Raw genomic sequence first — 40,787 nt, 5'->3', positions numbered from 1 at the left:
GGATCGTCGGGATAGTGTGCCCGCAGTCTGCCTTGGATTTGTTGAGGGGACCAGCCTTGGCGTAGCAGTTCAACGACAACGAGGAATGCGGCGCTGTGAGGCTGAAGTTTGCGTGGTCGGCGAGGGAGGCGAGAGCGTTGCCTGGCCTTGCGCCCGGCAGCGGCGGCATCGTAGCGATGGGGGCTGCAGGCATTACGGCGCACTTCCCGGCAGATGGAGCTGGGCGCCCGCCGCAATAAGCGGGCGATGTGGCGCAGACTGTGTCCCTGCGCGGTCATTTGCATGATGCAGGCACGTTCTTCTGGGCAAAGCTGATGGTAGTGGGAGGGCATGGCAACACCTTATCAGGGTGTTGCACTTGGGGTTGGAAACCGCCCGGTTATACTTGCCGCGCTTGAATCCACTTAAAAAATTTAAAATATCGGGACAACCCTGCAATGAGAAACTTCAAGATCGCTCACCGGCTGGGCATTGGCTTTGCACTGATTGTGTTGCTGGTCGTCGCCGGGGCCATTTTCATCAAGATCCAGCTCAGTTCCCTGACCGATGGGATCGAGAGGGTCAACACCATCGCCTTTCCACGTACGGTGTCGATCGGTCTCTTGCTCGACTCGGTGAATGAGGGGCGGGTACAGGTTCGCAATGTGGTGCTGGCGCCGGATCAGGCCAGCATGATGGCGTCCAACCAGAAGCTCTACGAGGCGCTGGAGCGTTTTCACAACCAGATGCGTGTGCTAGACCGGTCGATACAGCAGCTGGGGGCCTTCGACGACGAAAAGGTCCACATTGCCAAGGTCACTGCGGCTTCGGTAGCTGGCAGCAAAATATTCTCGAGGTGCGCGATTTGCGCCTTAAGGGCGACTTCGCCGGTGCCACCAAGCTGTTGAGCACCGGTCAGGGCGCAGTGCTTGGGCGCGCGCTCAGCGACACGCTGCGCACTTACGCCAAGTACAACATAGCGGTGAACACCAAGATCAACGAGATCCGCCTGCAGGAAGCGCAGAGCATCGAGCGCGCGGTGCAGATTGTGTCCCTTCTGGCGGTATTGGTAGCGATCGCCGTCGGGGCGCTGGTGGCGCGCAGCATCACCCGGCCGCTCGACGAGGCGGTCGACTCGCTCGAACGCATTGCATCGGGCGACCTGTCCGAGCGGATCGACACCGATCCGGCGAAGCACGAGATCGCCCGTCTGAACAATGCGATGGCACGCACCATCGAGGGGCTGTCCGGAACGATGCGTACCGTGCATGGTAGTGCCAGCCGGCTGATCGGCGCTGCCGGCGATCTGAATGCGTCCAGCCGTATCGTGCGGGAGGGCTCTGACCGGCAGTCGGGTGCCGCGACAGCGATGGCTGCGGCGATGGAAGAGATCTCGACCAGTATCAACCATATCTCCGAGCTGTCTCGCGATGCGCAGGGGCTGTCTCAACAGTCCGGTCAGCAGGCGCGCTCCGGTGTCGATGTGATCAATACGATGGTCTGCGAGATCGAGCGGATTTCCACTGCCGTCGGTCAGGCGGCTGACACGGCGCAGGGGCTGGGGGCCGAGGCGGCCAAGATCACAGCGATCATCAATGTCATCAAGGACATCGCCGACCAGACCAATCTGCTGGCTCTGAACGCTGCAATCGAGGCGGCGCGGGCCGGCGAATTGGGGCGCGGCTTTGCCGTGGTCGCCGATGAGGTACGCAAGCTGGCTGAGAAAACCACCGCGTCGACTGCAGATATTACCGCGATGATCGGCTCGATCCAGGCCGGAGCCAGCAATATGGCGAGCCAGATGCAGCAGACGGTGAGCCAGGTGACTGATGGCATGGGGATGGCGCGCAACGCCGGCGGCGCGATCACGGAGATCAACACTAGTGCCGACAATGTGGTTGGGATGATCGACAATGTCAGTCGCGGGTTGTCCGAGCAGGCGGTCGCCAGCCATGAGGTGGCTAACAGTGTCGAGCAGATCGTGCAGATGGTTGAGCAGAACGCCGAAGCGACCCGCTCGGTGGCGGATGCCGCCGGTGAACTCAACAAGCTGGCGCAATCGCTCGAAGCGGAGGTCAAGCGCTTCAAGCTAGCGCACTGAGTCAGCAGTTTCTCCCATGAAAAATGGCCGACCCTGTAAAGGGGTCGGCCATTTTTCATGGGGTGGGCAAACCTCGTGCTTCCGTCGATCGGGCCGCTGCAATGGCGATGCTAGAACAGGCTGCCCTGTTCCGGCGCTTGCTTGGGCTGCTGAGGGCGAACCGCCGGAGCCGGCTCGGCATGCATGAGTTCGGCAGGGTAGGGCTGCAGGAACGTGCGTGCCAGTTCGGGATTGTGACAGTTGAGCCAGGCATCGTAGTCCGCTGGGTGGATGATCACCAGGCCACGCTTGTCGGGAGGCTCGCCCGGGGCTGGTGGCTTGTGGAAACGATTCATCAACGGGTGATCGTCGACATTGATGGTGAGGGCGGTGAATGCCAGCGACTCGCTGCCATCATGCTCGCGCCAACTGCGCCATATCCCGGCTACGGCGAATGGCTCGTCGTCGGCCAGCCCGATCCGCCAGCGCACCGCCTTGCCAGTTTCCCTGTTCGGTTCGAAGAACGCGCTCATTGGAATGAGGCAGAGCTGGCCTGCGTGCCAGAAGCGCGCGAACGACGGTTTCTGGCCGATGGTCTCGGTTCTTGCGTTCATCGTAGCAAAAGGTTTGAAGCCCTGTGGGGTATGCCGCTTTGGCACCATGCCGAAGCTTGCCAGTACCACCTGGCGCCCGCCGCCTGGCCCGCGGCGAATGATGGGGGTGAGGTAATCCTGGTAGGCCTCGCCCTCCCATTCGCGCTCAGGCGGGGTGACATGGAAGCGATCAACAAGCATCGCTGGGTCGGCTGGGATGAAGTTGACGCACATAGCGTGTCACCGCGCTGATTGAATAGCCCTAAATTAGCACGTGGATAATCGATTGCAGCCAGGGAGTTTCGCTGTTTGGGGTCGACTGCGCAGAAATATGCGAAGCCGTTTTGCAGAAGACGGATTCTTCTTGTAGAAGGACACGGCAGGCGGGTAATTGGCCGAGGCGTTGGCGTAGAAAACAAAAAAGCCCTGATTTCTCAGGGCTTTTCCGACATGTTTGGCGGAGAGGGAGGGATTCGAACCCTCGGTACGCTATAAACGTACGCCTGATTTCGAGTCAGGTACATTCGACCACTCTGCCACCTCTCCGTTGAGTTCCGCATTATATACAGTTGTTTTTGGGTGTCAAGCGTCTTTTTGAAAAAACTTGCTTACAACCCCTGGATCTTCACAATTTGACCCGGCTGCAGGCGATTGGCCATGCTGACGCGGTTCCAGCGCTTGATATCCTGGTGGGCAACGCCGAACTTGCGCGCGATGCTGTAAAGGGTGTCCCCCTTCTGTGCCACGTATTCTCCAGATACCTTGCTCAGGCCTTGCTTGCTGCGGGAGGTGTCATTGCCCTGAACGAGCAGGGTTGGGGTGGCAAGGTTGCTCTTGTCGACAGACAGCGCCTGGCCGAGTTTGACGTAGTCGTCGGTCAGGCCATTCAGCGACTTCAGGTCGGCGACGCTCATGTTATAGCGGCGCGAGATGTTGTACAGGGTGTCGCCGCTGGCGACGATGTGGTGGCCGGTTGTCGAGACCACCGGGGCAGCGTCGGCGACGGCGATGGTGCGGGCCGGAGCAGGGCTGCTGACGGCTGCATCGTCGGCCAGTGCCAGAGCTTCGGTGGCGGCGCTGACGTTAAGCGGGGCGCTCGTCGTGGTGGCCGGAGTGGCCAGAGCCAGTTGCGGAGCGACGGCACTTGCCGTGTTGGCGACCTGGTTGGCCGCCGGGTTCACGTCAGCCACTTTGGTAGGAGTGCTGGTCGGTGCCGCTTGGGCGACGGCCGGTTGGGGGGGCGCCGTTGCGGCGGTGGCGATCGTCGGGGCGACTGCTGGCGTCGATGCGGGTGCCGGAGCGGCGGCAGCCACTGTAACGGCCGTGGCCGGAACGCTCGGTACCGCCTTGGCCGACTCGACGTTCTTCACTTCAGCTACTTTCACCGTCGGCGTCGTGGCGATCGTGGCCGGGGTCTGTGGCTGTTTGAGGCTGGCTGTGATCACGGCCGGGGAGATTGCCGGTGCCGGATCGGCCTTGGCAATCATCAACGGAGCTGTGGTCGTGCCATCGTCGCGGTCGATCAGCGGGGCGCCGTTGTTCGTGTTGCCCTTCATTGCCACGAGGATCGGTCGGCCAGCGGTCAGCGTATAGCCGGCGAGACGGTTGACCGAGCGCAGTTCGCTGGCGCTCATGCCGTAGTTGGCGGCCACGTCGGCGACGCTTTCGTTGCCGCCCGGCGTATAGACCTGCCAGGTCATCAGCGGCTTGTCGCCCCATTTGGCGAGGTTATGCTCGAACTTCTCCAGGCGGTTGGCCGGGAGCAGCATCTGGCGGCCGTTCTTGTAGGCGTAGACCGGCAGGTTGAAGCCGGGGTTGAGTTCCTTGAACTCCGACACCGACATATCGGCCAGCTTGGCGGCGATGTCGATGTCCATATGCTTGCCGGTGGTGACGGCGACGAAGTAGGGCTTGTTCTGGAAGCGCTCCAGCTTGAGGCCGAATTTGGCCGGGTCGGCCAGCAGATTGCGCACGGCCAAGAGTTTCGGCACGTAGTTGCGCGTCTCGGCCGGCATATTGATGTTTTCGTAGGTCGGCTCTTCGCCGCGGGCGCGCACGCGGGCGATCGCGCGGCTCAGATTGCCTTCGCCCCAGTTGTAGGCCGCGAGGGCGAGCGACCAGTCGCCGAACATGCCGTAGAGGTTTTGCAGGTAGTCGAGGGCGGCGCGGGTCGCATCGGTGACATCGCGGCGGCCATCGTACCACCAGGTCTGTTCGAGGCCATACTGGCGGCCGGTGCTCGGCATGAACTGCCAGAGGCCGGAGGCGCCGACCGACGACATGGCAGTCGGGTTAAATGCGCTTTCGACCATCGGCAGGAAGGCGAGCTCAGTCGGCATGCCGCGACGCTCTACCTCATTCATGATGAAAAACAGGTATTTGCGGCTGCGGTCGAGGGTGCGTTTGAAGTACTCGGGGCGGGATGCGTAGTAGCGTTCTTGTCGGCGGATCAGTTCGCTGTTGACTTCGGTCATTTGGAAGCCTTCGCGTGCACGTTCCCAGACGTTATCGCCATTTCGCAGCAAGCTGCTGTTGAGCAACATCATGTCGAGGCCGCTAGACAAACCGATATCGACGCCACGGGAGTCCGCTGTGCTGGCTTGCGCAGGGGCGGTGATTTGGTACAGGCATAGTAGCGATAGCGACAACGCCAGTGGCTTGAAACGTTTCATTACGGCAGCTCGAAGTATTGGGATTTTGGCCGATGCTATATAGCGACAGTATTGCGTGTCAATGAAAAAAATCAAATGATTTCAGGTGCTTTGGCATGATTTGGGCTACGAACGGCGCCCCGTCCGGGTTAACCCGGACGACATGTTTAGCGGAACCTGTTCTTCCAGTCACGCAGCACGGCGAAGCGCTCGGCCGGCTCGGTTACCTCGTGTCCGGCCTCGCGACGGCAGCTCGCCTCTACCTCTGGTTCGTCGACGCGCAAAAAGGGGTTGGTTGCGAGTTCCTGTGTCAGTGTCGACGGCAGCGTGGGGCGGCCGGCAGTACGGCTGGCGCTATCCTGGCGTTCGCGCTCGGTGAGTGCCGGGTTGCCCGGTTCGACCGCTTGGGCGAAGCGAAGATTCGACAGCGTGTATTCGTGTGCGGGGTAGACCAGTGTGTCGCCGGGCAGTCCGGCAAGCTTCTGTAATGAAGCGTAGAACTGCGGCGCGGAACCTTCAAACATCCGGCCACAGCCGGCGCCGAACAGGGTGTCGCCGCAGAACAGCAAACCTGCGCCGTGGTAGGCGATATGGTCGAGGGTGTGGCCTGGCACTTCCAGCACGCCGAACGGTTGGCCGAACAGCGTCAGTTCGCTCCCTTCCATCACTGGGTCGGTGACACCGGCGATGCCGGTCGGGCCGTAGACGGTCAGCCCCGGAAAGTGCCTTTTCAGCTCGGCGATGCCGCCGACGTGGTCGGCGTGATGATGGGTGATCAGCAGGGCCTGCAGCATCAGCCCGTGCTCGGCCAGCGCGGCGAGTACCGCCGTGGCATCACCTGGGTCGACGGCGATGGCGCGGCCGGCCGAGTGCAAAAGCCAGATATAATTGTCTGAAAAGGCGTGAACCGGCGTGACGGTAACCATGGCTTGTAACAGTCTCCAAATAAAGGCGCGATAATGGATAGCTTTTCCCGCTGGCTTGGTGACACCGAGCTGGGCCATTACCTGCTGGAACGAGAACAGGCATTTTACGACCGCACCGTGGCCGATGTGTTCGGCTTCCATGCGGTACAGTTGGGCTTGGCCGAATACAACTTCCTGCAGGCTAACCGTATCGCTTGGCAAGCGCGCGTTGGGCGCTGCCCGGAGGCGGTGATACAGGCCGAGCCGGAACGATTGCCGTTCGATAGTCGTAGTATCGACCTGTTGGTGTTGCCGCACGTGCTCGATTTTGCGCGCGAGCCGCACCAAGTGCTGCGCGAAGTCGAGCGGGTGCTGATGCCCGAGGGGCGGGTCGTGCTGACCGGTTTCAACCCTGCTTCATTATGGGGGATGCGCCGGCTGGTGCAGGGACGTGGCGAGGTGCCGTGGAACGGGCGCTTCCTGACGCTGCCGCGGATCAAGGACTGGCTCAAGCTGATGGGCATGGAGCCGGCCGGTGGTGCCTTCATGGCCTATGCACCGCCGTTTGCGAGCCAGCAATGGCTCGCCCGCTTCGCCTTCATGGAGTCGGCGGGAAATCGCTGGTGGCCGGTGGCTGCCGGCGTGTACGGTATCCAGGCGGTGAAGAAGGTGCGTGGCATGCGCCTGATCACACCGAACTGGAACAAGGCCAAGGCGAGCAAGGGGCTGGTCGTGGCGGGGCCGGATCGACGCCATTCGTCTCATACACCTTCCGATGAATCCTAAAGAGCAGGCTCATAACAGGCTCTGAATGAAAGACAACGTGGTCGAACTGTTTACCGATGGCGCCTGCAAGGGCAATCCCGGCCCGGGGGGCTGGGGCGTGTTGATGCGCTACAAGGGGCACGAGAAGGAGTTGTTCGGCGGCGAGCCGGAGACTACCAACAACCGCATGGAGCTGTTGGCGGTGATCGAAGGGCTGGCCGCGCTGACCCGGCGCTGCGAGGTGGTGGTGTACACCGATTCGCAGTATGTGCAGAAGGGGATCTCCGAGTGGATTCACGGCTGGAAGGCCCGCGGCTGGAAGACCGCCGCCAAGCAGCCGGTGAAGAACGCCGATTTGTGGCAGCGTCTGGACGCCGAGCGCGACCGTCATCAGGTGCGCTTCGAGTGGGTAAAGGGCCATGCCGGCCACGAGTTCAACGAGCGCGCCGACCAGTTGGCCAACCGCGGCGTGGAGTGCGCGCGCGGCTGAGCCCGGCTTGCATCCCGACCCGACCGGGCCGGAGTCTTTCCGCTTTCAATCCGCGGCAGCGGCCAATCCCGCCTGCCGTTCGCACCGTAAGAGCAGCATGAGACAGATTATCCTCGATACCGAAACCACCGGCCTCGATCCCAATCAGGGCCATCGCATCATCGAATTCGCCGGGCTGGAGATGATCAACCGCAAGCTGACCGGCCGCTCGCTGCATCTCTATATGCATCCGGAACGCGAGATCGATCCGGACGCCGAACGCGTGCATGGCATCTCGCTCGACTTTCTCGCCGACAAGCCGAAGTTCAAGCAGGTGGCCGACCAGATTGTCGAGTTCATCGGCGATGCAGAGCTGATCATTCACAATGCGCCGTTTGACGTGGGCTTCATCAATGCAGAATTCGAGCGGCTCGGCATCGAGCCGGTCGCCACGCTGTGTTCCGGTGTGGTCGACACGCTGTTCATGGCGCGCGACACCTTCCCGGGCAAGCGCAACAGCCTGGACGCGCTGTGCGACCGTTTCGAGATCGACCGCTCCAACCGTACGCTGCACGGCGCGCTGATCGACTGCGAGCTGCTGTCCGAGGTGTATCTGGCGCTGACGCGCGGCCAGGACAGTCTGGTGATGGACATCGAGGTGGACACCGGTATCGGCGCCGGGCTGGGGCTCGCGTTCGAGCGCAAGCCCTTGTTGGTGAAACGCGCTAACGAGGCCGAGCTGGCCGTGCACGACGGCTACCTGAACGACCTGGACAAGGCGGTGAAGGGGCAATGCCTGTGGCGCGCGATGGAGAATCCCGCCCCGGTCGAGGGAGCGGCATGAGTCGGCATGTCGCGCTGGTGCCGGCGGCAGGGTTCGGCCAGCGTTTCGGCAGCCCCACTCCGAAGCAGTACCTGGATCTCGCCGGCCGGCCGCTGATGGCGCACACGCTCGCGACACTGGCTGCAGTGTCGACGATCGACGCGGTGGCGGTGGTGGTATCGCCCGGCGACGAGTGGTTCGAAGACTTCGACTGGAGCGCCATCCCCCGACTGACCGTGTTGCGTGTCGGCGGCGCCAGCCGCGCCGAGAGCGTGCGTAACGGCATCGCCGCGCTGCGAGAGGCGGGGCAACTCGCCGACGACGACTGGCTGCTGGTGCACGACGCGGCGCGCTGCTGCATCAGCGTCGAGCTGGTCGAGCGGCTGATCGCGGCGCTGGCCGACGATTCGGTCGGCGGCCTGTTGGCGTTGCCGGTGCCGGACACGGTGAAGCGTGCCGACCCGACCGGCCGTGTCGAGGCGACGGTGGCGCGCGCCGGGTTGTGGCTGGCGCAGACGCCACAGATGTTTCGCGCCGCGATGTTGGCCGAAGCGCTCGGCCATGGCGCGACCGAGGCGATTACCGACGAGGCGTCGGCGATCGAGGCGAGGGGCCTTGCGCCGCGGCTCGTCGAGGGTGATGCGCAGAATTTCAAGGTAACGTACCCGCAGGATCTGGCCTTGGCGGCCGCGATCCTGGCGGCTAGAACAGGACAGGATTGACGATGTTTCGAGTGGGACAGGGCTACGATGTGCACCGGCTGGTGGAAGGCCGGCCGCTGATCCTCGGTGGGGTGGAGATTCCGCATGACAAGGGGCTGCTGGGCCATTCCGATGCCGATGCGCTGCTGCATGCGATCACCGACGCGCTGCTCGGTGGCGCTGGCCTCGGCGACATCGGCCGGCACTTTCCGGACACCGCCGCCGAGTTCAAGGGCGCCGACAGTCGGGTGCTGCTGCGTGAGGCGTATGCGCGGGTCCGGGCGGCCGGCTGGCAGGCAGTCAACGTCGATGCGACCGTGATCACTCAGGCGCCGAAGCTCGCTTCGCATATTGATGACATGTGCGCGTGCATTGCCGCTGATCTAGGCTTGGAACAGGGCGCGGTGAACGTGAAGGGCAAGACCAACGAGAAACTCGGCTATCTGGGGCGTGCCGAGGCAATCGAAGCACAGGCAGTCGTGTTGCTCACCCGTCATCCCGCCTGAGGCGGTTGCGTTATTTCTGAATAGGGCCGTGAGCGTCGACGGCCCATCGTTCCTTATTCGCTCGGCAATGCCCACCGACAGGTGCTGCCCGTTATGGGATAATTGTCGCATCACCCACAAGACTTAGCGATGGAGCTGCCCGACATGCTGACCCAAGATCAAATGAAACTCGCTGCCGCCACCAAGGCACTGGAATTCATCCCGGACGACGCCGTGATCGGCGTCGGCACCGGCAGCACCGTGAACCTGTTCATCGAGCAGCTGGCCACGATCAAGCACCGCGTCCAGGGGGCGGTGTCGAGTTCCGAAGCAACCACCGCGCGCCTGAAGGCGCTGGGCATCCCGGTGCTGGACCTCGCGGTGGTCGACGACCTGCCGGTCTATGTGGACGGTGCCGACGAGGTCAACCACTACCTGCACATGATCAAGGGCGGCGGCGGTGCGCTGACCCGCGAAAAGATCGTGGCGGCGGTCGCCAAGGAGTTCATCTGCATCGCCGACGAGACCAAGTACGTGACGGTGCTGGGCGAGTTCCCGCTGCCGGTCGAAGTGGTGCCAATGGCTCGCAGCTATGTGGCGCGTCAAATGGAGCGGCTCTCGAAGCCCGGTATCCGTGTCCACCCCGAGCTACGCATGGCGTCGGGCGACAAGGTGTTCCAGACGGACAACGGCAACTACATCCTCGACGTGCATGGCCTGAACATCGCCGAGCCGGTGTCGCTGGAAACCTATATCAACCAGATCGCCGGTGTCGTGACCAACGGCCTGTTCGCGCAGCGCCGGGCCGATGTGCTGATTCTCGGCACCCAGCACGGTGTCGAGGTGAAGCGTTGAGCGCCCGTTAGAAGCGCATCGATTCACAGGGCCGAGGCGGTCTGGTCGGCGACGGACGGAGTGATGCCAAATTGTCACAATGTTGTCATCTGACCGGGATAGCATCGGCCATCTTGAAGAATTTAGGGGGATGATATGTCTGAACATATCTCCAAGCAGTTCGACATGGAGTTGGAAACCATCCGCACGCGCGTGCTGCAGATGGGGGGGCTGGTCGAGCAGCAGATCATCGCGGCGCTCGACGCGCTGTCCGAAGGCGACATCGCCAAATTCGACAAGGTGATCGCCGACGACGTGCACGTCAACTCGATGGAAGTGACGATCGACGACGACTGCCAGCATATCATCGCGCGCCGCCAGCCGGCCGCTGGCGACCTGCGCATGGTAATCACGGTGATCAAGACGATTACCGATCTCGAGCGGATCGGCGATGAGGCGCAGAAGATCGCGCGGATGGGCAAGACCATCTACGAGGCCGAGCGCTTCCAGGTGCCGCGTTTCCGCGAAGTGAAGAAGATGGGCCAGAACGCGCTGCGGATGCTGCGCCGTGCGCTCGACGCGTTTGCCCGCCTCGATCCGACTGCCGCGCTGGAGCTGCTCGAAGCCGATCAGCATCTTGACGACGATTTCGCTGCCGAGGTCCGCCAACTGATCACCTTCATGATGGAAGACCCGCGTACGATCACGATGTCGATCGACACGATGTTCATCTCGAAGGCGATCGAACGGATCGGCGACCATGCGAAAAACATCTCCGAATACGTGGTTTATCTGGTCAAGGGCAAGGACATCCGTCATACCTCGATCGACCAACTGAAACGCGAAGCGCTGGGCGACAATCTGGCTTAAGTCCGGAGCACGGCGGCATCTGCCCCCGTGACGTTGGCTGGACAATGGCGGTAACATTCCGGTTACCGCCATTTTCATTTGCCATGGGCCTAACGTGACCAACAACACGCCCCAGTACGATGTTCTCGCCACCGTGGATCTGGGGTCGAACAGCTTCCGCCTACAGGTGTCGCGGGTGCTCGACGACCAGCTCTATACCCTTGACACGCTGAAAGAAACCGTGCGCCTCGGCGCCGGCCTGACCGAAGACAAATTCCTGGACGACGACACCCAGGAGCGAGCGCTAGCCTGTCTCGCCCGCTTCGGCGAGCGGCTGCGCGGTCTGGAGCGCGGACAGGTGCGCGTGGTCGGCACCAACACGCTGCGCGTGGCCAAGAACGCCCCTGCCTTCATCGCCCAGGCCGAGGCGCTGCTCGGCTTTCCGATCGAGATCATCGCCGGGCGCGAAGAAGCGCGGCTGATCTACTTGGGCGCCGCACACAGCCTGCCGGCCACCCGCGAGAAACGCCTGGTGGTCGACATCGGCGGCGGCTCCACCGAATTCATCATCGGCACGCTGTACAAGTCGCAGGTGACCGAGAGCTTGCCGCTAGGCTGCGTCACTTACAGCCTGCGCTATTTTCGCGACGGCAAGCTGACCCAGTCGGCCTTTCAGGATGCAGTACTGGCCGCGCGCAGCGAGGTACAGCGCATTGCCGCCGACTACCGCCGCGAGGGCTGGCAGCTGGCGGTGGGCACCTCCGGCACCGCCCGCTCGCTGCGCGACGTGCTGGAAATCAACGACTATTCCAGCACCGACATCACGCTGGCCGGCATGGAGCGCCTGCGCGATGAGCTGATCAAGCTCGGCTCCATCAAGAAGAGCACATCGTTGAACGGCCTGAAGTCCGACCGGGCGCCGGTGCTGCCGGGTGGCCTCGCGGTGATGATCGCGCTGTTCGAGGAGCTGGGCATCGAGAGGATGACTGTCGCCGATGGGGCGCTGCGCGACGGCGTGCTGTACGACCTGATGGGCCGGCAGCGCGAGCGCGATATGCGCGACACCACGGTGACCCAGTTCAAGCGTCGCTACCACGTGGACCTCGAACAGGCCAATCGAGTGCAGACGTTGGCCGAACGCTTCTACCTGATGGTTGCCGGCGAGGATGTCGACCAGAACCACCTTAAGCGCGTGCTGTGGGCGGCGCGGCTGCACGAGATCGGCTTAACCATCGCGCACACCGCCTACCACAAGCATTCGGCCTACATCCTGCAGAACGCCGACATGCCGGGCTTCTCCAAGCACGAGCAGACGGTGCTGTCGACTATCGTCGTCGGCCATCGCGGTGACATGGGCAAGATGCTGGACCTGGTGACCGATCCGGCGCTGTGGCAGGCAGTGGTCTCGCTGCGCCTGGCGGCGCTGTTCTATCGTCGCCGCCAGGACATCGAGCTGCCGGGGAGTCTCGGCCTCAAGGCGAATTCGCACGGCTTCACGCTCTGCCTCGATACTGACTGGCTGTCGACCAATCCACTGACCGCCAGCGCGTTCAAGCTAGAAGTCTCGCAATGGCGCAAGATCGGCTTCGCCCTGGAGATCGAGGAAGCCGCCTGATGCGTCATCCGGAGGCGAAGACACGCCTGCCGACGCTCGGCGAGGAGCCGGGCGTACTGCTGCCGGTGAGCGGCAACGGCGCCGAGGCGGGGGATGGAGTGCCATTGATCCGGTTGCTCGACTACGGGCCGGAGCGTTGCGAGGAAACGCAGTTCCGCTCGATTGCCGAGGGGCTCGCCTATCAGCCCAAGGGCAAGGTGCAGTGGCTGAATGTCTATGGCCTGCAGGAGCCCGAGGTGCTGAAGGTGATCGGCGATCGTTTCGGCCTGCACCCGTTGGTGCTTGAGGACATCCTCAATGCCCGCCAGCGTCCCAAGTTGGAGGACTACGGCAGCTACCTGTTCTTCGCCGCGCGGGTGTTCCACTACCAGGAGGGCAGCGGCCGGCTTGGTTATCACCAGGTGTACCTGGTAATCGGCAAAGGCTTCGTCATCACCTTCCAGAACCAGTCGATCGGCTTGTTCCAGGGGCTGCGCGACCGCCTCCACAGCGGCAAGGGGCTGGCGCGGCAGCGCGGCGCCGATTTCCTGGCATATTCGCTGATCGACGCTATCATCGACGACTATTTCGGCGTGCTCGATGCGTTCACGCTGCGCGTCGAGAAGGCCGATTCGACCCTGCTCGGCAACCGCGACAACGGCGTGCTGCGTACCATCCACCGCTTAAAGCACGACTCGCTGCGCTTCAGGCGTGCGCTGCTGCCGCTGAGGGACGCACTCAACCAGGCGACGCGGGGTGATCACCCGCATTTCGGCGATGAGAGCCGGATCTACCTGCGCGATGCGTACGACCACACGCTGCACCTGATCGAGTCGCTCGAATCGTCACGCGACATGGTGTCAGGCATGCTCGACCTGTACCTGTCCAACCAGTCGAACCGGCTCAATGTGCAGATGCGCGTGCTGACGGTGATCACCATCATCTTCATGCCGCTGACACTGATCGTCGGTATCTACGGGATGAACTTCGAGTACATGCCAGAGCTGCACTGGCGTTACGGTTACTTCACGGTGCTTGCCGGCATGCTGGTGATTTCGAGCCTGCTCGGTTACTACTTCTGGAAGAAGCGCTGGATTTAGCGCCGCGAACAATCCCTCCTGGCGCCTAGCCAGAATCGCTGCGCTTGGCCTGTTCGCGACGCAGCCAGCTAGTGGAGGTTGGTCGAATCAACCCGTGTCATGGTGACACGGGTTTTTTTTGCGGCTTGCGTTATATACCCTTGGGGGGTATAAATAAGGCATAGCCATTGCAGATGGAAGCCCCCATGTCGACCCGAACGCTCACCCTGCCGATCACCGGCATGACCTGCGCCGCCTGCGCGGTGCGGCTCGAAAAGGTGCTGAACCGTCAGCCAGGTGTGACCGCGAACGTCAATTTCGCCAGCGAATCCGCCCGGCTCGACTACGACCCGGCCGCCACCGCGGTGCCGGCGCTGGTCGCGGTGGTGGAAGGGGCCGGTTTCGCCGTGCCGGCGCAGCACCGCACGCTGGATATCGAAGGGATGACCTGCGCCGCCTGCGCGACACGGATTGAGAAGGTGTTGAACCGCCTGCCCGGCGTCGGCGTGGCGAGCGTCAATTTCGCGAATGAGACCGCCAGCGTCACTGCCCCGGTCGGCGTGGTGACGGATGCCGAGTTGCTCGCCGCCGTCGAGCGCGCCGGTTACAAGGCGACGTTGCAGACGGCCGCGACCGAGATGACGCTAACCGAACGCCACGCCGCCGCCTACCGGCGCGAGCGGCTGTGGTTTCTGGCCTCGCTCGTGCTGACGCTGCCGTTTCTCGTCGAGATGGTGGCGATGTTCGTTGGCAACCATGCACTGATGTTGCCGCGCTACTGGCAGCTGGCGCTGGCGACACCGGTGCAGTTTGTGGCCGGCTGGCGCTTCTACCGCGGTGCCTGGCTGGCGCTGAAGGGGGGCGGCGCCAATATGGACGTGCTGGTCGCGCTGGGCACCAGCATGGCCTATCTGTTCTCGGCGGTGGTGGTGCTGGCGGGCTGGCAGGGCCTGCATGTCTATTTCGAGGCGAGCGCCGCGGTGATCACGCTGGTGTTGCTCGGCAAGCTGATGGAAGCGCGCGCCAAGGGCAAGACCTCGGGCGCCATCGAGGCGCTGCTGCGACTGGCGCCGAAGACCGCGCGGGTCGAGCGCGGCGGCGAGCTGGTCGAGCTGCCGCTGACCGAGATCCGTGTCGGTGACATCGTCCTGGTGCGCCACGGTGAACATATCGCGGTCGACGGCCGGGTGTTGGACGGCCGGGCCGACATCGACGAGAGCTTGCTGACCGGCGAGAGCATGCCGGTGGCCAAGGCGGTCGGCGACATGGTGTACGCCGGCACCCGCAACCTCGATGGCATGCTGAGGTTGACCGCGCGCGGTGTCGGCGAGACCACCCTATTGGCCGACATCGTGCGGCGGGTCGCCGAGGCGCAGGGCAGCAAGGCGCCGATCGCACGGCTGGCCGACCGGATTTCCGGCATCTTCGTGCCGGTGGTGGTCGGTATCGCGCTCGTCACGCTGCTGGCGACGGGCCTCGTCACCGGCGACTGGGTGCGTGCGCTGCTCAACGCGGTGGCGGTGCTGGTGATCGCCTGCCCGTGCGCGCTGGGGCTGGCCACCCCGACCGCGGTGATGGTCGGGGTAGGTAACGGCGCGCGACGCGGCATCCTGTTCCGCAACGCGGCGGCGTTGGAGTCGGCAGGCCGCATCGACACGCTGGTCGTCGACAAGACCGGCACGCTGACCGAGGGCAAGCCGAGCGTGGTCGAGACTTGGCTGGCACCGGGCCGGAGCGAAGCGGAGCTGTTGCGGCTGGCCGCCAGCGTCGAGGCTGGTTCAGAACACCCGCTGGCGCGCGCGGTGCTGACGGCGGCGCAACGTCAGGGCATTGCGCTCGCGCCGGTGGAAAGCTTCATCGCTGAGGTGGGGGCGGGTGTCAGCGCGCGACTGCCCGGCGTCGGCACGGTACGGGTCGGCACGCCGGAATGGGTGAGTAGCGAGACGCTGCCGGACGCGGCACAGGCACTGTACCGCGGCGGCCATAGCGTGATCGGGGTCGGCGTCGACGGGGCGCTGGTCGGCCTGCTGGCACTGGCCGACAGCCTGCGGCCGACATCGGTCGCGGCCGTCACGACGCTTGCCACGCTCGGCATTGAGGTGATCATGCTCACGGGAGACAAGCAGGCGACCGCGCAGGCGATTGCGCGCGAGGCGGGCATCCGTTCGTTCCGCGCCGAGGTGAAGCCGCAGGACAAGGCCGACGAGGTGAAAAGCTTGGCCGAGCGGGGGCGCCGCGTGGCGATGGTCGGCGACGGCGTCAACGATGCGCCGGCGCTGGCGGCGGCCGAGGTCGGCTTCGCGATGGGCGCCGGCTCCGACGTGGCGATCGAGACCGCTGACGTGACGCTGATGCACGGCGACTTGCTGCATGTCGCCGACGCGATCCGTCTGTCGCGCACCACCCTCGGCAAGATCCGCCAAAACCTGTTCTTTGCCTTCGTCTACAACACGCTCGGCATCCCGCTGGCCGCGTTCGGCCTGCTCAACCCGGTGATCGCCGGCGCGGCGATGGCGATGAGCTCGGTGTCGGTGGTGTCGAATTCGCTGTTGTTGCGCCGCTGGCGCTGAGTGGGGCGGAGAGGGCGTGGTGCCATGGTGCCGCGTTCCTGTTCAGCATAAAATGTTGTCCTTTCGACGGGACGAAAAGAAAAGCTATGGAGCTTCGGCCATTACCGAAGAAATGGCTGTTTGCCCTGCTCTGGTGGAGCCTTGCCCTGCTGCTCACGCTGATCTGGAGCAGGCTTGAGCATGCCCGGCTGAAGGAAGCGTTCGACAAGGACACCCGCCACATCTACTCGATGGTCTCGCGCAAGCTCGATCAGAACGAGGCGGTGGTGGCGGCGATCGAGGCGCAGATCACCTCACGCCGTTCGCTGGACATCGATGCGCTGCAACGCTTCAGCCACGAGCTGCTGCTGCGTTATCCCGGTCTCTATACCATCGAGTTCTACCAATACGTCGAGCGCGGCGACCTGGGAGAATTTACTGCGGCAATGCGTGCGCGCTACGGGACTAGCTTTGCGGTGCGCGAAGAGGATCCGAGCCGGCGGCGCAGCTGGCGGGCATCCGGTGACTATCCAGACTATCTGCCGGTGGCGATGGTCGAGCCGCGGACCCCCAAGACCATCCCGCTGCTCGGCATGGACAGCTGGCGCGAACCGATCATCGCTGCGTCGATTCGCCAGGCGATCAAGTACGACCGGACTCAGGCGTCGCCCCAATTCGAGCGCTATCCGGGAGAACGCGGCTATCTGCTGCTGCGCCCAGTGCTCGCCAGCGGCTCGGGGCAGCCGCAGCGTTTGCTCGGCGTGGTGGCGTTGTCGGTCAATTTCAGCCTGCTGCTGCAGCCGCTTATTCTTGACCGCCAGGCGCTGGGCCTGTCGTTGCTCAATCCCCGTCAGCCCGCCTCGCATCCCCTGGCCGAGCTGTTCGGCAGCCCGGCTGAACCACACCCGCAGAGCTGGCAAGAGCTGCTGTTCGGACAGGAGGCCGTGCTGCCGCTGCCGAGCGAGGCTCAGCCGTTCATGCTGCGGCTAAGCCGTGCTCCGCATTGGGAGGAGCTGCATTGGGGTACGCTGCTGTTCCAGCAGTTGGTGGTGGCACTGCTGTGCCTGTCGCTGTTGCTGATCTATCGGCAGCGCTCGACGCTGCAGCAGTCGCGCGCTGCTGCCGACGAGGCGTTGTTCGAGCAGCGCGAGCGTGCGCTGGTGACGCTGCAGTCGATCCGGGAAGGGGTGCTGACGCTCGGTGTCGACCGGCGTATCGAGCTGGCCAACCCGATGGCGATGCAGATGCTCAAGTGGGACGGCCAACTGGTCGGCCGTCCGTTCGCCGAATGCGTACATCTGCGCTACGAGCTGAGCGACAGCGTGGCGGTGTCGGTGGTGGAGCGCTGCCTCGATGGTGGCGTGCCGATCGAGCTGCCGGAGAATACCCAGCTCTTGCTGCCGAGCGGCGAGCTGCTGGCGATCGACGGCGCGGTGGCGCCACTGTTTTCGCGTCAGGGGCAGATCAGCGGTGCGGTGTTCGTGTTCCGAGACCTGACGCCGATGCAACGTCGCGCCCGCCATGCGATGGAACAGAGCGAATTGCGCGCGCGTGAACACATCGAAAAGCTGGCGCACGTGACCCGCTTGCACACGATGGGCGAGATGGCGTCCGGCATCGCCCACGAGCTCAATCAGCCGCTGACCGCGATCGCCAACTACTGCCAGGCGAGCATCAGCCTGCTCGACGAGATCGAGCCGCCGATAGCGCCGGTGCGTTCTGCGCTGGAGGCGACGCAGCAGCAGGCACTGCGCGCCGCCGATATCCTCCGCAACTTGCGCGCCTTCGTCAGCAAGCGGCCGGTCAGCACCGGTCTGGTCGACCTGAACCAGGTCGTCGCCAACTGTCTGCAGTTGGCCGAATTCGATCTGCGGGCCTCCGAGATCGACATCACCCTGCAGCTCGACAGCCGGCCGTTGCCGGTGCGGGTCGATCCGATCCAGCTCGAGCAGGTGATGCTGAACTTGCTGTCGAACGCGCTCGATGCGATGCGAGAGAACACGGCCGAGCGCAAGCTGTTGATCGCCAGCCGGCTGGTGGACGGCGAGGTGCGGCTGCATATCGAGGACAACGGGTCGGGCGTGCCGGCGCATATGCTCGACATGCTGTTCCATCCCTTCCATTCGACCAAGCCGCACGGCATGGGGCTGGGTCTGTCGATCTGTCAGACCATCATCGAGCAATTCCGCGGCCAGATCGGGGTAGAGAACATCCCAGGCGGCGGGGCGCGTTCATGGCTCAGGCTGCGCCAGGCTTCAGAGCCGGGACCGATCATGTCACGCCGGCAAGGACAGGAAAGCTGAGAGCCTGTTCAGCTCCTTGCTGATCGGAGTTCTGTGGCGGCCGCTCAGCGTTCGTCGTTATTGCAGGGTATATCTCGCAAAATGGCGCGCAGGTCGGTGCATTCCGGTTGCTGTGCCATTCCACAGGCTGTGGAGGGACGCTCGCGCGGCCGAGCTCAAGCGAAGACGCCGGCTCTCGGGCCGGCGTCTCTCAAGGCAGGCCAGAGGCTCAGGAGACGTAGGTCTGGGTACGCTGTGCGCGTTCCTCACGCGGCGTGATGCCGAAGTGGTTGCGGTAGGTGCTGGAGAAGTGCGGACCGCTGGAGAAGCCGCAGGCGAGGCCGATCTGCACGATGGACTTGCTGGTCTGCTGCAACAACTGGCGGGCACGCCCCAGACGCAGTTCCAGGTAGTACTTGGACGGCACGGTGTTGAGGTACTGCTTGAACAGCCGTTCGAGTTGGCGGCGCGACACGCCGACGTAGTAGGCGATGTCATCGGTCGACAGCGGCTCCTCGATGTTCGCCTCCATCAGGCTGACCGCCTCGGTCAGCTTCGGCTGGCTGCCGCCGATGCGGGTGGCCAGCGGTATGCGCTGGCGCTCGTTGCCGGGGCGTAGCCGCTCCATGCTGAAGAGTTCGGACAGCCGCGCAGAGAATTCGTGGCCTTGGCTGCTGTCGATCAGCGACAGCAGGAAGTCGAACGTGGCGGCGCCACCGGCGCAGGTCAGACGCTGGCGGTCGATCTCGAACAGGTTAGACGAGACGATCACGTCCTGGAATTCGTCGTTGAGGCGGCTGATCTCCTGCCAGTGGATGGTGGCGCGGTGGCCGTTCAGGAAACCGGCCTTGGCAAGCCAGTAGCTACCGCAGCCGAGGCCGGCCAGCGGCATCTTGTCGAGGTTCAGCGCGTTGATGCCGCGAGCGAACTCGTCGAGGTTGACGTCATTGTGGATGTCGTCGGCGAGCACGAACAAGAGATCGAGTTTCGGAGTGTACGACAGCGGCAGATCGACCGGGCACTTGAAACCGTTCGACAAGGTGACCGGCTCGCCACCCAGCGACAGGGTCAGGATCTCATACAGCTTCTTCTCGGCCTGCTGGTTGGCGCGGGTCAGCACGTCGGTGGCGATTGCCAGGTCCGACATGGAGGCGTGTGGCAGCAGAAGGAAACCGTAACGTAGCGGTTTGGCGGCGGACGATTGCAAAGCCATAGGCGTTTCTTAGCTGACCAAATATAAGCGCGCCATGCCGCCCGGTGGCGTCATGGCGCGGAATGGAATCTTCAGAACGGCCAGATCGGATCACGGGCCCGGCCGTCTTTAGGGCGCTATTGTACGATTATTTCAGTCGGCCCGAGAGGAATTGCGCCAGGCGTTCGCTCTTCGGGTTGACCAGCACTTCGCGTGGGTTGCCCTGTTCCTCGATGCGGCCCTGGTGCAGGAATACCACATGGTTGGACACCTCGCGGGCAAAGCCCATCTCGTGGGTCACCACCACCATGGTGCGGCCTTCGCGCGCCAAGTCCTGCATCACCTTCAGCACTTCGCCGACCAGTTCCGGGTCGAGAGCCGAGGTCGGCTCGTCGAACAGCATCACTTCCGGTTCCATCGCCAGCGCACGGGCGATCGCCACACGCTGCTGCTGTCCACCGGACATGTGCGCCGGGTACTTGTCCTCGACGCCCTTGAGGCCGACCTTGTCGAGGTACTTGCGGGCGCGGGCGATTGCTTCGTCCTTCGAGATGCCGAGCACGTGGATCGGCGCCTCGATGATGTTCTCGAGCACGGTCATGTGCGCCCACAGGTTGAAGTGCTGGAACACCATCGCGAGCTTGGTGCGCAGCATCGCCAGCTGCTTCGGATCGGCCGCCTTCAAGTGGCCGAGCTTCTTGTCCTCGACCAGCTTCAGTTCGTGACCGGCCACCGCGATGCGGCCGCTGTTTGGCGACTCGAGCAGGTTAATGCAGCGCAGGAAGGTACTCTTGCCGGAGCCGGACGAGCCGATGATGCTGATCACGTCGCCGGCGTGGGCGGTCAGCGACACGCCCTTGAGCACTTCGTGCTGGCCGAAGCACTTGTGGATGTCTTCGACTTGCAGTTTGATCTGGCCGGATTTTTCCAGGGTCGACTGGGCCGCGGCCACGGCGTTCGGGTGTTCGATCGGTTTCATGCTGATAGCAACTTTCCTGTCTTGAAGGCCGTGGCGGTGGCGATCTTCGCCAGCTCCATGCCTGTGGTCGCGTAATGACGGTTTTCCTGAGCGTAGACCACGCCGCCGTATTGTGAGGCGAGGGTGGTCACGCGGTCGTCGAGCGGGTCGACGATATCGACTAGCGGCTGCCCTGCGGTAACAGTGGCGCCCGGTTCGACACGGAAGCTCACCACACCCGGGTGGGGGGCGGCAAGGGTTTCGGAGCCGGCCAACGGGGTGGCCGGGTGCAGCAGTTCGGGCAAGGGCGGCACCTCGCCGCCGATCACCCCGCGGTGGATCAGGAAGGCGACGATGGCATCGGCGTCCCGTTCGGCCAGGGTGGGGTGCACGCTGGCCTGGCCGCGCAGCTCGACAGTGACGGCGAGGCAGGCGGGCGGGATCGGCACGGTTAGCCCGTCGGCCGCGGCGCGCTCGGCCAACTGCCACCACAGCTGGCTGCAGGCCTCGTCGAACGGGTTGTCGCCCGATTCGGTGGCGAGCAGCGTGGCGTGAGCACCCAGGTAGCGCGCCAGCGGTTCGCACTGCGGCCACAGCGGCGTGCCGGTATAGAGGTGCAGCGCGGCGCGCGCGTCGCAGTGCAGGTCGAGCACCACATCGGCGTCGCAGGCCAGGCCGTGCAGCGTGTGGCGCAGGCTGGCCAGCTCGTTCTTCACCGGCAGCTCGGCCAGCTGGCGCGAGAGCTCGGCACGGATCAGCCGGACGTTGGCGGCGGCATCGTTGCCGAGCGCAGTGCGCACCATGGCGTAGACGCTATCGGCCAGCGCCGGATAGTGGCGGTTGAAGTTGAGCCCCGAGCCCTGTTCGAAGCGGCCGAGCTGGTAGCCCAGCAGCGTCTGGTCCAGACCGATCGGGTTGGCCATCGGCACCAGAACGATCTCGCCGTTGAGCCGGCCGGCTGCTTCCAGCGCGGCGAAGTGCTGCTTCAGCTGCCAGGCGACCAGCATGCCCGGTAGCTCGTCGGCGTGCAGCGCGGCCTGGATGTAGACCTTCTCGCCACGCCCGGCCTCGCCGAAGTGGAAACTGCTCAGCTGCCGGGCTGCACCGAGGCTGGGGGAGAGCAGCGGATGATCGATGCGTCGCATGATCGGTCGTCCCTTAGGCCTTGCGCGGACCGAGGAAGGCGAGCCAGCGCTTCTCGGCGCGCTTGAACAGCCACACGAACAGCACGGTCAGCGTCAGGTAGAACGCGCCGGCCACCAGGAACGGCTCGAACGCCTGGTAGGTGTCCGCATAGATGCGGCGGGCCACGCCGGTCAGGTCGGCCAGCGTCACCAGGCCGGCGATCGAGGTGCCCTGCAGCATCATGATCACCTCGTTACTGTAGGCCGGCAGGGCGCGGCGCAGCGCCGACGGCACCACGATGCGGCGCATCATCAGCCATTTGCTCATTCCCATCGCCTTGGCCGCCTCGATCTCGCCCCAGTGGGTGTTGCGGATCTGGCCGGCGATGATCTCGGTGGTGTACGCCGAGGTGTTCAGCGTGAAGGCGATAATGGCGCACACATAGGCGCTCTGCAGGTATTCCCAGGCCCAGCTGCTGCGCACCCAGTCGAATTGCGACAGGCCGTAGTAGATGATGAACAGCTGCACCAGCATCGGCGTGCCGCGGAACACATAGGTGAACAGCCACACCGGCCGGGCGATCCATTTGTTCTTGGAGACGCGGCCGAGTGCCAGAGGCACCGACAGGGCCAGGCCAAAGAACAGCGACAGCGCCAACAGTTCCAGCGTCATCAGTAGGCCGTCGGCGGTGGACATCATCGGCGCGCCGTCGGTGGCGCCGAGGAAGGACGGCAGTTTGTCGGCAATCAGTGCAAAGTCGATCACAGTTCACTCTCCCGCACGCCAGTGGAATAGCGTCTTTCCAGTGCGTTGAGCACCAAGATGGATACGGTGGTGATGGCCAGGTAGATCGCGCCGACCACCACGTAGACGGTGAACGGCTGCTGGGTCACCGACTTGGCGGTATCGGCCTTGTACATCATGTCGTTCAGGCCGATCACCGACACCAGTGCGGTGGATTTCACCAGCACCAGCCAGTTGTTGGAGAAGCTCGGCAGCGCGAAGCGGATCATCTGCGGCACGGTGATGCGGAAGAACACCCGCAGCGGCGACATGCCATAGGCGGCGCCAGCCTCCATCTGACCCTTCGGCACGGCCATGATTGCGCCGCGGAAGGTTTCGGTCATGTAGGCACCGAAGATTACGCCGATGGTCAGCACGCCGGCGAGCATTGGGTCGATGTCCGGAGCGGGCCAGCCCATCTTGGTGGCGATGTCGTTGATCAGCATTTGGCCGCCGAAGAACAGGATGAACATCCACACCAAGTCGGGCACGCCGCGGATCAGGGTGGAATACAGTTCGGCCAGCCACTGAAGCGGCTTGGAGTGCGCCAGCTTGAATCCGGCGCCGATGAGCCCAAGGACTACGGACACCACCAGCGAGGCGCCCGCCAACTTGAGCGTGAGCATTGCTCCATCGAGAATGCTCGGTAGATAACCTTGCAAGAACATGGCTTACATCCCCGTTCGGCCGGATCGTCGGCCGCAGCGCCTCAGGCGCGCGGCCGCGTCGGCTCGGTTGTCTGCATCGATGGCCGCCCCGGGGGACGAGGCGGGCAGGTGCGACGTTTACTTACCGTAGATATCGAAGCTGAAGTACTTCTTCTGTACCGCATCGTAGCTACCGTCGGCACGGATCTGCTTGAGCGCCTTGTTGATGCGGTCGAGCAGGGCCTTGTCGCCCTTGCGTACGGCGATGCCGGCGCCGTTGCCGAAGTACTTGACCTCGTTGTATTCAGGGCCGACAAAGGCGAAGCCCTTACCATTCGGGGTCTTCAGGAAGTCGGTGTCGCCGACCGCCGCATCGACGAAGCTTGCGTCGACGCGACCCGCCTTCAGGTCCATGAACGATTCCGGGGCCTTGCCGTAGGAGACCGTGGTGGCGCCGAGCTTGGCCCAGTGGTCGCGGGCGTATTTCTCCTGAATCGACGAGCGCAGCACGCCGATCTTCTTGCCCTTGAACCAGGCGTCGTTGATCGTGGTGCCGGCCTTGCCGACCAGGCGGCTCGGCATGTTGTAGTAGCGGTCGCTGAAGTCGACGGCTTTCTTGCGCTCGTCGGTGATGTTCATCGATGCGATGACGGCGTCGAACTTCTTGGCGTTCAGCGCCGGGATGATGCCGTCGAAGTCTTGCGGCACCACCTCGCAGGTGGCCTTCATCGCCTTGCACAGTGCCTGGGCGATGTCCGGGTCGAAGCCGACCATCTTGCCATTGGCGGCCTGCTTGGAGAACGGGGGATAGCTCGCATCGGTGGCGAAACGCAGAGTTTCGGCCGAGGCGTTAAAACACAGCGCGAGCGACAGCGCGCCGAGGGCGAACACGGGCTTGATCATGATCTCTCCGATGATCTGAGTAGGAGGGCAGGCGGGGCCGCGGCGCGGCCCCGGGGATTCACGTGCGGCGGTTTAGTTGCCGTAGACGTCGAAGCTGAAGTACTTGTCCTGTACTTTCTTGTAGCTGCCGTTCTTACGGATCTCGGCGATTGCCTTGTTCAGGCGCTCGGCCAGTGCCTTGTTGCCCTTCTTCACCGCAATACCGGCGCCAAGGCCAAAGTATTTCGGGTCGCTGTAGTTCGGGCCGACGAAGGCGTAGCCCTTGCCGTTGGCGGTCTTCAGGAACTCCTGGTCGCCCACCGCGCCGTCGACGAACACCGCGTCAACACGGCCGGCCTTCAGGTCCAGGAACGATTCCGGCGCCTTGTTGTAAGCGACGATGGAAGCGCCGTCCTTGCCCCAGTAGTCCTTGGCGAACTTCTCTTGGGTCGAGGCGCGCAGCACCCCGATCTTCTTGCCCTTGAAGGTGTTCTGATCAACCTTGGTGCCGACCTTGGTGATGATACGGCTGGCGATGTTGTAGTACTTGTTGGTGAAGTCGACCGCTTTCTGGCGCTCCGGGGTGATCTGCATCGACGAGATGATGGCGTCGAACTTGTTGGCGTTCAGCGCCGGGATCAGGCCATCCCAGTCCTGCGGCACGATCTGGCAGGTCGCTTTCATCGCGGCGCACAGCGCGTTGGCCATGTCCACGTCGAAGCCTTGCGGCTTGCCGTCGGCGCCTTGCTTGGAGAACGGCGGGTAGTTCATGTCCATGCCGAAACGCAGCGTTTCCGCTTGGGCGCCGATGCTGAACAGGGAGGCGGCGATGACGCCGAGTACCAGGGTCTTCTTCATGCGATTTCTCTACTTACTTCTCGATTGCGGCGCGAGCCGTTGCAGCGGCAGTCGGACCGCCGGCTCGTGCACCTGTATCCATCCCCGAAGCTCTCCATGGCGGAGGTCGGGAAACCGGGTTGTTGTTATTTGGTTGCGGTCGCTTTGAGAGCGCCGACCCAAACCATCTTGGCATGAATGTTTTGGGCCAACAACGCACCGGGGCAGGGTGGCAAGCCGTGGTGGATGAAAGCCGCGCATTCTAGCCAAGATTGTTTTGTTCGGTAAACAGCTGATAAATCAATTGCTTGCCGATGTTATGCCACAGGGCCGTAAGGTGTTGTATCCAATCGTTTTTGTAAGACGTTGTCGCATTGCTGTAAGCATGTGCAGATGCAGAATGGCTTCAGGTGGAACGACTTCTCAAACGGTCGTATCAGCGTGCCCCACTTTTTTGTAACTCGATGTCGCATTCAGGAAATCCGTGCCGATGCCGCCTCTCTACAATGCCTCGACACACTCCTGTGTACACAACAAGAGAAGACCCCCCCATGTCGCTTACGAACAAGACCGAGCTGGCGAGCTTGATTACGGATCTGCAGTCCGTGGCTGCGAACAAGCTATCCGGCGCCGAGAGTCAGAAGCGCTCCGAATTTTTCCCCATCTACTTTGAAGAAACCGAGCACGCGGATCTGTCGCGTTTCTCCTCGCTGGACCTGTTCGGCGCGGCGATGGCGCACTACGACTTCGCTGAGAAACGCACCCCTGGCACGGCCAAGGCGCGTATCTACAATCCAGACTTCGAACGTGATGGCTGGCAGAGCACCCATACCGTCATCGAGATCGTCAACGACGACATGCCGTTCCTGATCGACTCGATCGCGATGATGCTGGCGCGTCACAATCTGACGCTGCACCTGTTGGTACACCCGGTGCTGTCGGTGGCACGCGATGCGTCCGGTAAGCTGGTGGAGGTGCGCCGCACCGAAGACCGTAGCCTGCCGCTGGAGTCGTTCATTCATGTGCAGCTCGACCGCGTCAGCGACAGCGCCACGCTGAAGGCGCTGGAAGCCGACCTGAAGCGCGTGCTCGATGACCTGCGCCTGGTCGTGACCGATGAGCCGGCGATGCGCGCGCAATTGGCCGCGATCAACGAAGAGCTGGCCAAGGCAGCGTCCGATGAAGAGGCCGTCGAAGCGGTCGACTTCCTGAAGTGGGCGGCCGACAACAACTTCCTGTTCATGGGCTACTGCGACTACGATCTGGTGAAGGAAGATGGCCGTGACCGTCTGAAGATCGTTCGCGAATCGGGCCTCGGCATCCTGAAGGATCAGGGCGACAAGGAATTCTCCGCCAGTTTCGAGGCGCTGCCGCAGGAGCTGCGCGAACTCGCGCACCACAAGCAGCGCGTCATCCTCAACAAGTCGCAGACCCGTTCGATCCTCCATCGTCCGGCCTACCTCGACTTCGTGGGCATCAAGCGTTTCAACGCCAAGGGCGAGGTAGTCGGTGAGCGCCGCTTCCTTGGCCTCTACACCGCGCACGCCTACCAGGCGCCGCTGAAGGAAATCCCGATCCTGCGCAAGAAGGTCGAGTACGTCACCCGTGCGTGTGACTACGTCGACAACAGCTACAAGGCCAAGACGCTGGCCTTCGTGCTGGAGACCTACCCGCGCGACGAGCTGTTCGAGATCAGTGCCGAGGCGCTGCTGCCGATCGCCGAGGGCATCGTCAGCTTGCAGGAGCGCCCGCGCGTGCGCCTGTTCACCCGTCCAGACCGCTATCACCGTTACGTCAGCTGCCTGGTGTACGTGCCGCGCGAGAGCTTCAACACCGAAGTGCGCCTGAAGGTCGAGAAGGTGTTGCTGAACGCGTTCAACGGTCTGTCCACCGAGTACTCGGTGCAGGTCGGCGACGGCATCCTGGCCCGCGTGCACTACTTCATCAAGACCTCTTCGGCTAACCTGCCGGCCTTCCACGAAGCAGAGATCGAGACCGAGATCGCCCGCGTGGTGAAGGGCTGGAGCGAAGAGTTGCACCAGCTGCTGCTGGAAGCCTCCGGCGAAGAGCAGGGCAACACCCTGTACCACCGCTACAAGAGCGCGTTCCCGACTGCCTACCGTGAAGAATTCGCGCCGCGCAACGCCGTGCTCGACATCCAGCACATCGAGGCGGTGAACGAAGCCGAGCCGCTGGCGATGAAGCTGTACCGTCCGCTGTCGCGCGCGACCCTGGGTTTCAACCTGAAGCTGTTCCGCGCCGGTGCGCCGCTGGGCCTGTCTGCCAGCCTGCCGATCCTGGAGAACATGGGCGTGAAGGTGCAGGACGAGCATCCGTACCGCATCACCCGCGCCGACGGTTCCGAAGTGTGGATCAGCGATTTTGGCCTCGACCTCGGCAGCGCCGTCGAGCAGATGGCCAACGACGATGTGCAGAAGGACTTCCAGGAATTGCTCGCCCAGGTGTTCGCCCGCCGCGCCGAGAACGACGGCTTCAACCGTCTGGCGCTGGTGGCCGGCCTTGACTGGCGCGAGATCACCCTGGTGCGCGCGATCGCCAAGTACCTGCGCCAGGCCGGTCTGACCTTCAGCCAGGCCTACATCGAGCAGTGCGTCGCCAACTACCCGGACATTACCCGCCGTCTGGTGAGCCTGTTCGACGCGCGTCTCAACCCGGTCAGCGCCGATGACAAGTTGGCCGAAAAGCTGCAGGCAGAGCTGAAGGAAGCGTTCGACAAGGTCGCCAACCTGGACGAGGACCGCATCCTCAACGGCTTCCTGACCGTGATCCTGGCGGTGCGTCGTACCAACTACTGGCAGAAGGCCGAGGACGGCCTGCCGAAGACCTACATCTCGTTCAAGCTGGAATCGGGGGCGATCCCGTTCCTGCCGCAGCCGCGCCCGCTGTTCGAGATCTGGGTGTACAGCCCGCGCGTCGAAGGCGTGCACCTGCGCGGCTCCAAGGTGGCCCGTGGCGGTCTGCGCTGGTCGGACCGCATGGAAGACTTCCGTACCGAGGTACTGGGTCTGGTGAAGGCCCAGATGGTGAAGAACTCGGTGATCGTGCCGATGGGCTCGAAGGGCGGCTTCGTCGGCAAGCAGTTGCCGGCGCCGAGCGACCGCGAAGCGTTCCTCGCTGAAGGCATCGCCTGCTACAAGATCTTCATCTCGGCTCTCTTGGATGTGACCGACAACCTGGTGACCGGCAAGATCGTGCCGCCGAAGGACGTGCGCCGTCTGGACCCGGACGATCCGTACCTGGTGGTGGCCGCCGACAAGGGCACCGCGACCTTCTCCGACATCGCCAACAGCGTGTCCGAGGCGTACGGCTTCTGGCTGGGCGACGCGTTCGCGTCGGGCGGCTCGGCCGGTTACGACCACAAGGGCATGGGCATCACCGCCCGCGGCGCGTGGGAGTCGGTGAAGCGTCACTTCCGCCACTTGGGCAAGGACATCCAGACCGAGGACTTCACCGTGGTCGGCATCGGCGACATGGCCGGTGACGTGTTCGGCAACGGCATGCTGCTGTCCGAACACATCCAGCTGAAGGCAGCGTTCAACCACCTGCACATCTTCCTGGACCCGAACCCGAACGCGGCAACGAGCTTCGCCGAGCGTGCGCGCCTGTTCAACCTGCCGCGCTCCAGCTGGACCGACTACAACAAGGAGCTGATCTCGGAAGGCGGCGGCATCTTCGAGCGCAAGGCGAAGTCGATCCCGCTGTCGCCGCAGGTCAAGGAATGGCTGAAGACCGATCGCGACAGCATGGCGCCGAACGAACTGCTGCACGAGATCCTGAAGGCCGAAGCAGACCTCTTGTACAACGGCGGTATCGGTACCTACGTGAAGGCCTCGACCGAGTCGCACGCCGACGCCAGCGACCGTGCCAACGACGCGCTGCGCGTTAACGGCAACCAGCTGAACGTCAAGGTGCTAGGCGAGGGCGGTAACCTCGGCTGCACCCAGCGCGGTCGTATCGAGTTCGCACTGAAGGGCGGCCTGCTGTGCACCGACGCGATCGACAACTCGGCCGGCGTGGACTGCTCCGACCATGAGGTGAACATCAAGATTCTGCTGGGCAGCGTGATGCAGGCCGGCGACATGACGCTGAAGCAGCGTAACGAGCTGCTCGCCGAGATGACCGACGAAGTCGGCCACCTGGTGCTGCGCAACAACTACCTGCAGACCCAGGTGCTCGCGATCAACCGCCTGCACTCGGCGCAGATGTTGAACGCCCAGGCGCGCATGATGACCACGATGGAGAAGGCCGGCGAGCTCAACCGTGAGCTCGAATACCTGCCGAACGAGCAGCAGATCGCCGAGCGCCGCATGGCGCGTGGCGGCCTGACCAGCCCGGAAGTGTCGGTACTGTTGGCGTACAGCAAGATCACGCTCGACCAGGCGATCCTGAAGTCGGACCTGCCAGACGATGCGGACTTCGAGTCCATCCTGGTCAACTACTTCCCGAAACCCCTGCAGCAGCGCTTCGGCAAGGAGATGAAGGCGCACCACCTGAAGCGCGAGATCATCGCCAACCAGCTGGCCAACCAGCTGGTGAACCGGATGGGCACCACCTTCGTGTTCCGCCTGAAGGAAGAGACCCCGCTGTCCGAGGCCGACATCGCACGCGCTTGGTGGGTAGCCAACCATGTGTTTGGCGGCGAAGCGCTGTGGACCGAGATCGAGTCGCTCGACACCAAGGTGCCGGCCGACCTGCAGGTTGAGATGATGGTGCTGGTGCGCACGCTGATCGAGCGCATCACCCGCCACATCCTGCGCCACAAGCGTCCGATCGGCTCGGTGAACGCGCTGATCGCCCAGTATCGCGACAAGGTGCAGGCGCTGCTGGCCGCGCTGCCGCAGCTGGTGGACGGCGAGCGCTACCCGGCGGTGGCCGAGCTCGAAGCTCGTCTGCGCTCGCACGAGAACCTGCCGGAGCACCTGGCGCGCCTGCTGCCGCGCCTGGAGTTCGCCGTGCCGTTCCTCGACGTGATCGACACCGCCGAGGGCAGCGAGCTGTCGCTGGAGGCTGTGGCCGCCAACTACCTGACGCTGGGCTACGAGCTGCGCCTGGATTGGGTACGCGAAGCGATCACCCGCCTGCCGCGCGACAACCGTTGGCAAGCATTGGCTCGCTCGGCGCTGCGCGACGACCTGTACCGCCTGCATCGCAAGCTGACCGGTCAGGCGATGGGCAACGGCGGTGGCGATGTATTCGGCCAAGTGTGGCTGGATGAGCGTCACCAGCAGGCCGAGGCCTGCCAGCAGATGCTGGGTGAACTGCAGTCGTTCGAAGCGCTGGACCTGGCGATGCTGTCCGCCGGCATGCGCGAGCTGACCAACCAGCTGCTCGCCTAAGCGAATAAGCAGCCTGGAACAAGCGGCCCCTCGAGGCCGCTTTTTTCATGTCCGCAGTGCGACCTCAACATGCCGCAAACACCTGGCATGACGAGAGCGGCCGCCATCACGCATGCCCGAGCCCGTACGAACAAACTGTGGGCAGGGACGGTCACCATCGACGCCAACGCCAAGACGGGCACTCACCATCAGGAAGAGCTGGAAAGCATCATTCCCGTTTGGATGGCTGGTGTTATTCGCAGGTCGTGGTACGAGAGGCGAGCGGCTCTAGGATGGCGTCCGTCGGTAATACCTGGGACCCGCCCAGAGGATTCCTTTGTCGCATGCGACGACTGTTGTGGATGCCTTGAGGCGTTCTTGTCGGATCATAGGGACAAGCAGAGAACGGCTTGGCGGAGTTCCCCGTGAGGCCAGCTGCATACGGGACGAAAAAGCCCCCGCAGAGCGGGGGCGGGAAAGTGCTGCTATGAAAAGCGGTGTCAACCGCGATGCGAGTGCGGATGCGGGCCGGCGTGCTTGAGCTCGCCTTCCCACTTGGCGACCACGGCGGTGGCGACGGTGTTGCCGACCACGTTGGTGGCCGAGCGGCCCATGTCGAGGAAGTGGTCGATGCCCAAGAGCAGCAACAGGCCGGCTTCGGGAATGTTGAACTGCGACAGCGTCGCGGCGATCACCACCAGCGAGGCGCGCGGCACGCCGGCCATGCCCTTGGACGTCAGCATCAGGATCAGAAGCATGGTGATCTCCTGCGAGAGCGTCAGCTCCATACCGTAAGCCTGGGCGATGAACACCACCGCGAAGGTGCAGTAGAGCATCGAGCCGTCGAGGTTGAACGAGTAGCCGACCGGCAGCACGAAGCTGGCGATCTTGTTCGACACGCCGAAACGTTCGAGCTGTTCCAGCGTCTTCGGATAGGCGGCCTCGGAGCTGGCGGTCGAGAACGACAGCAGCAGCGGCTCGCGCACGCCCTTGAGCAGCGTGATGATGCGCGGTCCGATGAACATACCGCCGATCAGCGTCAAGAGGATCCACAGCACCACCATGGTGGCGTAGAAGTCGGCCATGAAGGTGCCGTAGGTGGCGAGGATGGTGAGCCCTTCCTTGGCGACGGTCGCCGCCATGGCGGCGAACACCGCGATTGGGGCGAAGGTCATCACGTAGCCGGTCAGCTTCAGCATCACATGCGCGGCCACGTCCATCAGGTCGACCAGCAGCTTGGCGCGCTCGCCGAGCGCGGCCGCGGCGGTGCCGAAGAACATCGCGAACACCACGATCTGCAGGATCTGGTTTTGCGCCATCGCGTCGATCACGCTGGTGGGGAATGCGTGCAGTGCAAAGTCGCGGAATGACAGTGCGCTCTTCTCTACGCCGCTGGCGGCGTGGATGTCCGGTAACGGCAGGTTGAGGCCGACGCCCGGCTTGAGGATGTTCACCATGATGAGCCCTAGCGTCAGCGATAGCAGCGAGGCGCTGATGAACCACAGCATGGTCTTGCCGCCGACCCGGCCAACCGCCTTGATGTCGCCCATCTTGGCGATGCCGGTCACCAGCGTGGTGAAGACCAGCGGCGCAATGATCATCTTGATCAGATGTAGGAAGATGTCGGTCAACAATGAGATGTTGCTGATGAAACTGTTTATCGATGCCTTGTCCGGGTGGCTCTGCCGCCACAGATAGCCGGTGATGATGCCCAGCATCATCCCGACGATGATATAGGCCGTGAGTTTCTTGGATTTCATGATGATCCCTGTATGGCTTTGGTGTTTTATGACGGGGAATGCCATGCCATCTTGCGCGTGGAGGCGTCTTGTTCTTGGGCCGCGGAGGGTGTGGGGCGGCGGATGGATGACCGGCTTGCGATGTTCTGGCTGTTGTCCGGGCTGGAGGCATTTGTCGTTTTTGTTGCCCAGCAACAGACAGGCCAACATCAATAACGATGTTGGCCTGTTCGGAACCGCTCGAATATATCGACAAATTCGAATATGGCGTGATCGAAATCGCGCCATATTTGTTCAAATGTCGACACTTTGTGTGTCAGTCGCATATTGTTTCACCGGCCCGGTTGTTCTTTTCACCACTGACCTGTCACTGCCATCCATGCCGCGCCTCATCCCCTGGCGCTTGTTCGCCTACTGGGTGAAGTATGGTTCACCATTCGTGTTTTCGCGGCATTTGACGCCTATGTCGTGAGGGGGGGGGTCTGCCTCGTCATGCTATGCCGTCACGAGGGAGGCTCAGGTGGTGTAGAGTGCACAGGTTGGACCCACAATGTCGGCCTGCTTTAAGAACCTGTTCACGATCTGCTGCGTTCTATCTCCTAGGCCTTGGGTGATCCTGCGTTGAAATGACGCTCAACATGCTCATGTACTCCATGTATATTCCGCTTTTCGCGACATTTCGCCTTGGCTGACCCTTCGTTCGCGAGATCGTGAACAGGTTCTAACGGGTGCCGGCAGATTCTGCCGGACCATCTCACGACAATGGCTTCAATGGGATGATCGGGAGTGGCGCCATTTATGCGCCTCAGGGTTGGTCGAAAGAAGCGCAGCGTGTCATTCCGGCGTTGCCGGGTGATCCACTAGAAGGGAAAAGTTTGATGAAATTGGCAAGTCGTCTCGACCATATTGCACCGTTCCAGGTGATGGCGATCCTCGCCAAGGCGCGGGCACTGGAAGCCGCCGGGCGCGACATCATTCACCTGGAGGTCGGGGAGCCCGACTTCGCCACCCCGGCGCCGATCGTCGCGGCAGGCCAGCGGGCGCTTGCCGAGGGCCACACCTTCTATACCGCCGCAGAGGGACTGATCGAGCTGCGTATGGCGTTGGCACAGTGGTATCGGCAGCGCTACGACGTGGCGGTGTCGCCGGAGCGGATCATTGTCACCACCGGTGCCTCCAGCGCGCTGCAGCTGGCGCTGGGCCTGCTGGTCGAGCCCGGCAGCGAGGTCCTGCTCGCCGACCCGACCTATCCGTGCAACCGCCACTTCGTTAGCCTGTTCGGCGGCACGCCGGTGGCGCTGCCGGTAGGACCTGACACCCGCTACCAACCGAGCGCCGCCCAAGTCGCCACCGCGTGGTGCGAGCGCACCGTCGCACTGATGCTCGCCTCGCCCGGCAACCCGACCGGCACGCTGCTGCCTAGCGACACCTTGGCCGAACTGGTGACGCTGTGCCGCGAAAAAGGCGGCGCGCTGATCGTCGACGAGATCTATCACGGGCTGACCTATGGCGTCGACGCCGAGACTGCACTGCGCCAGGCCGACGACGCATTCGTGATCAACAGCTTCTCCAAGTATTTCCAGATGACCGGCTGGCGGCTCGGCTGGCTGGTGGTGCCGGAGGGCTGGCAGGAACCGGCGATCCGCCTCGCGCAGAACCTGTTCCTGTGTCCGCCGGCACCGGCGCAACAGGCGGCGCTGGCGGCGTTCGAGCCGGCCACGCTGGCGATCCTGGAGGAACGCCGCGCCGAGTTCGCGCGCCGCCGCGACTTCCTGCTCAGCGCCCTGCCGGCACTGGGCTGGAAATTGCCGCTGGTGCCGGAGGGCGCGTTCTATCTGTACGCTGACGTCAGCGCCGTCACCGACGACAGCTTCGCCTACTGCCAGCGTGCGCTCGACGAGGTCGGCGTGGCGATCACGCCGGGTGTCGACTTCGGCGAATACGGCGCGAAACGTCACGTACGGGTCGCCTACACCACCGGAGTGGCGAGGTTAGCCGAAGCGGTGGAGCGGCTGGCCACGCTGCGCGGCTGAGTGCGGAGCGACGCCGGCTTAGTGGCTGTTGCCGAATAGTTCGACCAGCCAGCCGACGAACACCCTGAGTCGTGGCGACAGGTGGCGATGCTGCGGGTAAACCACTGCCAGCGGCAGCGACGGCGGCTGCCATTGCGGCAGCAATTCCACCAACCGGCCCTCGGCCAGAGCTGTGGTGACGTGGTAGCGCGGCGCCTGGATCAGCCCGAAGCCGGCCTCGCAGGCGGCCACGTAAGCATCGGCCAGGTTGACCGTCAGCCGGCTTTGCATCGCCACCGTGCGCAGCTGGCCGTCGACGACGAATTCCAGGTCGAGGATGCGCCGGTTCGTCGGCGACTGATAGTTCACCGCCAGGTGATGCGCCAGATCGTCCAGTGTCTGCGGCCCCCCGTGAGCGTTTAGATAGTCGCGGCTTGCGCAGGTGACCTGCGGCAAGGGGGCCAGACGGCGCGCAATCAGCGTCGAGTCGCGCAATTCGGCCCCGCGCAGCGCGCAATCCACCCCTTCCTGAATCAGATCGACCACCCGGTCGCTGCTGCTGATCTCCAGCTCGATGCCCGGATAGCGCTCACAGAATGCCGGCAGCGCTGGCAGCACCACCAGCCGGCCCAGCGCGCCGGGCAGTTCCACCCGCAGCTTGCCGCTCGGCGCGATCGTACTGTGATCGAACGAGGATTCGGCCTCGTCGAGATCGGCCAGCAGGCGCCGGCAGCGCTCGTAGTAGGCGCCGCCGTCCAGGGTGGGGCTGACCTGGCGTGTGGTCCGGTGCAAGAGGCGCACGCCGAGGCGTGCCTCCAGCTGGCGGATGATGTTGCTGGCGGTAGCGCGAGGCAGCTGCAGGCTGTCGGCAGCGCGGCTGAAGCTCTTCAACTCGACGATGCGGGTGAACAGCAGCATGGCCTGGAAGCGGTCCATGGTCGTGATTGTTGGCTATGGTGGAATAGTGAATGCCATTTTAGTCCGTTTATCTGGTTTGCAATAACAACCAGAATGCACGGCAAGCGCGGCTCTACCTGTCGCGCACCGTCAATCACCGACTGAAAGGGAGCAGCAAATGCAGACACGGCAACTGGGTGCACACGGTCCGCAGGTTTCGGTTATCGGCCTAGGCTGCATGGGGATGAGCGATTTCTATTCCACCGGCCACGACGAGGCCGAGGCGATCGCCACTATCCAGCGCGCGCTGGACCTGGGCGTGACCCTGCTCGACACCGCCGACATGTACGGCCCCTTCACCAACGAGGAGCTGGTCGGACGCGCCATCGCCGGGCGGCGCGATAAGGTGGTGCTGGCCACCAAGTTCGGCATCGTGCGTAACGCCAACGACGTGGCGGCGCGCGGCCTGAACAGCCGGCCCGAGTACATCCGCCAGGCGGTGGACGGCAGCTTGCGCCGCCTCGGCGTCGACTACATCGACCTCTATTACCAGCACCGCGTCGACCCGACCGTGCCGATCGAGGACACCGTCGGCACGCTGGCCGAGCTGATCACCGCCGGCAAGATCCGCCATTACGGCCTGAGCGAGGCATCGGCGGCGACGATCGAGCGCGCTCACCAGGTGCATCCGGTTACCGCGGTGCAGAGCGAATACTCGCTGTGGTCGCGCGAACCGGAACAGAACGGCGTGTTCGCCACCTGCCGCCGCCTCGGCATCGGCTTCGTGCCGTACAGCCCGCTCGGCCGCGGCTTACTGACCGGCACCATCACCAGCCCGGATGACTTCGCCGCCGATGACTATCGGCGCAGCAGCCCGCGCTTCCAGGGTGAGAACTTCATGCGCAACCTGCGCCTGGTCGATAAGGTGAAGGCGCTGGCCGTCGCGCGCGGAGTGAGTGCCTCGCAGCTGGCGCTGGCTTGGGTGCTGGCGCAGGACGAGGGCATCGTGCCGATTCCGGGGACCAAGCATCGCCGCTATCTGGAGCAGAACGTCGCGGCAACAGAGCTGGTGTTGAGCGCGTCGGAGCTGGCCGAACTGGATGCGGCCTTCCCGCTGGGCGTGGCGGCCGGCGAGCGCTACACGCCGGAGTCGATGCGCGCGGTCAACGGCTGAGCATCAGGGCCGGCATGGCAAAACGGCGGACTCTCGGGTCCGCCGTTTTGCATTTATAAGAGCCGATCACTAACCCCGGCCCAGCGATCCTGGCTAGGCAGCACAACAATGCCAGCAGGGGGGAGCGGTGCTATGGCTGCAGTTCGAGGGTGACGTCGTCGCGCTCGTCGAGCACCGACTCCAGCACCGCCACCACGCTGGCGAACTTGTCTGCGCCGAGCGCCTGGCGCGCCGTGTTGCTGTCGTGCCAGACGATGGCGAATGGGCCGGCCACGTCGCCAACCAAGCTGTCGTACAGCGCATCGAGATTGCGGCCGAAGTGCCGGGGCAGGTCGAGCTGGCGGACGAACGCGTCGTACAGCGTGTCCATGCTGGCGATTTGTTTCAGGTGGCAGGTTCTCACTGGCATGCGGGCACCTCGCGGAAACTTTCGTAATGGTCGACGGTGATGAAGCGGCGGCCGTCGCGGCCGAAAATCAGCCGCTGCGCACCGCGCTTGCCACCCTGGTAGCCGAGGTCGGCCTCCTGCCACTGGCCGCTCGGCAGGCGTTGCTCGAAGTTGCCGAAGCGGTCGCCGCCGATAGCCTTGCCTTCCAGGCCCGGCACCTTCCACAGCGGCTTGCCCGGCTGCCAGCCGGCGTCGCGCGCCTGGCGCTTGGTGACGAACTTGGCCGGCAACCGGCCGGTCTGGCCGAGACTGCGCAGCGTGTCGACCAGTTCCACCCGATCGAGGCGGGCCGGCACTTGGCTGGCGAAGCGGGCGACTACCTGCTCGCAGGACGGTGCCGCGGCGGCGGGCAGCGCAAGCGCGGCACCGAGCAACAGCGCGGCGAGGCGAGAGGGCGAGAGCAGACGGGGCACGGCTTACTCCAGGGTGAGGGATTCGACAGCGACGTCGCGCTGCAGCACGCGGGCGATGAAATCATGCATGCCGGGGGCGTCATCGGTGCTGACGAAGCGGTAGCGTCCGGCCGGGTTGGCCGAAGCGGCCGACGAGGTACGCTGCTGGTCCAACAGTCGCGCGGTTTGGCGGCACACCGCGCCGGCCGGGTCGACCAGCGCCACGTTCGGGCCGGCCAGCTCCTGCATCAGCGGCAGCAGGAATGGGAAGTGGGTGCAGCCGAGCACGATCTGGTCGACGCCGGCGGCCAGCAGCGGTTCGAGCTGGCTTGTCACCACGGCGCGCGCATGGGCGCTGTCGAGGTCGCCGTGCTCGACCAGCTCGACCAGCCGAGGTGCCGGCTGCACCAGCACCTCGGCCTGGTTGCGGTAGCGCTCGGCCAGCTCGCGAAACTTGTCGCCGGACAGTGTTACTTCGGTGGCGAGCACGCCGATCTTACCGCGCCGTGACAGCAGCGCGGCCGGCTTCACTGCCGGCTCCATGCCGACGATGGGGAGGTTGAAGCGCCCGCGCAGATGCTGGGCGGCGGCACTGGTGGCGGTATTGCAGGCAATCACGATGATTTCTGCGCCCTGGGCAATCAGGTAGCGGGTGATCGCCTCGCAGCGCCGCTGCAATTGCTCGGCGCTGCGCTTGCCGTAAGGGCAGTAGCCGCGGTCGGCCAGGTACAGTACCGCCTCGTCCGGCAACTGTTTGACCAACTCACGCCACACCGACAGGCCGCCGAGGCCCGAGTCGAAGACACCGATCATGATGGCTTTAGCCGTTCTGGATGACGATTTTCGGCAGTTTACTGGAGAAGTCGCGCGACTTCTCGCCGACCTTCACCGCCACGCGGCGGGCGATGGTCTTGTAGAGCGCGGCCACTTGGCCGTCCGGGTCGGCGACCACGCTCGGTGCACCGTTGTCGACCGCGACGCGGATCGACAGGTCCAGCGGCAGCGAGCCGAGCAGCTCGACGCCGTAATCGGCGGCCATCTTGGTCGCGCCGCCTTCGCCGAAGATGTGCTCGGCGTGGCCGCAGTTGGAGCAGATATGGATCGCCATGTTCTCGACCAGGCCGAGGATAGGCACGCCGACCTTCTCGAACATCTTCAGGCCCTTCTTGGCGTCCAAGAGCGCGATGTCCTGTGGCGTGGTGACGATCACCGCGCCGGTCACCGGCACCTTCTGCGACAGCGTCAGCTGCACGTCGCCGGTGCCCGGCGGCATGTCGATCAGCAAGTAGTCGAGTTCGTTCCACAGCGTGTCGTTCAATAGCTGCTGCAGCGCCTGGCTGACCATCGGGCCGCGCCACACCATCGCCTGGTCGTCGTCGACCAGGTAGCCGATCGACATGGTCTGCACGCCATGGTTGACCAGCGGCTTGATGGTCTTGCCGTCCGGGCTCTCCGGGCGCTGGCCGGCCAGGCCCATCATCAGCGGTTGCGACGGGCCGTAGATGTCGGCGTCGAGGATGCCGACGCGTGCGCCCTCGGCGGCCAGCGCCAGTGCCAGGTTCACCGTGGTGGTCGACTTGCCGACGCCACCCTTGCCGGATGCCACTGCGACCACGTTCTTCACCCCGGGCAAGAGCGGCACGCCGCGCTGCGCTTGGTGGGCGGTGATCTCGCTACGCACCGCCACCTTCACGGCGCGCCCCTCGGCCACGCCCGCCAGAGCGGCGGCGAACTCGGCCTCGACGCGGGCGAACTGGCTCTTGGCCGGGTAGGCGAGCACCACGTCGAGCGCTAGCTCAGCGTCACTGATGCGCAGGTTCTTCACCGCCTTCGCGGCGACATAGGTTTTGCCGGTATTCGGGTCGACGAGAGCGGCTACGGCGTCGAGCACTTGGGATTCGGTCAGGGCCATGGTGGTCGGTGTATCGGTGGGGGAAGGCGACTGGAACAGTCGGGTCAGCTTGGAAAACATTGCAGGCAACCAATAAGGGTTCCGTAATACCCGACAAGTTTACTCGAACTTGGCGCCCCGGGCATGGCTGCTGTTGCTTTGCCATTCTAGAATGCTGGGATCATTACAACTAAAGGAAGAGATATCACCATGCGCACCGTCCGACTGCCTTCCGGCATCGAAGTCCCCGCCCTCGGCCAGGGCACCTGGTTCATGGCCGAGCGCCGTCAGCCGCGCAGCGAAGAGATCGCCGCGCTGCAGCACGGCATCGACCTGGGCATGACCCTGATCGACACTGCCGAAATGTACGCCGACGGCGCCACCGAAACGCTGGTAGGCGAGGCGATCACCAGCCGGCGCAGTGAGGTATTCCTGGTCAGCAAGGTCTATCCGTGGAACGCCTCGCGTCGCGGCACCAAGGCCGCCTGCGAGGCCAGCCTACGCCGCCTCGGCACCGACCGGATCGACCTCTACCTGTTGCACTGGCGCGGCAGCCACCCGTTCGCCGACACCGTCGAGGCGATGGAGCAACTGGTCGACGAGGGCAAGATCCGCCACTGGGGCGTCAGCAACCTGGACGTGGACGATCTGGACGAACTGTGGGGCGTCGACAACGGCGAGCGCTGCCAGGTCGACCAGGTGCTATACAACCTGACCCGGCGCGGCCCGGAATATGACCTATTGCCGTGGGCTCGCGGCAAGCGCATGCCGCTGATGGCGTATAGCCCGATTGAGCAGGGGCAGGTGCCGGTGGACGGCGCGCTGGCCGACGTGGCCGACAAGCACGGCGCCACGCCGCTTCAGGTGGCGCTGGCCTGGGTGCTGCGCCAGCCGGACGTGATCGCGATTCCGAAATCGGGTCGCCGCGAGCATGTCGAACTGAACCGTGCCGCGCTGGACCTGGTGCTCGACGAGGACGATCTGGCCCGTCTCGATGCCGAGTTCCCGGTGCCGCGCCGCAAACAGCCGTTGGAGATGCTGTAAGCGGGGCCGGCTGGTAGGCGTGCCCCCTCGGGTGCCCAAAAACGGTAAGGCCCGAATCAGCTGCGTGATGCGGGCCTTCGTTCATGCCCAAGCGTCAGGATTGGGCACTCGTATCGGTATCGTCGGCGGCGTCCGCGCTCTTTTCAGCGGTTTCGTCGTCTTCCTTCTTCTTCTCGACCAGCTCTTCCAGGGCACCTGCGCCCTCGAAACCGGCCACGGCGGCTGCGGCCTTGGTCAGCAGGCCCGCATCAGGGTCAAGCTTTTCTACGCCTTCGACGGCGGCAACGGCACCAGCCACTTCACCGAGGGTGTCCAGAATTCCCATAATGCAATCCTTTGATGTGATTGAGGAATTTTTATATTGGCACAACATCGCGGCGATGGGGGAGATCCAGCGTGGAAAAGCGGTTCGGCAGGCGGTCGGCGTGAGGGAGTGCTGCTTTTTCGCCTCATTGCTCCACTAGCCACAAGGCAATGAGCCGAGTTTGTTCGGGCGCGGCCAGGGCGTTCGGTTGCGCTCAGCCTGGCGGTGCGGGCGGGCGGGCATGGCGACTGTCGCCAATGCTGGCCCGTATCGGTATTTTCCAATATAATTCAGCGCCTTGCTTTTGGCACGCCCTGGTGCGTGCCGCGTACCGAGGGGCGCTCGGGCGGCCGCAATGGCACTCCCGCCTCTCTCGCTCTTTGGATGAAAGGCATTTCCCCAATGCAAAAAATGTCCGTGCTCAACCGCTCGACGCTGCTGTTTCCGCTGGCGTTGGTGCTGTTCGAGTTCTCCGTCTACATCGCCAA

At 63.9% G+C, this 40,787-nt stretch carries 37 protein-coding genes and 1 tRNA gene (1 of these 38 only partly in view); 19 read left to right on the top strand and 19 right to left on the bottom strand.

Annotated elements, in window-relative coordinates:
- Positions 1-332, bottom strand: a 332-nt coding sequence (locus QU481_RS23825; RefSeq protein ID WP_353962177.1) for a helix-turn-helix domain-containing protein, incomplete at its 3' end; no start/stop codon positions are given.
- 105 nt (positions 333-437) lie between these two features.
- On the opposite strand from QU481_RS23825, the gene QU481_RS03015 reads away from it, so the two are divergent.
- Both QU481_RS03015 and QU481_RS03010 read left to right on the top strand, forming a co-directional pair.
- Entirely contained in the window at positions 438-887 is a 450-nt protein-coding gene (locus QU481_RS03015) for an MCP four helix bundle domain-containing protein (RefSeq protein ID WP_289828406.1), read from the top strand.
- The gene (locus tag QU481_RS03010) at positions 836-2,080 is read left to right on the top strand and encodes a methyl-accepting chemotaxis protein (RefSeq protein WP_289828405.1); all 1,245 of its coding nucleotides are present in this window, start codon (positions 836-838) and stop codon (positions 2,078-2,080) included. The genes QU481_RS03015 and QU481_RS03010 overlap by 52 nt, the downstream gene beginning before the upstream one ends.
- A 110-nt stretch (positions 2,081-2,190) precedes the next feature.
- Here the strand turns inward: QU481_RS03010 and QU481_RS03005 are convergent, their stop codons facing one another.
- From QU481_RS03005 to gloB, 4 genes are all read right to left on the bottom strand, one after another.
- Positions 2,191-2,853 (bottom strand): SOS response-associated peptidase, encoded by a 663-nt coding sequence (locus QU481_RS03005; RefSeq protein WP_289828404.1) that lies wholly within the window; start codon positions 2,851-2,853, stop codon positions 2,191-2,193.
- Between the two features lie 254 nt (positions 2,854-3,107).
- Positions 3,108-3,198, bottom strand: a tRNA-Ser gene (locus QU481_RS03000).
- A gap of 62 nt (positions 3,199-3,260) precedes the next feature.
- The gene (locus tag QU481_RS02995) at positions 3,261-5,324 is read right to left on the bottom strand and encodes a lytic transglycosylase (RefSeq protein WP_289828403.1); all 2,064 of its coding nucleotides are present in this window, start codon (positions 5,322-5,324) and stop codon (positions 3,261-3,263) included.
- Positions 5,325-5,470: 146 nt separating this feature from the next.
- Complete coding sequence (gene gloB, locus QU481_RS02990; protein WP_289828402.1) at positions 5,471-6,229, bottom strand: hydroxyacylglutathione hydrolase; 759 nt, start codon at positions 6,227-6,229, stop codon at positions 5,471-5,473.
- A gap of 33 nt (positions 6,230-6,262) precedes the next feature.
- Between gloB and QU481_RS02985 the strand changes: the two genes are divergently transcribed.
- The 11 genes from QU481_RS02985 (at position 6,263) to QU481_RS02935 (ending at position 18,659) form a co-directional block, all read left to right on the top strand.
- Positions 6,263-6,994 carry a class I SAM-dependent methyltransferase gene (locus QU481_RS02985; RefSeq protein WP_289828401.1) on the top strand — a complete coding sequence of 244 codons (732 nt, stop codon included), beginning with the start codon at positions 6,263-6,265 and terminating at the stop codon, positions 6,992-6,994.
- 25 nt (positions 6,995-7,019) lie between these two features.
- On the top strand, positions 7,020-7,463 hold the full coding sequence (gene rnhA / locus QU481_RS02980) for a ribonuclease HI (RefSeq protein ID WP_289828400.1): 444 nt from the start codon (positions 7,020-7,022) through the stop codon (positions 7,461-7,463).
- Positions 7,464-7,560: 97 nt separating this feature from the next.
- A complete protein-coding gene (gene dnaQ / locus QU481_RS02975; protein ID WP_289828399.1) occupies positions 7,561-8,286 on the top strand; it encodes a DNA polymerase III subunit epsilon in 726 nt (241 codons plus the stop codon).
- Positions 8,283-8,987 carry a 2-C-methyl-D-erythritol 4-phosphate cytidylyltransferase gene (ispD, locus tag QU481_RS02970; RefSeq protein WP_289828398.1) on the top strand — a complete coding sequence of 235 codons (705 nt, stop codon included), beginning with the start codon at positions 8,283-8,285 and terminating at the stop codon, positions 8,985-8,987. Before dnaQ ends, ispD begins: the two co-directional genes overlap by 4 nt.
- 2 nt (positions 8,988-8,989) lie before the next feature.
- Entirely contained in the window at positions 8,990-9,472 is a 483-nt protein-coding gene (gene ispF, locus QU481_RS02965) for a 2-C-methyl-D-erythritol 2,4-cyclodiphosphate synthase (RefSeq protein ID WP_289828397.1), read from the top strand.
- 144 nt (positions 9,473-9,616) lie between these two features.
- Positions 9,617-10,306 carry a ribose-5-phosphate isomerase RpiA gene (gene rpiA / locus QU481_RS02960; RefSeq protein WP_289828396.1) on the top strand — a complete coding sequence of 230 codons (690 nt, stop codon included), beginning with the start codon at positions 9,617-9,619 and terminating at the stop codon, positions 10,304-10,306.
- Positions 10,307-10,441: 135 nt separating this feature from the next.
- Positions 10,442-11,155: a phosphate signaling complex protein PhoU gene (gene phoU / locus QU481_RS02955; RefSeq protein WP_289828395.1), complete on the top strand. Its 714-nt coding sequence runs from the start codon at positions 10,442-10,444 to the stop codon at positions 11,153-11,155.
- Between the two features lie 94 nt (positions 11,156-11,249).
- Positions 11,250-12,749 (top strand): exopolyphosphatase, encoded by a 1,500-nt coding sequence (gene ppx, locus QU481_RS02950; RefSeq protein WP_289828394.1) that lies wholly within the window; start codon positions 11,250-11,252, stop codon positions 12,747-12,749.
- Positions 12,749-13,828 (top strand): magnesium/cobalt transporter CorA, encoded by a 1,080-nt coding sequence (corA, locus tag QU481_RS02945; RefSeq protein WP_289828393.1) that lies wholly within the window; start codon positions 12,749-12,751, stop codon positions 13,826-13,828. The genes ppx and corA overlap by 1 nt, the downstream gene beginning before the upstream one ends.
- A 185-nt stretch (positions 13,829-14,013) precedes the next feature.
- A complete protein-coding gene (locus tag QU481_RS02940) occupies positions 14,014-16,377 on the top strand; it encodes a heavy metal translocating P-type ATPase (RefSeq protein WP_289828392.1) in 2,364 nt (787 codons plus the stop codon).
- Positions 16,378-16,463: 86 nt separating this feature from the next.
- Entirely contained in the window at positions 16,464-18,659 is a 2,196-nt protein-coding gene (locus QU481_RS02935) for an ATP-binding protein (RefSeq protein WP_289828391.1), read from the top strand.
- Between the two features lie 208 nt (positions 18,660-18,867).
- Here QU481_RS02935 and QU481_RS02930 read toward each other — a convergent pair whose 3' ends face one another.
- The 7 genes from QU481_RS02930 to QU481_RS02900 form a co-directional block, all read right to left on the bottom strand.
- Positions 18,868-19,851 carry a GlxA family transcriptional regulator gene (locus QU481_RS02930; protein ID WP_289828390.1) on the bottom strand — a complete coding sequence of 328 codons (984 nt, stop codon included), beginning with the start codon at positions 19,849-19,851 and terminating at the stop codon, positions 18,868-18,870.
- Between the two features lie 127 nt (positions 19,852-19,978).
- Positions 19,979-20,809 (bottom strand): ABC transporter ATP-binding protein, encoded by an 831-nt coding sequence (locus QU481_RS02925; RefSeq protein ID WP_289828389.1) that lies wholly within the window; start codon positions 20,807-20,809, stop codon positions 19,979-19,981.
- Positions 20,806-21,933 carry a succinylglutamate desuccinylase/aspartoacylase family protein gene (locus QU481_RS02920; protein ID WP_289828388.1) on the bottom strand — a complete coding sequence of 376 codons (1,128 nt, stop codon included), beginning with the start codon at positions 21,931-21,933 and terminating at the stop codon, positions 20,806-20,808. Before QU481_RS02920 ends, QU481_RS02925 begins: the two co-directional genes overlap by 4 nt.
- Positions 21,934-21,946: 13 nt before the next feature.
- On the bottom strand, positions 21,947-22,678 hold the full coding sequence (locus tag QU481_RS02915; protein ID WP_289828386.1) for an ABC transporter permease: 732 nt from the start codon (positions 22,676-22,678) through the stop codon (positions 21,947-21,949).
- The gene (locus QU481_RS02910; RefSeq protein ID WP_289828385.1) at positions 22,675-23,364 is read right to left on the bottom strand and encodes an ABC transporter permease; all 690 of its coding nucleotides are present in this window, start codon (positions 23,362-23,364) and stop codon (positions 22,675-22,677) included. The genes QU481_RS02915 and QU481_RS02910 overlap by 4 nt, the downstream gene beginning before the upstream one ends.
- Positions 23,365-23,481: 117 nt before the next feature.
- Positions 23,482-24,246: an ABC transporter substrate-binding protein gene (locus QU481_RS02905; RefSeq protein WP_289828384.1), complete on the bottom strand. Its 765-nt coding sequence runs from the start codon at positions 24,244-24,246 to the stop codon at positions 23,482-23,484.
- A 72-nt stretch (positions 24,247-24,318) separates the two neighbouring features.
- A complete protein-coding gene (locus tag QU481_RS02900) occupies positions 24,319-25,083 on the bottom strand; it encodes an ABC transporter substrate-binding protein (RefSeq protein ID WP_289828383.1) in 765 nt (254 codons plus the stop codon).
- Positions 25,084-25,613: 530 nt separating this feature from the next.
- On the opposite strand from QU481_RS02900, the gene QU481_RS02895 reads away from it, so the two are divergent.
- A complete protein-coding gene (locus tag QU481_RS02895; RefSeq protein WP_289828382.1) occupies positions 25,614-30,419 on the top strand; it encodes an NAD-glutamate dehydrogenase in 4,806 nt (1,601 codons plus the stop codon).
- A 479-nt stretch (positions 30,420-30,898) separates the two neighbouring features.
- Here the strand turns inward: QU481_RS02895 and QU481_RS02890 are convergent, their stop codons facing one another.
- The gene (locus QU481_RS02890) at positions 30,899-32,158 is read right to left on the bottom strand and encodes a dicarboxylate/amino acid:cation symporter (protein ID WP_289828381.1); all 1,260 of its coding nucleotides are present in this window, start codon (positions 32,156-32,158) and stop codon (positions 30,899-30,901) included.
- A gap of 12 nt (positions 32,159-32,170) precedes the next feature.
- On the opposite strand from QU481_RS02890, the gene QU481_RS02885 reads away from it, so the two are divergent.
- Both QU481_RS02885 and QU481_RS02880 read left to right on the top strand, forming a co-directional pair.
- Positions 32,171-32,353 (top strand): hypothetical protein, encoded by a 183-nt coding sequence (locus QU481_RS02885; protein ID WP_289828380.1) that lies wholly within the window; start codon positions 32,171-32,173, stop codon positions 32,351-32,353.
- Positions 32,354-33,015: 662 nt separating this feature from the next.
- Positions 33,016-34,170: a pyridoxal phosphate-dependent aminotransferase gene (locus QU481_RS02880; protein WP_289828379.1), complete on the top strand. Its 1,155-nt coding sequence runs from the start codon at positions 33,016-33,018 to the stop codon at positions 34,168-34,170.
- A gap of 18 nt (positions 34,171-34,188) precedes the next feature.
- Here QU481_RS02880 and QU481_RS02875 read toward each other — a convergent pair whose 3' ends face one another.
- On the bottom strand, positions 34,189-35,085 hold the full coding sequence (locus QU481_RS02875) for a LysR family transcriptional regulator (protein ID WP_289828378.1): 897 nt from the start codon (positions 35,083-35,085) through the stop codon (positions 34,189-34,191).
- Between the two features lie 139 nt (positions 35,086-35,224).
- On the opposite strand from QU481_RS02875, the gene QU481_RS02870 reads away from it, so the two are divergent.
- Positions 35,225-36,220 carry an aldo/keto reductase gene (locus tag QU481_RS02870; RefSeq protein ID WP_289828377.1) on the top strand — a complete coding sequence of 332 codons (996 nt, stop codon included), beginning with the start codon at positions 35,225-35,227 and terminating at the stop codon, positions 36,218-36,220.
- 130 nt (positions 36,221-36,350) lie between these two features.
- On the opposite strand, the gene QU481_RS02865 is transcribed toward QU481_RS02870, so the two are convergent.
- The 4 genes from QU481_RS02865 to apbC are packed head-to-tail and all read right to left on the bottom strand — an operon-like array spanning position 36,351 to position 38,972.
- Complete coding sequence (locus tag QU481_RS02865; protein ID WP_289828376.1) at positions 36,351-36,629, bottom strand: barstar family protein; 279 nt, start codon at positions 36,627-36,629, stop codon at positions 36,351-36,353.
- Positions 36,620-37,081 (bottom strand): ribonuclease domain-containing protein, encoded by a 462-nt coding sequence (locus tag QU481_RS02860; RefSeq protein WP_289828375.1) that lies wholly within the window; start codon positions 37,079-37,081, stop codon positions 36,620-36,622. Before QU481_RS02860 ends, QU481_RS02865 begins: the two co-directional genes overlap by 10 nt.
- Before the next feature lie 3 nt (positions 37,082-37,084).
- Complete coding sequence (gene murI, locus QU481_RS02855; RefSeq protein ID WP_289828374.1) at positions 37,085-37,873, bottom strand: glutamate racemase; 789 nt, start codon at positions 37,871-37,873, stop codon at positions 37,085-37,087.
- A 7-nt stretch (positions 37,874-37,880) separates the two neighbouring features.
- On the bottom strand, positions 37,881-38,972 hold the full coding sequence (gene apbC / locus QU481_RS02850; RefSeq protein ID WP_289828409.1) for an iron-sulfur cluster carrier protein ApbC: 1,092 nt from the start codon (positions 38,970-38,972) through the stop codon (positions 37,881-37,883).
- A 189-nt stretch (positions 38,973-39,161) separates the two neighbouring features.
- On the opposite strand from apbC, the gene QU481_RS02845 reads away from it, so the two are divergent.
- Complete coding sequence (locus QU481_RS02845) at positions 39,162-39,995, top strand: aldo/keto reductase (protein ID WP_289828373.1); 834 nt, start codon at positions 39,162-39,164, stop codon at positions 39,993-39,995.
- A 94-nt stretch (positions 39,996-40,089) separates the two neighbouring features.
- Here QU481_RS02845 and QU481_RS02840 read toward each other — a convergent pair whose 3' ends face one another.
- Positions 40,090-40,320, bottom strand: a complete 231-nt coding sequence (locus tag QU481_RS02840; RefSeq protein ID WP_289828372.1) for a hypothetical protein — start codon at positions 40,318-40,320, stop codon at positions 40,090-40,092.
- A 381-nt stretch (positions 40,321-40,701) separates the two neighbouring features.
- Between QU481_RS02840 and QU481_RS02835 the strand changes: the two genes are divergently transcribed.
- Positions 40,702-40,787, top strand: the 5' end (the start) of a protein-coding gene (locus QU481_RS02835; protein WP_289828371.1) for an MFS transporter. Its footprint extends 1,174 nt past the window's final position; the window shows 86 of its 1,260 coding nt (coding positions 1-86); it begins with the start codon at positions 40,702-40,704; the stop codon falls past the right edge of the window.

Origin of the sequence: Crenobacter oryzisoli (genome assembly GCF_030385785.1) — a bacterium.
In the GTDB taxonomy this organism is placed as follows: domain Bacteria; phylum Pseudomonadota; class Gammaproteobacteria; order Burkholderiales; family Chromobacteriaceae; genus Crenobacter_A; species Crenobacter_A oryzisoli.
This window is presented reverse-complemented; position numbering and strand designations above follow the sequence as displayed.

Bases quoted from the DNA above. Each gene is read 5' to 3' on its own strand.
- QU481_RS03015 (WP_289828406.1), top strand. From the start codon at position 438: ATGAGAAACTTCAAGATCGCTCACCGGCTGGGCATTGGCTTTGCACTG.
- QU481_RS03005 (WP_289828404.1), bottom strand. From the start codon at position 2,853: ATGCTTGTTGATCGCTTCCATGTCACCCCGCCTGAGCGCGAATGGGAG.
- QU481_RS02995 (WP_289828403.1), bottom strand. From the start codon at position 5,324: ATGAAACGTTTCAAGCCACTGGCGTTGTCGCTATCGCTACTATGCCTG.
- gloB (WP_289828402.1), bottom strand. From the start codon at position 6,229: ATGGTTACCGTCACGCCGGTTCACGCCTTTTCAGACAATTATATCTGG.
- QU481_RS02985 (WP_289828401.1), top strand. From the start codon at position 6,263: ATGGATAGCTTTTCCCGCTGGCTTGGTGACACCGAGCTGGGCCATTAC.
- rnhA (WP_289828400.1), top strand. From the start codon at position 7,020: ATGAAAGACAACGTGGTCGAACTGTTTACCGATGGCGCCTGCAAGGGC.
- dnaQ (WP_289828399.1), top strand. From the start codon at position 7,561: ATGAGACAGATTATCCTCGATACCGAAACCACCGGCCTCGATCCCAAT.
- ispD (WP_289828398.1), top strand. From the start codon at position 8,283: ATGAGTCGGCATGTCGCGCTGGTGCCGGCGGCAGGGTTCGGCCAGCGT.
- ispF (WP_289828397.1), top strand. From the start codon at position 8,990: ATGTTTCGAGTGGGACAGGGCTACGATGTGCACCGGCTGGTGGAAGGC.
- rpiA (WP_289828396.1), top strand. From the start codon at position 9,617: ATGCTGACCCAAGATCAAATGAAACTCGCTGCCGCCACCAAGGCACTG.
- phoU (WP_289828395.1), top strand. From the start codon at position 10,442: ATGTCTGAACATATCTCCAAGCAGTTCGACATGGAGTTGGAAACCATC.
- corA (WP_289828393.1), top strand. From the start codon at position 12,749: ATGCGTCATCCGGAGGCGAAGACACGCCTGCCGACGCTCGGCGAGGAG.
- QU481_RS02940 (WP_289828392.1), top strand. From the start codon at position 14,014: ATGTCGACCCGAACGCTCACCCTGCCGATCACCGGCATGACCTGCGCC.
- QU481_RS02935 (WP_289828391.1), top strand. From the start codon at position 16,464: ATGGAGCTTCGGCCATTACCGAAGAAATGGCTGTTTGCCCTGCTCTGG.
- QU481_RS02930 (WP_289828390.1), bottom strand. From the start codon at position 19,851: ATGGCTTTGCAATCGTCCGCCGCCAAACCGCTACGTTACGGTTTCCTT.
- QU481_RS02925 (WP_289828389.1), bottom strand. From the start codon at position 20,809: ATGAAACCGATCGAACACCCGAACGCCGTGGCCGCGGCCCAGTCGACC.
- QU481_RS02920 (WP_289828388.1), bottom strand. From the start codon at position 21,933: ATGCGACGCATCGATCATCCGCTGCTCTCCCCCAGCCTCGGTGCAGCC.
- QU481_RS02910 (WP_289828385.1), bottom strand. From the start codon at position 23,364: ATGTTCTTGCAAGGTTATCTACCGAGCATTCTCGATGGAGCAATGCTC.
- QU481_RS02905 (WP_289828384.1), bottom strand. From the start codon at position 24,246: ATGATCAAGCCCGTGTTCGCCCTCGGCGCGCTGTCGCTCGCGCTGTGT.
- QU481_RS02900 (WP_289828383.1), bottom strand. From the start codon at position 25,083: ATGAAGAAGACCCTGGTACTCGGCGTCATCGCCGCCTCCCTGTTCAGC.
- QU481_RS02895 (WP_289828382.1), top strand. From the start codon at position 25,614: ATGTCGCTTACGAACAAGACCGAGCTGGCGAGCTTGATTACGGATCTG.
- QU481_RS02890 (WP_289828381.1), bottom strand. From the start codon at position 32,158: ATGAAATCCAAGAAACTCACGGCCTATATCATCGTCGGGATGATGCTG.
- QU481_RS02885 (WP_289828380.1), top strand. From the start codon at position 32,171: ATGGCTTTGGTGTTTTATGACGGGGAATGCCATGCCATCTTGCGCGTG.
- QU481_RS02880 (WP_289828379.1), top strand. From the start codon at position 33,016: ATGAAATTGGCAAGTCGTCTCGACCATATTGCACCGTTCCAGGTGATG.
- QU481_RS02875 (WP_289828378.1), bottom strand. From the start codon at position 35,085: ATGGACCGCTTCCAGGCCATGCTGCTGTTCACCCGCATCGTCGAGTTG.
- QU481_RS02870 (WP_289828377.1), top strand. From the start codon at position 35,225: ATGCAGACACGGCAACTGGGTGCACACGGTCCGCAGGTTTCGGTTATC.
- QU481_RS02865 (WP_289828376.1), bottom strand. From the start codon at position 36,629: ATGCCAGTGAGAACCTGCCACCTGAAACAAATCGCCAGCATGGACACG.
- murI (WP_289828374.1), bottom strand. From the start codon at position 37,873: ATGATCGGTGTCTTCGACTCGGGCCTCGGCGGCCTGTCGGTGTGGCGT.
- apbC (WP_289828409.1), bottom strand. From the start codon at position 38,972: ATGGCCCTGACCGAATCCCAAGTGCTCGACGCCGTAGCCGCTCTCGTC.
- QU481_RS02845 (WP_289828373.1), top strand. From the start codon at position 39,162: ATGCGCACCGTCCGACTGCCTTCCGGCATCGAAGTCCCCGCCCTCGGC.
- QU481_RS02840 (WP_289828372.1), bottom strand. From the start codon at position 40,320: ATGGGAATTCTGGACACCCTCGGTGAAGTGGCTGGTGCCGTTGCCGCC.